Source organism: Acinetobacter sp. ANC 3813, assembly GCF_002135435.1.
Lineage (GTDB): Bacteria > Pseudomonadota > Gammaproteobacteria > Pseudomonadales > Moraxellaceae > Acinetobacter.
Map to the genome: position 1 here is coordinate 115344 of NZ_NEGK01000009.1, position 55015 is coordinate 170358.

75 protein-coding genes, 1 tRNA gene and 1 pseudogene (2 of these 77 only partly in view) are annotated in these 55015 nt (G+C 40.8%); 14 read left to right on the forward strand and 63 right to left on the reverse strand.

Going from position 1 to position 55015, the window contains the following annotated elements:
- The 3 genes and pseudogenes from mtlD to B9T34_RS13985 form a co-directional block, all read right to left on the reverse strand.
- On the reverse strand, positions 1-463 hold the beginning of the coding sequence (gene mtlD / locus B9T34_RS13975) for a bifunctional mannitol-1-phosphate dehydrogenase/phosphatase (RefSeq protein WP_086213743.1). 1676 nt of this gene lie to the left of the window's left edge; the window shows 463 of its 2139 coding nt (coding positions 1-463); its start codon is at positions 461-463; its stop codon lies beyond the left edge, outside the window.
- Positions 464-717: 254 nt separating this feature from the next.
- Positions 718-1953 (reverse strand): MFS transporter, encoded by a 1236-nt coding sequence (locus B9T34_RS13980; RefSeq protein ID WP_086213744.1) that lies wholly within the window; start codon positions 1951-1953, stop codon positions 718-720.
- A 250-nt stretch (positions 1954-2203) separates the two neighbouring features.
- Positions 2204-2539: pseudogene (locus B9T34_RS13985) on the reverse strand (aminoacyl-tRNA deacylase); the annotation flags it as partial.
- 158 nt (positions 2540-2697) lie between these two features.
- Here B9T34_RS13985 and B9T34_RS13990 point away from each other — a divergent pair.
- Entirely contained in the window at positions 2698-3921 is a 1224-nt protein-coding gene (locus B9T34_RS13990) for a tyrosine-type recombinase/integrase (RefSeq protein ID WP_086213746.1), read from the forward strand.
- Positions 3922-4024: 103 nt separating this feature from the next.
- Here B9T34_RS13990 and B9T34_RS18895 read toward each other — a convergent pair whose 3' ends face one another.
- The 4 genes from B9T34_RS18895 to B9T34_RS14010 form a co-directional block, all read right to left on the reverse strand.
- Positions 4025-4174, reverse strand: a complete 150-nt coding sequence (locus B9T34_RS18895) for a hypothetical protein (protein ID WP_171265218.1) — start codon at positions 4172-4174, stop codon at positions 4025-4027.
- 522 nt (positions 4175-4696) lie between these two features.
- Positions 4697-4891: a hypothetical protein gene (locus tag B9T34_RS14000; RefSeq protein WP_086213747.1), complete on the reverse strand. Its 195-nt coding sequence runs from the start codon at positions 4889-4891 to the stop codon at positions 4697-4699.
- A gap of 21 nt (positions 4892-4912) precedes the next feature.
- Positions 4913-5134 carry a hypothetical protein gene (locus B9T34_RS14005; RefSeq protein WP_086213748.1) on the reverse strand — a complete coding sequence of 74 codons (222 nt, stop codon included), beginning with the start codon at positions 5132-5134 and terminating at the stop codon, positions 4913-4915.
- Between the two features lie 122 nt (positions 5135-5256).
- A complete protein-coding gene (locus B9T34_RS14010; RefSeq protein WP_086213749.1) occupies positions 5257-5439 on the reverse strand; it encodes a hypothetical protein in 183 nt (60 codons plus the stop codon).
- 466 nt (positions 5440-5905) lie between these two features.
- Here B9T34_RS14010 and B9T34_RS14015 point away from each other — a divergent pair, with 466 nt between their 5' ends.
- Entirely contained in the window at positions 5906-6247 is a 342-nt protein-coding gene (locus B9T34_RS14015; RefSeq protein WP_086213750.1) for a GrlR family regulatory protein, read from the forward strand.
- Between the two features lie 208 nt (positions 6248-6455).
- Here B9T34_RS14015 and B9T34_RS14020 read toward each other — a convergent pair whose 3' ends face one another.
- Positions 6456-7256, reverse strand: coding sequence for a Bro-N domain-containing protein (locus B9T34_RS14020; RefSeq protein ID WP_086213751.1), 801 nt, complete (start codon positions 7254-7256; stop codon positions 6456-6458).
- A gap of 170 nt (positions 7257-7426) precedes the next feature.
- On the opposite strand from B9T34_RS14020, the gene B9T34_RS19260 reads away from it, so the two are divergent.
- Positions 7427-7786 carry an Arc family DNA-binding protein gene (locus tag B9T34_RS19260; RefSeq protein ID WP_086213752.1) on the forward strand — a complete coding sequence of 120 codons (360 nt, stop codon included), beginning with the start codon at positions 7427-7429 and terminating at the stop codon, positions 7784-7786.
- A gap of 27 nt (positions 7787-7813) precedes the next feature.
- On the opposite strand, the gene B9T34_RS14030 is transcribed toward B9T34_RS19260, so the two are convergent.
- Genes B9T34_RS14030 through B9T34_RS14050 form a run of 5 tightly spaced genes read right to left on the reverse strand, consistent with a single transcriptional unit; the run spans position 7814 to position 11058 of the window.
- On the reverse strand, positions 7814-8710 hold the full coding sequence (locus B9T34_RS14030) for an LPO_1073/Vpar_1526 family protein (protein WP_139841276.1): 897 nt from the start codon (positions 8708-8710) through the stop codon (positions 7814-7816).
- A complete protein-coding gene (locus tag B9T34_RS14035) occupies positions 8700-8987 on the reverse strand; it encodes a hypothetical protein (protein ID WP_086213754.1) in 288 nt (95 codons plus the stop codon). The genes B9T34_RS14030 and B9T34_RS14035 overlap by 11 nt, the downstream gene beginning before the upstream one ends.
- 39 nt (positions 8988-9026) lie before the next feature.
- Entirely contained in the window at positions 9027-9224 is a 198-nt protein-coding gene (locus B9T34_RS14040) for a hypothetical protein (RefSeq protein ID WP_086213755.1), read from the reverse strand.
- A 12-nt stretch (positions 9225-9236) separates the two neighbouring features.
- Positions 9237-9686, reverse strand: coding sequence for a DUF4236 domain-containing protein (locus B9T34_RS19265; RefSeq protein ID WP_086213756.1), 450 nt, complete (start codon positions 9684-9686; stop codon positions 9237-9239).
- A 10-nt stretch (positions 9687-9696) separates the two neighbouring features.
- Positions 9697-11058, reverse strand: a complete 1362-nt coding sequence (locus B9T34_RS14050) for a DUF4041 domain-containing protein (protein ID WP_086213757.1) — start codon at positions 11056-11058, stop codon at positions 9697-9699.
- A 114-nt stretch (positions 11059-11172) separates the two neighbouring features.
- Between B9T34_RS14050 and B9T34_RS14055 the strand changes: the two genes are divergently transcribed.
- Entirely contained in the window at positions 11173-11409 is a 237-nt protein-coding gene (locus B9T34_RS14055) for an excalibur calcium-binding domain-containing protein (protein WP_086213758.1), read from the forward strand.
- Between the two features lie 96 nt (positions 11410-11505).
- Complete coding sequence (locus B9T34_RS14060) at positions 11506-12066, forward strand: lipocalin family protein (RefSeq protein ID WP_086213759.1); 561 nt, start codon at positions 11506-11508, stop codon at positions 12064-12066.
- Positions 12067-12138: 72 nt separating this feature from the next.
- Here B9T34_RS14060 and B9T34_RS14065 read toward each other — a convergent pair whose 3' ends face one another.
- The 49 genes from B9T34_RS14065 to B9T34_RS14310 form a co-directional block, all read right to left on the reverse strand.
- Positions 12139-12540 (reverse strand): helix-turn-helix domain-containing protein, encoded by a 402-nt coding sequence (locus B9T34_RS14065; RefSeq protein ID WP_086213760.1) that lies wholly within the window; start codon positions 12538-12540, stop codon positions 12139-12141.
- A 1-nt stretch (position 12541) separates the two neighbouring features.
- Complete coding sequence (locus tag B9T34_RS14070; RefSeq protein WP_086213761.1) at positions 12542-12832, reverse strand: type II toxin-antitoxin system HigB family toxin; 291 nt, start codon at positions 12830-12832, stop codon at positions 12542-12544.
- An 84-nt stretch (positions 12833-12916) separates the two neighbouring features.
- Positions 12917-13498, reverse strand: coding sequence for an N-acetylmuramidase family protein (locus B9T34_RS14075; RefSeq protein WP_086213762.1), 582 nt, complete (start codon positions 13496-13498; stop codon positions 12917-12919).
- Positions 13499-13932: 434 nt separating this feature from the next.
- Positions 13933-14202 carry a hypothetical protein gene (locus B9T34_RS14080; RefSeq protein ID WP_086213763.1) on the reverse strand — a complete coding sequence of 90 codons (270 nt, stop codon included), beginning with the start codon at positions 14200-14202 and terminating at the stop codon, positions 13933-13935.
- On the reverse strand, positions 14199-14585 hold the full coding sequence (locus B9T34_RS14085; RefSeq protein ID WP_086213764.1) for a hypothetical protein: 387 nt from the start codon (positions 14583-14585) through the stop codon (positions 14199-14201). Before B9T34_RS14085 ends, B9T34_RS14080 begins: the two co-directional genes overlap by 4 nt.
- Before the next feature lie 44 nt (positions 14586-14629).
- Positions 14630-14866: a hypothetical protein gene (locus tag B9T34_RS14090; RefSeq protein WP_086213765.1), complete on the reverse strand. Its 237-nt coding sequence runs from the start codon at positions 14864-14866 to the stop codon at positions 14630-14632.
- Positions 14856-16751, reverse strand: a complete 1896-nt coding sequence (locus B9T34_RS14095; RefSeq protein WP_086213766.1) for a hypothetical protein — start codon at positions 16749-16751, stop codon at positions 14856-14858. The genes B9T34_RS14090 and B9T34_RS14095 overlap by 11 nt, the downstream gene beginning before the upstream one ends.
- Before the next feature lie 12 nt (positions 16752-16763).
- Positions 16764-17156, reverse strand: a complete 393-nt coding sequence (locus B9T34_RS14100) for a hypothetical protein (RefSeq protein WP_086213767.1) — start codon at positions 17154-17156, stop codon at positions 16764-16766.
- Positions 17153-17455 (reverse strand): hypothetical protein, encoded by a 303-nt coding sequence (locus B9T34_RS14105; protein WP_086213768.1) that lies wholly within the window; start codon positions 17453-17455, stop codon positions 17153-17155. Before B9T34_RS14105 ends, B9T34_RS14100 begins: the two co-directional genes overlap by 4 nt.
- Positions 17452-18756, reverse strand: a complete 1305-nt coding sequence (locus B9T34_RS14110; RefSeq protein ID WP_086213769.1) for a hypothetical protein — start codon at positions 18754-18756, stop codon at positions 17452-17454. Before B9T34_RS14110 ends, B9T34_RS14105 begins: the two co-directional genes overlap by 4 nt.
- A gap of 52 nt (positions 18757-18808) precedes the next feature.
- Positions 18809-20428, reverse strand: coding sequence for a hypothetical protein (locus B9T34_RS14115; protein WP_086213770.1), 1620 nt, complete (start codon positions 20426-20428; stop codon positions 18809-18811).
- An 8-nt stretch (positions 20429-20436) separates the two neighbouring features.
- On the reverse strand, positions 20437-22404 hold the full coding sequence (locus tag B9T34_RS14120; protein WP_086213771.1) for a hypothetical protein: 1968 nt from the start codon (positions 22402-22404) through the stop codon (positions 20437-20439).
- Entirely contained in the window at positions 22394-22807 is a 414-nt protein-coding gene (locus tag B9T34_RS14125) for a hypothetical protein (RefSeq protein ID WP_086213772.1), read from the reverse strand. The genes B9T34_RS14120 and B9T34_RS14125 overlap by 11 nt, the downstream gene beginning before the upstream one ends.
- Positions 22804-26499, reverse strand: coding sequence for a tape measure protein (locus B9T34_RS14130; protein ID WP_086213843.1), 3696 nt, complete (start codon positions 26497-26499; stop codon positions 22804-22806). The genes B9T34_RS14125 and B9T34_RS14130 overlap by 4 nt, the downstream gene beginning before the upstream one ends.
- A 92-nt stretch (positions 26500-26591) precedes the next feature.
- Entirely contained in the window at positions 26592-27062 is a 471-nt protein-coding gene (locus tag B9T34_RS14135; RefSeq protein WP_086213773.1) for a hypothetical protein, read from the reverse strand.
- A gap of 237 nt (positions 27063-27299) precedes the next feature.
- Entirely contained in the window at positions 27300-27623 is a 324-nt protein-coding gene (locus tag B9T34_RS14140; protein ID WP_086213844.1) for a hypothetical protein, read from the reverse strand.
- Positions 27624-27683: 60 nt separating this feature from the next.
- On the reverse strand, positions 27684-28265 hold the full coding sequence (locus tag B9T34_RS14145; protein ID WP_086213774.1) for a hypothetical protein: 582 nt from the start codon (positions 28263-28265) through the stop codon (positions 27684-27686).
- A gap of 73 nt (positions 28266-28338) precedes the next feature.
- Entirely contained in the window at positions 28339-29082 is a 744-nt protein-coding gene (locus B9T34_RS14150) for a hypothetical protein (RefSeq protein ID WP_086213775.1), read from the reverse strand.
- Positions 29072-29257, reverse strand: coding sequence for a hypothetical protein (locus tag B9T34_RS14155; protein WP_086213776.1), 186 nt, complete (start codon positions 29255-29257; stop codon positions 29072-29074). Before B9T34_RS14155 ends, B9T34_RS14150 begins: the two co-directional genes overlap by 11 nt.
- A gap of 9 nt (positions 29258-29266) precedes the next feature.
- Entirely contained in the window at positions 29267-29698 is a 432-nt protein-coding gene (locus B9T34_RS14160; protein WP_086213777.1) for a hypothetical protein, read from the reverse strand.
- The gene (locus tag B9T34_RS14165; RefSeq protein ID WP_086213778.1) at positions 29691-30239 is read right to left on the reverse strand and encodes a phage virion morphogenesis protein; all 549 of its coding nucleotides are present in this window, start codon (positions 30237-30239) and stop codon (positions 29691-29693) included. Before B9T34_RS14165 ends, B9T34_RS14160 begins: the two co-directional genes overlap by 8 nt.
- 7 nt (positions 30240-30246) lie before the next feature.
- Positions 30247-30687: a gp436 family protein gene (locus B9T34_RS14170; protein ID WP_086213779.1), complete on the reverse strand. Its 441-nt coding sequence runs from the start codon at positions 30685-30687 to the stop codon at positions 30247-30249.
- A gap of 7 nt (positions 30688-30694) precedes the next feature.
- Positions 30695-31051 (reverse strand): hypothetical protein, encoded by a 357-nt coding sequence (locus tag B9T34_RS14175; protein ID WP_086213780.1) that lies wholly within the window; start codon positions 31049-31051, stop codon positions 30695-30697.
- 11 nt (positions 31052-31062) lie between these two features.
- Complete coding sequence (locus B9T34_RS14180; protein WP_086213781.1) at positions 31063-32139, reverse strand: major capsid protein; 1077 nt, start codon at positions 32137-32139, stop codon at positions 31063-31065.
- 3 nt (positions 32140-32142) lie between these two features.
- Complete coding sequence (locus B9T34_RS14185) at positions 32143-32526, reverse strand: hypothetical protein (RefSeq protein WP_086213782.1); 384 nt, start codon at positions 32524-32526, stop codon at positions 32143-32145.
- Complete coding sequence (locus tag B9T34_RS14190; protein WP_139841277.1) at positions 32526-33494, reverse strand: hypothetical protein; 969 nt, start codon at positions 33492-33494, stop codon at positions 32526-32528. The genes B9T34_RS14185 and B9T34_RS14190 overlap by 1 nt, the downstream gene beginning before the upstream one ends.
- A 52-nt stretch (positions 33495-33546) precedes the next feature.
- Positions 33547-34749, reverse strand: coding sequence for a phage minor head protein (locus tag B9T34_RS14195; RefSeq protein WP_086213783.1), 1203 nt, complete (start codon positions 34747-34749; stop codon positions 33547-33549).
- Positions 34746-36209, reverse strand: coding sequence for a phage portal protein family protein (locus B9T34_RS14200; protein WP_086213784.1), 1464 nt, complete (start codon positions 36207-36209; stop codon positions 34746-34748). The genes B9T34_RS14195 and B9T34_RS14200 overlap by 4 nt, the downstream gene beginning before the upstream one ends.
- An 11-nt stretch (positions 36210-36220) precedes the next feature.
- Positions 36221-37627, reverse strand: coding sequence for a phage terminase large subunit (gene terL, locus B9T34_RS14205; protein ID WP_086213785.1), 1407 nt, complete (start codon positions 37625-37627; stop codon positions 36221-36223).
- A complete protein-coding gene (locus B9T34_RS14210; protein ID WP_086213786.1) occupies positions 37617-38081 on the reverse strand; it encodes a DUF2280 domain-containing protein in 465 nt (154 codons plus the stop codon). Before B9T34_RS14210 ends, terL begins: the two co-directional genes overlap by 11 nt.
- 58 nt (positions 38082-38139) lie before the next feature.
- Complete coding sequence (locus tag B9T34_RS14215; protein WP_086213787.1) at positions 38140-38781, reverse strand: putative metallopeptidase; 642 nt, start codon at positions 38779-38781, stop codon at positions 38140-38142.
- The gene (locus tag B9T34_RS14220; protein WP_086213788.1) at positions 38741-39217 is read right to left on the reverse strand and encodes a hypothetical protein; all 477 of its coding nucleotides are present in this window, start codon (positions 39215-39217) and stop codon (positions 38741-38743) included. Before B9T34_RS14220 ends, B9T34_RS14215 begins: the two co-directional genes overlap by 41 nt.
- Positions 39218-39307: 90 nt before the next feature.
- On the reverse strand, positions 39308-39724 hold the full coding sequence (locus B9T34_RS14225; protein ID WP_086213789.1) for a hypothetical protein: 417 nt from the start codon (positions 39722-39724) through the stop codon (positions 39308-39310).
- A 1108-nt stretch (positions 39725-40832) separates the two neighbouring features.
- Complete coding sequence (locus B9T34_RS19060; protein ID WP_086213792.1) at positions 40833-41030, reverse strand: acyl-CoA thioesterase; 198 nt, start codon at positions 41028-41030, stop codon at positions 40833-40835.
- 389 nt (positions 41031-41419) lie between these two features.
- On the reverse strand, positions 41420-41908 hold the full coding sequence (locus B9T34_RS14245) for a hypothetical protein (protein ID WP_086213846.1): 489 nt from the start codon (positions 41906-41908) through the stop codon (positions 41420-41422).
- Between the two features lies 1 nt (position 41909).
- Entirely contained in the window at positions 41910-42185 is a 276-nt protein-coding gene (locus tag B9T34_RS14250) for a DUF968 domain-containing protein (RefSeq protein ID WP_086213793.1), read from the reverse strand.
- Positions 42160-42351 (reverse strand): hypothetical protein, encoded by a 192-nt coding sequence (locus tag B9T34_RS14255; protein ID WP_086213794.1) that lies wholly within the window; start codon positions 42349-42351, stop codon positions 42160-42162. Before B9T34_RS14255 ends, B9T34_RS14250 begins: the two co-directional genes overlap by 26 nt.
- 68 nt (positions 42352-42419) lie before the next feature.
- Positions 42420-42569 carry a hypothetical protein gene (locus B9T34_RS18900; protein WP_171265219.1) on the reverse strand — a complete coding sequence of 50 codons (150 nt, stop codon included), beginning with the start codon at positions 42567-42569 and terminating at the stop codon, positions 42420-42422.
- A 534-nt stretch (positions 42570-43103) separates the two neighbouring features.
- Positions 43104-43180 (reverse strand) — tRNA-Met (locus tag B9T34_RS14260).
- Positions 43181-43331: 151 nt separating this feature from the next.
- Positions 43332-43565 (reverse strand): hypothetical protein, encoded by a 234-nt coding sequence (locus B9T34_RS14265; protein ID WP_228147458.1) that lies wholly within the window; start codon positions 43563-43565, stop codon positions 43332-43334.
- A gap of 185 nt (positions 43566-43750) precedes the next feature.
- Entirely contained in the window at positions 43751-44191 is a 441-nt protein-coding gene (locus B9T34_RS14270) for a hypothetical protein (protein ID WP_086213795.1), read from the reverse strand.
- Between the two features lie 4 nt (positions 44192-44195).
- Positions 44196-44600 (reverse strand): DUF559 domain-containing protein, encoded by a 405-nt coding sequence (locus B9T34_RS14275; RefSeq protein WP_228147459.1) that lies wholly within the window; start codon positions 44598-44600, stop codon positions 44196-44198.
- Complete coding sequence (locus B9T34_RS14280) at positions 44597-44857, reverse strand: hypothetical protein (RefSeq protein ID WP_086213797.1); 261 nt, start codon at positions 44855-44857, stop codon at positions 44597-44599. The genes B9T34_RS14275 and B9T34_RS14280 overlap by 4 nt, the downstream gene beginning before the upstream one ends.
- Positions 44854-45780: a helix-turn-helix domain-containing protein gene (locus B9T34_RS14285; RefSeq protein ID WP_086213798.1), complete on the reverse strand. Its 927-nt coding sequence runs from the start codon at positions 45778-45780 to the stop codon at positions 44854-44856. Before B9T34_RS14285 ends, B9T34_RS14280 begins: the two co-directional genes overlap by 4 nt.
- Positions 45777-46271 (reverse strand): class I SAM-dependent methyltransferase, encoded by a 495-nt coding sequence (locus B9T34_RS14290; protein WP_086213799.1) that lies wholly within the window; start codon positions 46269-46271, stop codon positions 45777-45779. Before B9T34_RS14290 ends, B9T34_RS14285 begins: the two co-directional genes overlap by 4 nt.
- Positions 46268-46567, reverse strand: a complete 300-nt coding sequence (locus B9T34_RS14295) for a hypothetical protein (RefSeq protein WP_086213800.1) — start codon at positions 46565-46567, stop codon at positions 46268-46270. Before B9T34_RS14295 ends, B9T34_RS14290 begins: the two co-directional genes overlap by 4 nt.
- Entirely contained in the window at positions 46564-46995 is a 432-nt protein-coding gene (locus B9T34_RS14300) for a hypothetical protein (RefSeq protein WP_228147460.1), read from the reverse strand. Before B9T34_RS14300 ends, B9T34_RS14295 begins: the two co-directional genes overlap by 4 nt.
- A gap of 56 nt (positions 46996-47051) precedes the next feature.
- Positions 47052-47498, reverse strand: coding sequence for a phage regulatory CII family protein (locus B9T34_RS14305; protein WP_086213801.1), 447 nt, complete (start codon positions 47496-47498; stop codon positions 47052-47054).
- 21 nt (positions 47499-47519) lie between these two features.
- Complete coding sequence (locus B9T34_RS14310; RefSeq protein ID WP_086213802.1) at positions 47520-47768, reverse strand: transcriptional regulator; 249 nt, start codon at positions 47766-47768, stop codon at positions 47520-47522.
- 1 nt (position 47769) lies between these two features.
- Here B9T34_RS14310 and B9T34_RS14315 point away from each other — a divergent pair, with 1 nt between their 5' ends.
- The 3 genes from B9T34_RS14315 to B9T34_RS14325 are packed head-to-tail and all read left to right on the forward strand — an operon-like array spanning position 47770 to position 50648.
- On the forward strand, positions 47770-48549 hold the full coding sequence (locus tag B9T34_RS14315; protein WP_086213803.1) for a LexA family protein: 780 nt from the start codon (positions 47770-47772) through the stop codon (positions 48547-48549).
- Positions 48550-48559: 10 nt separating this feature from the next.
- On the forward strand, positions 48560-49675 hold the full coding sequence (locus B9T34_RS14320; RefSeq protein ID WP_086213848.1) for a chromosome partitioning protein ParB: 1116 nt from the start codon (positions 48560-48562) through the stop codon (positions 49673-49675).
- On the forward strand, positions 49662-50648 hold the full coding sequence (locus tag B9T34_RS14325) for a hypothetical protein (protein WP_171265220.1): 987 nt from the start codon (positions 49662-49664) through the stop codon (positions 50646-50648). Before B9T34_RS14320 ends, B9T34_RS14325 begins: the two co-directional genes overlap by 14 nt.
- Here B9T34_RS14325 and B9T34_RS14330 read toward each other — a convergent pair.
- Positions 50645-51583 (reverse strand): DNA cytosine methyltransferase, encoded by a 939-nt coding sequence (locus B9T34_RS14330; protein ID WP_086213805.1) that lies wholly within the window; start codon positions 51581-51583, stop codon positions 50645-50647. The genes B9T34_RS14325 and B9T34_RS14330 overlap by 4 nt on opposite strands.
- A 346-nt stretch (positions 51584-51929) precedes the next feature.
- Here B9T34_RS14330 and B9T34_RS14335 point away from each other — a divergent pair, with 346 nt between their 5' ends.
- The 6 genes in view from B9T34_RS14335 to B9T34_RS14360 are tightly spaced (at most 19 nt apart) and all read left to right on the forward strand, a layout consistent with a single transcriptional unit that may run on beyond the window.
- Positions 51930-52358, forward strand: a complete 429-nt coding sequence (locus B9T34_RS14335) for a hypothetical protein (RefSeq protein ID WP_086213806.1) — start codon at positions 51930-51932, stop codon at positions 52356-52358.
- Positions 52358-52945 carry a hypothetical protein gene (locus B9T34_RS14340; protein WP_086213807.1) on the forward strand — a complete coding sequence of 196 codons (588 nt, stop codon included), beginning with the start codon at positions 52358-52360 and terminating at the stop codon, positions 52943-52945. The genes B9T34_RS14335 and B9T34_RS14340 overlap by 1 nt, the downstream gene beginning before the upstream one ends.
- 19 nt (positions 52946-52964) lie before the next feature.
- Complete coding sequence (locus B9T34_RS14345; RefSeq protein ID WP_086213808.1) at positions 52965-53666, forward strand: ERF family protein; 702 nt, start codon at positions 52965-52967, stop codon at positions 53664-53666.
- Positions 53667-53681: 15 nt separating this feature from the next.
- Positions 53682-54608 carry a hypothetical protein gene (locus tag B9T34_RS14350; RefSeq protein ID WP_086213809.1) on the forward strand — a complete coding sequence of 309 codons (927 nt, stop codon included), beginning with the start codon at positions 53682-53684 and terminating at the stop codon, positions 54606-54608.
- Positions 54605-54862: a hypothetical protein gene (locus tag B9T34_RS14355; protein WP_086213810.1), complete on the forward strand. Its 258-nt coding sequence runs from the start codon at positions 54605-54607 to the stop codon at positions 54860-54862. The genes B9T34_RS14350 and B9T34_RS14355 overlap by 4 nt, the downstream gene beginning before the upstream one ends.
- On the forward strand, positions 54862-55015 hold the 5' portion of the coding sequence (locus B9T34_RS14360) for a hypothetical protein (protein ID WP_086213811.1). The gene runs 56 nt beyond the window's last position; 154 of the gene's 210 nt are visible here — the first part of the coding sequence; it begins with the start codon at positions 54862-54864; its stop codon lies beyond the right edge, outside the window. The genes B9T34_RS14355 and B9T34_RS14360 overlap by 1 nt, the downstream gene beginning before the upstream one ends.

Genomic DNA, 55015 nt, shown 5'->3' on the forward strand with positions numbered 1-55015 from the left:
TTTCTGGATGCGGTTTACCTTGACGCACTTCATCTCCGCAGACCAGTACATCAAAAAATTTATAAACATTGGCATTAATCAAATATTCTTCAGCAATTGCCCTGCGGCTTGATGTTGCAACCGCCATGCGTAATCCAGATTTGCGCAGCCGTTCCAGCACTTGCACCAAACCGCGCTTAATGGGCACGCCAAATTTGCGCACACTCTCCAGCTCAAGCTCATCTGCGCGCTTGCGGATTTCAGCATACGGTGTTTCTTCACCATACTCTTGTTTTGCTAAAGCTTCTGCACTAGACGCGCTTAGCCCCAAACAAGCCATAAGATAAGCATCAGAAAATTCAGCACCGTTTAATTCTTGAGATGCCTGTTTCAATGTTTGAAACCGAAGGCGTTCAGTATCAAACATTGTTCCATCCATATCAAAAATGGCGCCTATAACATTTTTCCCATGAAATTTAATCATTTAAGACCCTATGCCGTTTTTTTATTCAGGCTTCATGCTATAGGAGGATCTTGATGAGATTTAAAAAACAAAAACAATGAAACAATATTGATTAAATTATGATCCATTATTTAAACTTAAGGCTATTTTTTGTATAGATTGATTAACATTAAATATCTGTATGTAACTCATTCAGCATTGCAAGAATATTACCCCCAGATCTTCAGCATTTTTTATTGTATGCAAGAATCATCTTAAGTCTGAAAAATGATGGATTAACTGCTCAGTTCTGGCTGCTCACGGTACCTTGCGAATTGCTTAATTGCAAAATAAGCCACCAGAAACAATATATTCAAGATCAAAAAATAATAAGGATAAGCAGCGTTCCATTGATAAAGCCCTGTACTGATTAAAGGTCCTGCAACAAAACTGAGTGCTTGTGTAGCCGTACATAAGCTTGCGATTTTTGCTTGCATGTCTTGCGGTGCTGTTTGTGCCGCACCTGTAGTAAAAGCTGGAATTAAACAGGCAACTGCAATTCCATACAGAACATAAGCCGCTTGAAAGATCTGTAAACTTTGTGTGAAAACTGAAATTAACAGTCCTGCAGACATTGCCACCAAACCTAGCCAGAGCAATTGATATACAGACCACTTTAAGTATTTTGAAATTAAAGTCTGCATCACCACCAATGAAATACCCACAATCAACGAACACTGAGCAAATGATACGGCGCCCTGTGCAATGCCCATTTTGAAGTGATCTTGAATATAAAAACCTGCCGTTAGATTCAGTGTAACGATGGCCAAATACAAGCTAAAACCTAAAAGCAGCCATGGAAAACATTGGCTAATACTGAATTGCGGTGCATTCGATGGTTCTAAAAGATCTTCAATTTGCATATCTGGAGCATGATATTGCGCCTGAATTTCATCTTGTTCAAAAGCAAACACAATAACCGCACTGATGCTGGCAAGTATAAATATGGAAGCCCAAAGCGGGGTTAGCATGCCCCAAGTGAGCAATACTGTTGTTAAAAAAGGCCCAAAGACAACACCGACACTGTTTAATGCGCCAAATTTCGACATCGTTTGTGAACGCTCCTGCTCGCTGTCATAAGCCGTCATCACAAAAGTTTGTAAAGCAATTTGCGGCATTGCCATAAAAATGCCTGTACAGGCGCGCGCAAACATCAAAAGAGCAAATAACAGAGTTAAAGACAGCTGTATGGTGAGGCCATACATGAGGACTGCCGTAAAAATCCCCCAAGTGACCGCCATGCCAATAAAGCCTATACTCAACAATTGAAAAATAGAGTATTTATGTTGATGTTTGCTAATATAAATTGCAGAAATAGCCATCAATAAAGCGCCTATAGACACCATAGCGCCAGCTTGCAGTTCTGATAACTGAAGCTGGCGTACCAAAGGCGCCAGCAAAGGCAAAATCATGGAAAAACTTGCGCCATTGGCTAGGCTGGCTGCTATAAAAATCTTATTGTTCTGATTCATTATTTTAATCACTCATCCGGCTCATTCCTTATAAAACAAAAAAGGCGGCTGATGCCACCTTTTTTCGATACGCTGTATTAGAGTGCTTATAGCGGTTTTGATGATGTTCTATTTTTGGGTTAAATCTTAAAACAAAAAAACTCAACCCAATGATATTTCGACAATTACAGTTATAGGCCTTTTTAAAAAAAAGCTCTTGAGCTGCAGATTTCAAACTTTTTAAGCCAAACTGATTTTTATTCCGTATCAATCACTCATCCAGTAAATCTGTAAAATTTGCACCCAGTACTTTAGCAAGGTCTTGCGGTTTTAAACCAATATCTAAACCGCGCTTTCCGCCGCTGACATAAATTTTAGCTAAGCTTTCTGCAGAAGCATCAATCACTATTTTTAAGCGCTTCTTCTGACCCAATGGGCTAATCCCGCCAACCAAATAGCCCGTTAAACGCTCTGCATCTTTAGGATCAGCCATTTTTAGTTTTTTACAGCCAAATGCTGCCGCTACTTTTTTTAAGCTCAGCTGATGATTAACTGGCAATACCGCTACAAAATAGTTTTTTTCGTCTGAAAACATTATTTTAAAAATCTAAACAAATTATACAAAATTTAAACTATTTTTATTTGCTTATAATTAATATCTTAGCAAATCATACAAAATATAAATCCTATATGCAAAATCCATAATTGTGAGTAATATCGTGAGTAACTCTTAAATACAACTTCCCCCATTTCAAGTTACTCACTATGCTCACAGATACCAAAATTAGAAGCTTAAAGCCTCGCGAAAAGACATATCGTATAGCTGATCACAATGGTTTATGTATAGAAATTCGCCCGAGTGGCACAAAGTTATGGCGGTACAGATATCGTTTTGAAGGCAAAGCATCAATGCTCAGCCTCGGTGAATATCCGCATGTGAGTCTTGCTGACGCTCGCAAAGCTAAAGATGATGCCAGACTAATGTTGAATGACGGCAAAAATCCCTCTCAAGTCAGAAAAGATGAAAAAATAGAGGCTAGCATCCAGAATGCAAACACTTTTGGATTGGTCTCGCAGGAATATATTGCTGATATCTTAAAAGCTAGATCCGATAAGTATGTTAATAAAATAAGGAAATCGCTGGAACTTGATATATATCCAGTTATTGAACACAAGAATGTTGCTGAAATATCGGCAGCTGATGTTCTTTACATTGCTAGATCTACTGTGTCTCGTGTCAGAACAACTGGTAAAAGAGGCACTGGTGAAATTACCGCGCTCAACAATATAAAGATCATAGGTGCTGTTATGCGCTATGCAATTGCAACTTTAAGAGCAGAGAACGATCCAACCTATGCTGTTCGTGGTTCTATCACTCGCCCTGATACGGAGCACGCAAGGCCATTAACAAAGGAAGAGCAAGCTCATTTTAGGAAAGGTCTTGATAATTTTAGAGGATCAGCAACAGTTAGAAATGCGCTGCTCACAATGGCATACACAATGCTGCGATCAATCGAAATACGACGCATGAAATGGAGTTATGTTGATTTTGAGTCAAAAATAATCAATTTTCCTATTTCTACACGAAGCAATTCCCAAGAAAGAACAACAAAGAAAAATAGGATTCACTTAGTGCCCATGTCTGATCAGCTTTATACTCTATTGCAGCAGCAACACATTGAGTCTGGAAATAAGGAATATGTATTTCCAGCTGTCTATAGCGGGGGTAATTTAAACCCGATTGGCGGTACAACACTAAATGTAGCCCTTAAAAACATGGGATTAAAGACTGTTACAGCTCATGATTTCCGAGCCACAGCTTCTACCATCTTGAATGAATTGGATTTTGCTGAAGATTGGATTGAAAAGCAGTTGGCGCATGCTGCACAAAACAAGGTTCGAGCATCCTATAATCACGCCAAGTATATGAGCCAGCGCAGAGACATGCTGCAACAATGGGCTGATATTGTTGATGGGTGGAAAGAATAAAAAATAAAAACTTGGCTCTATTTCCATACAGAACACACTTTTATTAAGTTTTAATAATTAAAATCCCTCAAGTTAAGTCTTGAGGGCTTTTTGATAATCAGAATTACTTCTGTTGTTTCTGTGGATTTTCAGGTTGTTCATTTGGTTGTTTTTTGGGGTCAGCTTGTTGCTGCTGTTTCTGATCATTCTGTTGATTAGGTTGTTTCTGAGGATCAGATTGCTGATTTTGTTGGTTCGGTTGTTGATTAGCCATTTTGATTTCCATCCTTTAATTTTAATACATGCTATAAAATATAGCAGGCTTATCAATCTACGCCTTTAAATTCGTGTTTTTTCAATTCAGGTGTATCTGATTGCATCTATGTAAGTTGGAAAAATATAAGCACTTGATCCTTATCAATACTGATTAGAATAAGTTAACAATTATTACTTAAAGCCCTCACTTGAGAGCGTTAACAATTCACAAGCCGTTCTTAGGAAATACACACTTTCATTTCATAAAATAAGTTTTACATCCTTCTAAAATTCATCATTTACTTTCATGTGTGGATCACCTTTTTCATCATCGTATTGATCTACAGACTTAAGTTGATTGTCGCGCGCATATCGAAACCCATTGTACGGCTCAGCTCCCTCTTTGAAGCCGCCAGGAATATCAGTTCACATTTGGTATTGGAAATAGAAATAGGCTGCGACACCTATAATTGCTAAAATAGTGCTAATTAATTTTAAATTGTTTGAGATCATTTTTTATTCTCTAGAGTTATTGGATATTTCAAATACTATTATTAATTTTATTAAATTTTTTTAAAAACAATATACGACCACTAATATTATCAACATGCTGATAAATAAATCTACCATAGAGCCCATTAAAAGCATGGTCATTAGCGTTTTGCTTATATTCTAGACCTAATAACCTGTTAATTTCAGCTTTATCCTTAAGATGGATTAATATATTAATTTTCATGAGGAAACTCCTATATTAAAATTAATTATCTTTATAAAAAGCATCCTCCTCCACAAAATATACGTCATCTGAATTATCCATTTTCCACTGATAAGTGCCTAATATTCTTTCAAAGCTATTTCCGTAAGAATTAGTAAGATTAATCAAATTACTATTCTCATCAAATTCTCCTGTGAATGATAAACGCGGATAGCGATGAAACTCCTCATACATTTTATGAACTAGAACATGTTTAATAATCATTGCTTACTCTCTCTTCAGCAATAAAAAGGGTTAGCCTCTTTATTGCAGTTTAGTAATCAAAAAATCTATAATATTTTTAGATAATTCAATTACTTAGTTTGGTTTATTTTTACATTTAAGCCTTACTTTTCTTTGAAGGGGGTTTGGTTAGGTTGCTGTTGCTGCTGCTGTTTAGGCTCAGGTTGTGGCTGCTTAGATGACGGGGCTTCTTGCTGTTTTTGGTGTTGATTTCCCTGATCACTATCAGGTTGTTTATTTGTTTGGTTTTTTTGATTTGAACCTTGTTGACTTTCTGAATTTGACATAATGATGATCCTGTATTGTCATTAGTATTAATGACAGTTACAGACTGCTCCTATTCTAATTATTTAGATAGCACTCAAGTGTATCTATATATATTATAGTCATTTTGTTTTTTTATTTCTTATAGTTTTCACTTACTTGCAAAATACCTTTTACTTAATATTAAATTATATTTTAAAATTTACTTCAATTACAAAAAAAAGCACAATAATTACCACAATATGACAATAATATACACCCCATTAAATCTATCGTGAGCTAAGCCATGAAAATTCTAAAGTATATAGGTGTTGGTGTTTTAGCATGTTGTTTATACAAAAAAATAAAATCTAAGAAAAAAGATAAATACCATACTGAAGCAAATTCAATTAATCAGGATGAAAAACCCGCATAGTCATTAACTCTGAATTTACTATTTATTTTAATTCAAGCCATTTTTATAGTTTATTCTCCATATCGAGAGTTGTCATGAATAACGGAATTTATTTACTTTTTTTCAAGAGTAAAAACTTTGATTTTGGTACTGGAATTTTGGTCGTAAACCATTGTATTGCAAATGGTGGTGATACATTATATTCGTACTCTGGATCAATAAAGGATGATCAAGCTATTCTTTATCTTGTAAAACATGATAGTAAAGCTCATTCCTTTTTTGGTGATTCGGTTAAACTTAAACTTAATTTGAACTGCCATCCTGAACCTGAAGGATATCTTCTCAGAGGAAATGTTGAGAATCTTCAAACCATCCCCCTTGTTATTAAAGCTAAATTCATTGGTCATTTAACTGAACCTAAGGATTTTTCTATATGATATTCGCAATCAAAATGCCCTCACTTGAGGGCTTTTTTATATATAGCATTTAGCCATGTGGAAAAGGCAATACGGTCAAATTTTGACACCATAAAGCCGACTAGACTTCCCTTTTAATTTTGCCAGAGCCAATGTAACGTTAAACCCAGAATAGTTCCTATATAGGTAAAAGAATTGAAATAAAAAACCGCCCGAAGGCGGTCTATTTTTACTTGAGCAATTTATATCGCTCATGCGGCAGTGTTTTAAGTTCAAACATGTGGTCGTAATCATAGTTTGGCATTTTAAAGCCGCATTTTTTACTCACGCCTGATATAGCACTACTCATTGAGAACATATTGTCGTTGAGCATGCTCACCAGTAATGGATTGAGTTTGGCCAATGCTGGGCTATGGGTATTCCACCATGCTTGAAAGAAGCGAGCATGTACGCAAAGCATTTCTAGGGATTGTTTTTCATCTATATAGATGTTCCCTTTTGACTTAATTTCTAGGGTTTCTAGGTAATTCACTGCGTCTTGAAAATGAATGGCCAACAGATCGCTATAGCGTGCAATGCGGAAGTGTTTGTTGTGACGTGCCCACATTTCTGCATGAAGTCTGCGTTCACCTTGGGCGCGTCGGTCGACAATTTCTTTGAGTTCAGCTTGCTGCTCTGCGTTGATTTTTACACGTGTGTCGATTAGCTGCTGTAGTGATTCTTTGTCTAATACGTCGAGTACCCATTTTCGGAATTCTTTAGCGACTGGTGTACGGGCAAACATAGCGATTAAGTGACAACCTCTAAGTGAGAATATCCGCATACCCAAACTGGGTAGCTGAGGATTCTCAACTACCTGCGTCATTTTTTGAGTGAATTCGTCTGCTTTACGATTAAAAATCTTACTTACTGCATTTTCTTGCTTATATCCTAAGGCTTGAGCTAATTCAGTAGATGTTAACCAAATGTCCTGTTCGTATCTAACAACATTAAACATTGTTTCATTAAAAGATAATGTTAAACTATTCATATCAGTTTTCTCGCTAAAGATTGATAACTAGCCCCGTGATCCGCCAAGATTATTCGGGGCTTTTTAACACCCCAGTGGGGTGTATTTAAAATTTATTCTTTTAATTAAACCTTGTCAACCCCAGTGGGGTTTATTATTATTGAATCAATTTCGAAAAACAGATTATTGATATGAGCAAGCATCTAGGTGTTGAATATAAAGTTCGAATGCCTCAAGAATTAAAAGATAAGATTACAGCATCGGCTAAAGAGCTGAATCGCTCTATTAATGCGGATATTGTGGCGAGACTGGAAGAGAGCTTTGAAGGATCAACTTTCACTAAAGAGCAAAAAATTGAATATGGTGAGGGTTTTTTAGCGGGTACAGTTGAGGCACTAACAGCTTTATACAGTGACCTACTTAGTGACTTAGAGAAAGGTTACTCAAATAATCCAACACCAGAATTATTTTTAGAAATAGAAAAATATAAATTTTTGTTAGAAAAAATGAATTTACTCTTACATAGTAAATCCCAAAATTTAAATACCTAATGAGATAAAAAAGCACCGTGAGGTGCTTTAAATATATGACCTATATAATTCATACAATCCATAATTTTTTAAAGTACTAATTGCAATTTGCTCACCAATTGCAGAAATACCAAAATAATGACCTCTGAATAAGTTGTCATAGTTATCAATAAGTTTTTTATAGGTTAAAGCTGAATTTTCCAAAATCACATTAAGTATATCCTCTTCCTTTATACCCATAGCTGAATAATGATGTGTATGCTTATCAATTGCTCGATAAGCAAAATGATTATTATTGTGTATAAGGATGCCTATAGACTCTAAATACTTCGCTTCTTTTAAATCAACCCGTTCATATTGAGAGAAAGGTAAGATTAATTTTTCAATTATTTCGTTTATATTACCTAAAAAAAACTCAACTTTTAGATCATTATTCCAATCATCCTCTTTTTCATAGCTAGGTAAAAAAGTATCAAGAAGATAAATAAAAACTATAAAATCTATATGCTTAGAAACTAGCTTTGGTACTATTTCAATAGCCTGATTGCAGATTAAATTATTAAAATCATCAGTACTTTCTAACATCTTAGTATTTATCAATTTAATCAATAAATCTGGATGCGCTTTTTCACCAAATCTTGCAGCCAATTGTATAGATTGGTTAAGACAAAACTGTATATCTGGATCAGCTAATTTTTCTAATAAAATATTTTCAATGTTTTGATTAAGGTTTGCTTGTAAAGCTATAGAAAAATTATGAACATTTTCAAGTGCGACTTTAGCAGCTTCATCTCTTAGGCGAGGAAAATTCATGTCAAACAATTGATTACAAATGGGTATGATCTCAGTTATTAAAACTCCATTATTAATGGTTACATCATTTATTTGTTCTGCCTGTAACGCAATAGAACCACCTTCTACAGCTTGTTCTTGATTATTTGGCACTTTCTTGTTCCACATTTCCATTACCCTTATTAATCACTACCCCCTGTATAACGTCAGCTTGTAGCCCTATTGAGTCATCAAAAACTTCCTGATTTTTTGTTACAGATATTGGTGGCGTGGTATTATCTACTTTTTTAGCGATCTTAAAACTTGATAAAAATACTACAAATGCTGCTAAAAATGCCGCCCAAGAATCAAAGCCAGGCTTTAGTACTGCCCATAATAATGTAATGGCTGAACATAAACCCGCCACTGTAATAATAAGCGCTCTCATCATATTGGCCTCATATAGTTTTTTCTGGAAAAACAAAACATACTAAATCTTCACATAACGCCATGTTTTCAAACCAAGTGCTTTCGCTGCATCTTTCGCAGTCGCTTTGTCACCCAGTAATGGTACTTGTCTTAAATCTAAAATTTCCAATAACTCAAAATCCCCTACTTTGAGATTTTGATCGTATTTGTATTTATACCAACGAACCTTATCTTCTGTAGTTGCTAAGACGTAAGACATAATCACCCCCTATTAATTTTGCATATTCACAAATACAAATAATAAAAGCCATCCAAAACTTATAAACCTTGCTGGCTTTGAATAGCCTTCACGCAGAGTAAACCATGCAAAAATATATGGCATTAGAAAAATTCCAATGCCCAAAAGAATCGAAACCTTCCGCTCAAACTTTGGCATAAATGGTAACGGTGGAGGAACTTGTGCTCCTACAGGAGACATATTCATTTGCATGCTAGACCTTACAGGCTCACTTCGAGCAGTTTCCTTCTTTACCTGCTTAGGGCTAAAGCTGCTATACGAAAGTCCAGTACCAGGCAAACCAACTGTTGTTCTTGTCCCCTTTTTTCCAAGGTTCACACGTGCTCCCTTACCGCCTAGTGAAACATTAGTAACACCCTTTTTCGTAATATTTAAACGTACACCCGGTGCTATCTTTAGACTTTTTCTAAAATTAAACCCCACGATTAACCCCTTATATTAAAGCTGGAATTTCTTCCTCAAGCTTTTTCTCTGCCTGAGTTTTCTCATGTCTAATTGTTTGGCTTTGTCTGTATTGTTCAGCTTCAGCTGTAATAGTAAATTCAGCATCGCTTGAAATTTTATGAACTTCACTTTGGATTTCATCTAAAGTCACATGGAAAAATTCTTTACGTAGATTGACTAAATTTAAACGACGTTCTGCAAATGACTTGTGGAGCGCATTTTCCATAGCTGGAGCATTGTCGCTATAAATCATTGCATGCACATCAAAGTAGAACGGCACACTAGCATCGCCCAGTTCATGTACACGATCCATTGGCTCCAAACGGCGCGTCATACCAATCTTGTAGACATCCTCGCCAAATGACCCGATGTTAGAAATAATATAAACATGTCCCGCTTTGGTCTGCTGCGCCATTGATATCGCGCGCTCATTTTTCTGATGAGCCTCTTCCAACTTAGTCGACAACTCAGCAATTTCTGCATTCAATTTATCTAAGTTACCGCCGACGGCTTTTGCAGCTTCAGCTTGCGCTTTCAATAATAATTTTTGGAATTTTTCCTCTTCCTTCTGAGCTGCCGCCATTTCCTGCTCAAGCTTTGCCTCTTCGCGCATTTGACGGCGAATTTCAGCTTGCTCCTCTTTCTCTTCTTTTACTTTTTCTTGATATTCATACGCGAGCCATAATTCCTGCATCTTCATATCCACATATTTTCGATCAATATAGACATGATTTGACTCGTTCATTTTATTTATATCTTCGGCAGCTTTGCGAATACGCTCCTGCATTTTTTCTATATTATTCCAACGCACATTTGCTATAGCTGCTTCACATTCATTATTGAATGCTCGCGTTGTTAGCTTGATTGCGCGTGTGACCATTTTCTTACCTTCAGCTTTACTTTCTCCCACAGTCCACTCTGTAGAGCAAGTGACTGCAGTTTTAGCCTTAAGCATTGATTTCTGCTTTTCTCTGATCAGCGCAATTCTTTGTTTATATTCTTCAGATGTTCCAAAATCAAAATGTGGCTTATAAAACCCAGATTCAGCTAATTCTAAATCTTCATCATATACAGCAATCTTACGGGTTAATATTTGGAAAAGACCATATTTTTTTTGGTAATCTAATTGCAATGCCTGAATATCATTATTCAATTGATTCTTACGATTTAAAGATTTTTCAACTTCACTATCAACATCAATAATTCTTGAATATTTAGCTTCATATTTTTTTAATTGAGTCTGATTTTTAGTATTTTCAGTTTCTTTTGCTTTAAATTTCCCATATATAAAATAAAAAGCACCACCCAAGCAAACAATGATTAGCAATAGAAAAACTGTTACACCATTCACACTCCACCCCCATTAAAGATTATAGTTTTACGTAATCTAACAAAATGCTTACTTTTTGTCACATAAAAAAATTAATGTTAGAATTCATATAACTTTTTGACTTTAAAATAATTTATGAAATTTTTACTCATTTTCGTTTTGGGGTTCACTTCCATCCAAGTTTATGCAAAAAAATGCGCTGACTTTTCTACACAGCAGCAAGCACAGAAATGGTATGAACAACGTAAAAAATCAGGACAAACAGGCTGGAAAAGTTTAGACCGAGATGGAGATGGTCAAGCATGTGATTGCTTGCCGGGTGGAAATGGTAAGAAGTGTCCGAAGAAGAAAAATAGAAATACTAAACAATGATTAAAGATCAAATACTTAATACATAAAAAAACAAAGTAAACTTGAAAGTGAATCTATAGTAATGAATTCACTTTCAAATTAAAGCAGGCTTATAACATGAATTCAAAAACGCGTAAGCTCCTTTTAGCTGGTGGTGCAGTACTTATTGCTGGCTCTTTACTTTCAACAGCAAATGCAAACACCACTGAAGTCCAAGCAGTATCAAAGGTAGATTTAAATAAATATCTTGGTACTTGGCATGAAATTGCACGTAAACCGCTATATTTCCAGAATAAATGTGATTACAACGTCACTGCCAAATATTCATTAAATGAAAACGGTAACGTGAAAGTAGACAATAGCTGCTATAGCGCAGACGGCAAACTTAACCAATCAATTGGTGAAGCTTATGTTCAGAACGCTCCTGCTAACTCGAAACTAAAAGTGAGCTTTTTACCTAAAGCTATTCGCTGGTTACCAGTAGGCCGCGGTGATTATTGGGTTCTAAAAATTGATGATGACTATCAGACTGCATTAGTCGGTTCGCCTAATAAAAAATATCTTTGGGTGCTCAGCAGAACTGCTAACCCTGATCAGGCCACAGTTGATGAATACCTAGATTATGCAAAATCTATAGGTTTTGATTTATCAGATCTGATTAAGACAAAGCACAAGTAAGCTTTAAAAGCCCTCATATTGAGGGCTTTTAAATATCATTAATAAAATTATAAAGCGCTGCACGGCGCTCTATTAAAAAAAGGTATCGGCAGAAACATTAAAACGCTCGGACAGCGCCTTAATGTGGCGGATATTCAACTGACGTTTACCGCTTAAAATTTCTGAGATAACAGACTGGGTTGCTACTTCTGGTAAATCAGACTGACCCAAATCATGCTGCTGCATTAAAAAAGCTAAAGCCGCTCGGCCATCTCCTTTAGGCATTGGTAAGTGCTCATTCTCATAAGCAGAAACTAAGTCACCAAGTTGATGAATAAGCCCCATGAGAGGATGTGATTCATCATCGCCAACCGTATCCAAAAGGTCATCCAATGCTTCAACCAGTGTATTGAAGTCATCTTCATTTTCAGGCTTGCTAAGTAATGGTGCAACGTAATGCCAGTGATCTACAGCCTGTTTAATCATTGCATTCATATTAACCCTCCTTCCAATGACCTTTGTCATATTCTTGATGGGACAAGACATAACGAATGTATACGCGCTTTGCCTGATACATTACGACCGCTATTAATCGTATCTTATTTCCGCCAATATCGAATACATGCAGCTTTCCAACTTTATCGACCGCTGGAAAGAGTAGCTTCATTTCAGCAAAATCTTTAGGATCATTGGCTTTCATAATTCGGTACCAGCCATCCAATGCTGTCTCAGCCTGTGGCCACTTATTCTTTGCTTCTATGATTCGAGCGTGGGTGATCACATGCATACTAATTATCGCATTTTGCTATAAAACAAGTATAGCCAATTTATCGCATTTTGCAATAAAAAATCTTATTTTCTACATCACCAGTTATGAAAACTGTTTATACGCATTAGCCAATTTGGTGTCATAACTATTCTTTGCGTATGCTGCCCCGTTATAGCCACGTGCAAAGGCTTTCCAATCCTTATTTTTAAGTGCATTCACTAGGCCATTCACTTGTATGTATCGACACATCGCCTCAAGCTGTGAGGCCTCATCTTTATACATGGCATTGATAAATGCCTGCAGAGATGGATAGCCAAGCGATTGCCAGTGATAGCCCATGACCTGCCCAATGCCCCAGCTTGCCGACTCTAATGCTGAGGCCCGATGATACTGAGCAGCAGCATTTAAACGGCCATGCTGAACAAAATACAAACCATAGCCACCCGCACTTTTACTGCATAGATCCGGTCGCTTAATCATCATTTGATCTGCAATTTTAGATTGGCCATTCGCAATCAAACGCTGCCGCATGACGTGGCGTTCAAACAAAATGACTGGTGTATTGTCCGCATTAAAGCCTGAGCCTTTGCACTCGACCTCAATGACTGCACGTAAAACGGCGCTTTCAACGCCTAATTTCTTAGCTTGTTCTAAAACTAGCTCTGCAGTTAATTTCTTACTCATTTCACTTTCCTTTAGACATAAAAAAAGTGCCTTATGGCGCACAGACAATAAAAAACCGACCTCTAAAGAAGTCGGTTTAAGATTTTATAGCTAAGATAATTTCAGGCAATTTCCAAATTAGAATTGGAATGGAAAATAATATCAAGAAGGCAAAAATAGTTTGCCATAATCCATGTTTTTCGATAGACACTTTAATAAGCTCCACTATTGGTTTAGAATATTTGAACATAGATTGATCATGTCTCCTTTCCTTTAAGTTGATATGAAAAAAACCTCAGTGCTCTAACACTGGGGTTTTTCTTTAGGTATAAAAAAAGCACCTTTCGGTGCGTATGTAATAAAAACCGATCTCTAAGTGGAGGGTTTACATTTTCCAAATATATGTACAAATAAATATCGTCAAAAGAATTGCTATAAATCGCCATGCTGAAATATCACACAATCCATTTCATTAATGCGGTTATGGCGACTATTGCGCCTGTAAGACTACCAACCACCATTGAAATAGACTTACCCCACGCCATAATGATGGCTACTTTTCCCGTATCTTTTTCGCTCATTTTCCCCTCTATGCTGATATTGGGTTTGGTGTTAAAATTATCTGACATGAATATTTTTCTGATCCTTTTATTAAAGTTTTGGAAATAAAAAAAGCCAAGAATTGCAGTTCTTGGCTTTTTGCTTTTTAAAAAATATTTGATCACTTTTTAAGATCATTTCTTACGTCTTTAAGTTCTTTTACAACTTCAATAATCGTCTTACCTTCTTGCTTGTTAATAAAATTAAATGTCCATCGCACAATAGCCCAACCAGGCAAACCACAGATAAAGAAGAAACCGCCTAAGGCAATCATTCCCCATATATCAGTTACCCATTCATGTAAACCCCATTTCACGATAATGAATGCACCTCCAGTAAGACTAGATACGACAGTACAAATCAAACCCACTGCCCATTCCTGTGGTGAGCGCGGCAAACGCATCATAATGACGACCGTTGCAAATAAGCAAATGGCCAAAGTCACTGCGACTGCAGCACCGTAGAATTTTAAGAATGCTGCAAAGCCGCTTGTAGAGACAGGCTCCATTAATTTCCCCTATATTTTTGGCAATAAAAAAGCACCTTTCGGTGCTAGATCTCAATTTGCGTAACACTGCCCGCCGGCGCTGGCCTCTTAATCTCTCCATTTGAAATAAAGACCTTGGCACCCAAGGCATAAACAACATTACTGGTACAGAGAACTAAACCCGAATTATCCGCCACAAGTACTTTATAGTTTGGATGGCTGACACTTGTGATTGTTCCAACATATTCCGCATGCTGTGGATTCAGTAAATCACGTAGCTTCTTCAATGGGTTATTGCTCATTTAGAACACGCTCCACTTTGACTGTTTGCTTCACTTCTTTGTGGCTAAAGCTCACATCAACCGCATCAACAATGCCCCACCAGCTGCCATTAAAAGCCAGTGTTTGCCCTGGTGTACATTCATTAAATTGAGCATTGATTGGTGTAGTAAAACTATGATCTTCAACCTTGCCAAATCGCGATAACTCAGCTTTGGCATATCCACCGGCACTGACGGCATCAAACATTGCATTCGATACAGTCTCTTTCAAGACATCACCAGCAGTGCCTGTTCGCTTAACCTGATATGTGTTGCCATTCTTGGCGTTTGTGAGTGTTATGCCGTTAAAGTCATCTAGTTCAACTTCATCAATGCTTTGATCAAACACTAAGCTTTCAGGCAGCAATTTGTCGTAATCATTTATTGACATTGAATTCCAAGCTGACTTCTTATATTTCGGCTTGATTGAGATTTGATTGCCTGCTCGTTCGCTATAAATAAAGCCGCCGCCTGCCTCAACCACCATCTTAATAGCATCAATTGGCGCCAAATTTGTGTAAGTGAGGCTTTCGTTTTCGACGATCCATCCCAACTCATCAATCAACTGCCAATCGAGCAACGTACTGCTATTTGCACGATCAATCTCAGCTTGGCAGAGCTGCACAGAGGTCCGTTCGTTTTCCTGCAGGAATGAGCGCAGCGGTGAGTAGTCAGCACTGAGCAATGCGGATTGGCTTCGACCTTTGAGTGTCCATGTTTCTTTTGCAAACTGTCGTGACACCGACTTTGACTCATACAGCATATGATGCACATTGCCATTCACTGTGATCTGCAGAATCACTGGCTTACCATCTGATTCCAACTTACTGATTTCTGTCGGCGGCACTGTAAGTGAATACCCCCAGCACCAATTGTCACGGCTCGTGCTATATCGACCGTCATAGACTTTAATGGATTGGCCAGTGTCTAGCCGAACCACATTTACAGTGTTCAATATGTACCATCCTTTTTGATTAGGTATTGCTGGAATGCAGTCATCAGCGCCAAAATTCAGCACTACATTATGGGGATCAACTTCATGGCATAGACAGATAAAATTCAAATCTGTGCTGCCAGCATATACTGGCAATTGCGGTTCTGGCCATGGTTCTACAGCATGCTTGCGATAATGAATTGCCTTGGCCTTATCCCAAGGCAAAACAGTGTCTGTGGTGATCTGCAGGCCCTTATCCCACTCAAATGAAAAGCGCTTTTCAAAGACATGCGCCACTTCGTGTGAATAAGTGAACTGCTTACGCTTGCGCACAAGTTCCATCCAGTCAAATGCACGCTCAATATAAAGTTTGTCCGCTTGCTCAAAGACTGAAGATTGAGTCACTCGAAGCCGTTTATTTTCATTCCAATCAATATGAATGGTTGATGCTAAGCCTGTTGCATCTTCATGAATCGATTGAATAGCAGCGGCAAGCAGACGTCCTTTTTCAAATCTAATCTTTCGCGCCGCAGAGACTGGCTTTCCGCGCTCAATAAAAAAGGCGCTGTTATGCGCCCTTAAAATCGGTTTTTCCCAGGGAATTTCATTCACATGTATGCATGGAATTGCTTTCTGAAATGCTGAATTTATAGACGTTGAAATGCCGAGGATGTGATTGATGTCAAATGTGCCAGCAGCAGCTACATCGAATGAGCAGTTAATCTGAATATCTGCATGCCCGTGCACATCAACTGGCTGCTCAACTTTACCACTCGCTTTAAAATTAATAGCGGTGTTAATACTGATATTTGCAAAACTAAAACCATCTTCAGCGCCAAAATTTAAAATTAAATTATGGCTGTCTAAGGTTTGGGATTCTTTTTTAAAATTCAGTATGACATTCAAGGCATCTGGTGGTGTGTATTCTGACATTGACCACCTCTTTTATGTGGCCGAACTCAAGAAAATTGAATCAAGTTTGACGGTTGCACCGATTGCAAAATCATATGTATCTAAAACAATATCTGTTTCCATTGATACATCGACAACAGCATGGCCCTCACCATTAAATAAGCGCGCCCACTTTGCTAATCCAGCTTGAATGACGGTGCCCGCTTGGGATGGCTGCAGCTCAATACTTGTTTCTGTGATTGATTTAAAGCACGGCTCAGGAAAGTTTAAAGTCAGTAACTTGCTTGCCGGATCTGGAATGAAATCAAGCGCAGTGGGCTTATTGCTGCTGTAAAAAATAAGGGCAGCATTTGAGCTACCTCGATCTAAATAGTTTGCAAGCGCTTGCAGCATCACAAGGCTTGCTGAGATTGATGGTGTATTCATTTTGGCACCACATTATCCTGGATAACTGCGTTGTATTGCTTGTTGATGTCAAAAGCAACAATGAATGTTTTCAGATCTGTATTTAAACCTAGAAATTGATAGTCACCGTTTTCATCTGGCTTACGCAATGCAATTGGCTGCAAATTTGCTTTGTTATAAAGAACAACCAAGCAAGTACTGTACTTCTCACCTAGCTTTTTGGTTGAGCCTTTGATACCAGCTATAGTGTTCTTTGAACCAAGCCCAATATCTTGCAGCCTGAATTCAGTTTTAAGCGCCTTTCTTGAGCATGGCCTCACTCCATTTCTCCCAAATAAAAGTAAATTCCGCCACCCGCACCATTCCCGCTTGGCGTTAGAGCATCATAAACATACATTGAATGTTCAGAAATAAGCGGGGTGGTGGCAGCTATAGCGCCATGTGATTTCCCAGAATATGCAATAAACGGCAACACGCCTCGAAGAAGTGAAGAATCATCATAGATGGGAATCTCCAGTGCACCTATACCCCCACCGCCAAACATGGTTTCTGCCCCTGACTTGAAGCTTGGCTGAATAGGATTTGCAAAAACATGGTTTGATACTTGTGATACAGCAATGGCAGAGGTTGTTAAAAATTTTGAGCCCGCAGCATTATTTGTTAGCGGCGAGGTTGCTGCATCAACCCCAATATTCTGTAACGAAGAAGCGGCTGTAGACTTTAAATTCGCCATCAAAAACCAAGCAGGGTGTGCTGATGTTAGTGCAGAATTGATTAAGCCTGCTCCAGCGATAAACTTATAGTAGCCGACTGAAGTTCGCGCATTTAATAAGTAAAAGGCATCAGCATCACCCGTGATTGTGAATGTTCTATTTGCACTTGATGGTGCATTAGATTCAATCATACTTGTTACTGCTGCATCGGCAGCCGTAGCCCAATACCACTTTGCCCAGCCCTTCACAACAGCTGTGCCAGTACCTGTTATCTTCCAATTTTTAGTAAAATCAGCTGTATCGAGCGGAAGCTGTAATTTTGACGTATCCGAATAATCATCAATGTGAATCATATTCTCAATCAAGCCGACCATTGCTGACTTTGCATAAGTAGACGTGTAGCTATTTGCTCCGTCTGAAATCGTTTCATCTACCCGAATAAATGGATGCGCTGAAGTTGGATTTTTGGCGCGGTAAACTCGCTTTACATCCGCTGCGTCACGGAAAATGATTTCGTATCCAAGAGATGCCAATTTAGCAGCACCGATACTAATAAGATTAACTGCGGTAGGATTTGTATCCGTCCGTGCAATACCTTTTAAAATTAATTGATTCGCTGCCGGCACGCCTTTGATTCTGTATTTTCCATTTACTTGGCGCGTTTCACTGCCGAGTGACACAGCATTAAATCCTGTCAGTTCCACGATTTGAAAAAGTTGGCAGTTGTGTGATGCATACAGATTTAAAGTGATATCGCCTTGCGCATCAATTGAGGCTGAAGTAACGCTTGGCAGGGCTAAGCCGTTTACTAAACAAGTATCAAGTAAACGAATTAAATCCCCCCAATTATTGCCAAGAGTTAAACCATTTAAGTGACTGAAATATTGAACATCTATGTCTGTCGCCATTTTGAATACTCGTAAAAAAGACCGCAAACGCGGCCATATTTGAATTAATTTTTTAAACAATGCGGTCAATGTCGCCGCGCAGCATGATTTGGAATTGATCGCTGATCTGCGAGGGTTCAGACTGCTTCACAGTGCGAATCACCCAAACTGGATAATTTGCAGCAATCGTATTGAAACGCAAGGCATTACCACTCGCCCATCCACTGCCCCAACCTTCTTTTTTGATCGTAAAGTAAGGCGCATTGGTTACCGGATTAATGGGCGCATAATCTGCATTTATTGTTCCGCGCAATGCCAGCTCACCTGTATATTCCCCCACGCATTTAAATGTTGTGGTGTCAGTGAATACAACCGCCCAGCGCTCTTGAATTGCTCCTTTGTTGCTTACAACGAGCGGGTAAAGCGAATCATTGTAATTTGCTGAAATAGCTGTTCCTGTGGCCACATCTGCCCATACATTATTCCACGTCTGCTGCACGAATTTACGCGTATAGCGCGCCTGCATTTCATCAATAATGAGTGCTGAGCCGACAACCGTGTTTGCAGCTTCATAATTGTGCGTAAGCGGCTTGGTGAATGTCAGCTGGCCATTGATCTGCACATCACGAATAAGGCCCATATCCTGATAACGGTATTTGGCTTTTAGTGGCGGCGCCAGTGTGTTTAAAGCAAAGTCACCATTCAAGGTGAAGCGGCCGTAATCATAGTCCACGGTATACATATCAAATGGCACCTTGGCGCCACCATCATCTTCCAGCTCACACCACGCAATGCGCTGATCAGGTAGCTGATAAGTTTGCCCAGCAATATGGTCTGGCAGCTCAAATACTTTACTTGCACTGACAATACCTACACCGCCGACACGGAAAATAGGTACACGGCCATCCAGCGGCAAACGTGTGGCTGATAGACCAATCACATCAGCATCAAGCGGAATGTAGGTATAAGCAATAGCGTTATAGCGCACTGCTGAAGCATCAATCCACACCGGTACATTGATATACGTTTTGCCCGCATCAGCATATTCAAGCAAAACGTCATACCAATCCTTAGCCTCAAGTTCGGCACGGTTTTCTGTCGTGATTTCTGTCTTGGTATAAAAATTAATGTTCACAAGGCCATTATCATAATTGATTGAGCCATGTGCACGATTGGTTTCTATTTTGCCGTATTCATCTGCAATCAGTGTCAGTTGCCCAAACTCAAGTGATGTCGCAACAACAGTCAGCGACTGCACACGAATTGGAATAATCGGTGTGCGGAAGCAAATCTGATTCACTGGCGGCAGATCAGTTGTGGTTGTCAGAGACTCAAGCTGAATGGTGTTGTCAGTATTGGGCGTCCAGCTGTCTATTGCCACGACACCCGTACCATATTGGATTAGGCCAGACTGAATACCGCTATTGTTGGCTGGGTTTACAGCGCGATAAAGCAGACCATTACGATCTAAATAAGTATCGCTCCCCACTTTAAAACGGGCTGAACCAGTCAGAATCTGTTCGTCAAAACCTGATGATAAATCGAGTTTTAATTTATCAGCTGTGAATGTGTGAGTACTTGAATTCAGCCCAGATGTGTCGCGATATTTAACAGAAATATCAGTTACATCATAAGCTTTAAGCAAAACCTGTGACTCGGTTATGCTTGATGTTTGCGGTGAGTAAAATGACATATAACTACCTATGCTGCGGCATATGTTGCCGTTTCAATACTTAAATAATTTTGCTTAAACTCTTTTTTATAAGCCCAAGGTGTAATCTCTACACTGCCCGTCGAATAGTTAATCGTGCCCTGCACCTCGCCAGCGGAGTTGACCAAATTGCCCGATGTCGCACTCAAGGGAGCATCCGTCAATGTCAAATTGCGCGTGATTGAGCCCAACTCATCAGTAAGTGGAATACTCAATTCAATACTGCTCGGCTGAATTGCAGATCCAGTGCCAATGGTAAATAAAAGCTTTTGGTTTGAGTCTGGCGCAATATCAGCTTTTGTCTGCTCCAAACTTGTACCGAAGTTATAAGTCACATTAAAAACAGTAGACTTCTGCGGCAGCTTATTGGGAATCAGCTTACCTTTGCCGCTGGCATAATTAATTTCACCCACAGCATCCCCCGTAAACTTGCCCTGAGCACTACTGACCGCAGTTTTCTCCACACCTTCCAGCAGCCACTTTACCGTCACACCCGAAGCAACACCCTCGGATAATTGAAAATCAAAACTGGCTTTTTCCACACTCAAATTAGAGCGCACAAAAGTCACAATTGGCGTTCCCCACAGCAGCAGGATTGATGAATTCACATCAGGCAATGCACCAGCGGTTAACGTCCAAGATCCAGTTTCATAATTGATGCGGCCTGAGCCAAATGAAGAGCTTGTACCTTTCAACTGACCAGAACCATCATCTTTCAATTCATAGAACTTGCCTTGAGCCATATATGAAATGGATAAAGAACCAGGTGCAGGAATGGGCACCAGCACTCCTGTCCAGTTTGTACTTTGGCTGTTCTGAGTTACTGGGATTGCGGTGCTTTGGTAATACTGATTAGGTGAAGCTGCAGGCGTGAATGTGATATTCAGTGTGGTGCTGCCTGAGCCTGCTGAATCCGTCCATTGAATCAGCCCGCGCTGATAGTCAATTGTGCCGACCTGTGTGCCTAAAGTATTTTTAAGCAGTCCGCCTTGGTCCGAAATAGATTGTCCAAATAGCGTGAATGCCACACTCGAAGGCATCACACTTAAGCCAATGTATAGATTCTGACTTGTGCCTACAGTTACTGCAAAATTAGCAGTAATGGTTCCATCATTACCTGGCACCAAAACTACACTCTCACCCGCCGCATTCACATCAACAATCTGTGATTCAGTCTGAGCAGACGGAATCAGCTGAGCATAGATGCTTTCAGCATTTACAGTGTATTCACCTACATTCGAATCGGCTGCCAATCCGACGGAGGAGTAATAAGTCCCAGTATCGGCCACAAGTGTATCGCGGATAATCGTTGTGGATTTCTCGCCGTTGTACCATTGCTTTGCAGATAGGCCGACAAAGTCCTGATCTAAAGGATCGCTGATTGTGTAGGTGGCTATCTTGTATTCAAAATTCTTTCCATCCACCACAATGATTGCGGTGCGAGTTTCAACCTTGGTGATTCGGACATACTGCTCATGCTGCAGCGCTTTACCTTCGTTCGACACTAGGGCAATTGAATCACCTACAGCCGATTCTGTCTCTTGCGGGAACATAGCAACCTGCAGAATTTTCATGCCTTTGTAATGTGTATCAAGCGGAGTGCCCGCAGACTGGCCTCCTTTTGCCAAGTATTCTTCAACACGGTTCTGTGCAGCTTTGCGCTCGTCTGTCCATGACTCTGTACTAAATAGCAGTGCAGAAACATTAGGATCTTCTGGCAACTCAGAGATAAAGACTGTAGCGCCCATCAGCTTGCTTGTATCTGCTGTGTTGACTGCGGGATAGATCTTGCGCATGGATACATCACCAGTAGTGCGGTTTAACTCAGAGATATCATCGAATAGGTTGTTGCTTAGTCCATCTTCAATGATCTGGCCTGAGTATTTTCCGCCGCCATCATCGTTATCGGTTAAGCGTTCTGGCTTATAGATCACCAGATCTTTAGTTTCAATCGTCATTATTTTTCTCCGTGAACCGCAGTGTGACGGCGTAATAATCATCCTCCGAAACAGTTGGATGCTCTTTGACTGGCTTAGCTTCGATTGCGCCAGCCTCATGATTGAAAATCACATTAAATGAGCGCCCATCATGTGGGTACTCAAACTGCAAAGTGAATTGCTCATGGAGTGCTGACCAATCCAAAACAGTCCGTAAATCGCGGCGCTTAATCCAGCCTTGACCATCTGCGGCAGTTAAAGTGATTTGGCGGCCTGCGAGTTTTGTACCCCCTTGCACGATCAAGCTACCATCGACAGCATATTCCTGTGTTTGTGCTCTAGGCTTCCAGTCAAATTCATCAGACCATAAAAAACCGTCTTCTAATGAGACGGTCTCTTGTGTAGCTAGGCGTATGAGTTTCATGTTGATTTCGCCTGTGTTTGTAGTTGCTTAATAAGCTGATTCATTGCTGATTCCTGATCCGCAGTACCTGATAGTGAAAGTGTTTTTCCGCCAAAGTTGATGCTGTAATTCACATTCTTGCTACTAGAGTCATTGGTTGAAATCGATGGAGATTTCACAGATGGCGCTGCACTCTTCACGGCATTGGAATTCGCATACTGCGCTAAACGCTCAAGCTCTTTATTGACAACATCAACGTTGCTCATGCCGCCGCCGCCGCCCGCAAAGCTCCAATTTTCCACAGTCTGCTTATAGCCTGTGCCATTAGCATTCCTAGAACCTTGATACACTTCATTTGCTAAGCGCTTAGCTTGTGCCTCGTCATATCCCATAGCCTTAAGCTTTTCTTCAATATCAGATGCGTTGTAAGCCATCTTGGCGCGGGAGCCTTGCGGTGTAGCATGCATTGCACTCTCGGCAGATTTAACAGCCTTTTGCCACGCATCACTTGCACTCGACGCCTCATCACGGGCAACTTGACCTGCATTACGGAATCCATCACCAATACCGTCGGCAGAGTTACGCACCTGATTGTTTGAAGCAGTCCAGTCGTTCATGGCTTTAACTGATGCTTTGCCTGTGGCATCGATTTGGACTTCAAGATTACGTCCAGCATTCAAGGCATTTACTGCCGCAACCCTTCCAGCATCACCCGATGCAGCAGCAGCTTGAGCTGCCTTCTCGTAAGCTTTCTGAATGCCTTCGGCTGTTGCCTGACCGCTATCACGAACATTAATGAAGTCCATCAGTGCTTGTCGAGCTGCCAGTTTTAGATTTTCCTTAGTTTCAATGCCTAGGCGTTTGAATGATTCAGTAACAGGGTCAACATCATCTGGCAGCTTCTGAGCCTGAAACTTAATAGCTAGTAATCCTTGCTCAACTTGTGAGGTAGATATTTGGCCTTGGTCACCGAACTCTTGAAGCTTAGCTTTTGCAAAATCAATCTCAGCTTGGCTTTTGGCAGTTTCCAGCCAGTTAAGCCACGCTTGGTATGTTGCATCACCAGCCGCTTTACCAGTGATGCCTGCCTCGCTAAGCCTATTCTTAAATCCTTCTAATTCATTCCCGGAACTCGAAAATGATTTAGAGACTTTGTTTAGTGAGACATCAAGGTCAACCCCGAACAGCTTGGCAGCAGCAGATGCTCTTGAGTATGCAGATTCAGCAACCTGACCCGAGCCAGTTGTCGCATTGTTAAGTTCGGCAATTCGTATTTCGCGGTTAGCTTTAAGTTCATTCTCTTTAGCGTTGATAGCATCGGCAGACGCTTGCGCCGAAGCCAATGCATTTAGGTCACCTGTACGTTTAGCCTCTTCGATCTGTTTATCTAGTAAAACACGCTCAACTGCAGCCTGTTTCTGATATGCAAGAAGTTCTTCGTCAGCCATTTTGACATTGTCTTTGGCTAGCTTTAAGGCTTCCTCTTTTACTCTGGCATTTTCTGCTGCCTGCGCTGCGCTTTCACCCGCTTGGACCGATACCTTGCCCGCTTCATCTATGGTGGCGATATAGCCTTTCGTCAACAGATCGGCTTGCATCACGCCATCCATGACTCCGCCATTGGCTTTGATGGCAGCCTCAGCGGTTGCCTGTGCTGATGCTAAAGTATCGCTATCAAGTTTGGCTTTGGTTGTAGCATGTGCTTTTTCACGAGTCTCCAACTCATTGGATTTTTGCAATATTGAATCAATGGCTGACTGATTGCCATCTTTTCGCGCCTGATTGAGCTGCGCATCTATCGCTGCACGTTCATCTGCCAATGCTTTGGATTTTTGGGTTAATTCCTCATTTTGCTGAATGAGCTCAGCAAATGTTGCTTGGTTTTTTGAGATGGTTTCAGCGTTTTTTTCATCTTGGGTTTGCGCAGCCTCCTTCATGCGCTGCACACCTTTGGATTCGAATGCCATCGCATCCTTATCAGCTTCGGCGTAATACTGCTTTGCTTTGGCTTTCATGTTGTCTGCATTGGCAGCAAACTGTTTACTAACATCACCCCACGTAACAGCAGCCATAACACTATTTGCTGCTGAGGCTAAATCAAAAAATGCGCCAGCTAAAAGATTGACACCAATTTTAATTGCAGCAGCACCGTCAGCGATAAAACCAAATGCAATCGATAACCCTTGAATCACACGCTCCAAGAAACTAACTTGCTCACCCGCCGCTGCAGCCTCACCAGTAAATGATGAAAGCACAGCCAAAGCGTTGGTTAGTGTTGTTCCTAGAATATCTACAATAGTTTTACCAAAATCAACCAAAGTAGAAATCACATCTTTAACGGCATCGTATGCACTTGATAATGCAGATTTAAGACTTTCAAAAACAGATACATCAATAAACGAAAGTTGATCACCAACCCAAACAAAACCAGAACCAATATCATTAAGCAGTGTTTCCACAATGCCCATATTGTCAGCAAGCATTACAAGCCATTGCGCTACTGTTGCAGATGCTCCATTGGCTTGATCCATTTTTCCAATCAGAATTTGCCATTGTGTCGAAATGCGCTGTAAAGCATTACCAATGGTAGTTGGAAACTTGGCGTAATCAGCCTCAATTGCTGCTGACTGGCTTTGAAGCGCTTTAACAACTTTCTCGGCTGACAGCTCGCCGTTTTCAGCCATCTTGCGCAGTTCACCAGTAGTGACACCAAGTGATTTAGCCAAAGCCGAAGAAATGCCCGGCGCTTGCTCCATGATTGAGTTAAATTCATCACCGCGAAGAACACCACTCTGCAAGGCTTGGGTAAGCTGAACAATAGCAGCCTCACTCGCTTGCGCTGATCCACCGCCAGTTTGCACCGCCATGTTAATTGTTTTAACTAAATCCAAGCTTTGCTGCTGAGTCATCCCCATTTGCTTGCCAACATCATTCACTTTCGTGAATAAGCCCGCAGTAGCATCAAGGCTTGTATTAGTCATCAATGCAGTTTGATGAACGCCAGCCATGGCTTGAGTAAAGTTGCCGCCATCACTGGTAGCAATATTGATACGTGCAGAAAGATTTGTATATGCATCTGCTGTTTCAGCGAGTTCACGAACACCGAGGCCAACACCAATCGCAGCCATTGCTCCAACAAGAGCATTTACAGCAAACTTAGCTCCATCTATGCCTTTTTGTGCTGATTGGGCGGAAGTGTTAGTTTCTGACAATCTTGTATTTGCACGACCGACTTCCTGATGAAAATCAGAAAACGCTTGATCTGCTTGTTGCACTTCTTTTTCTAGCTGATCTACTTGTCTTTGTGCAACTTCAATATCTGCAGGTGATGCATTTGTTTTTGAGAAAGCATCTAGGTTTCGCTTAGCTTCAGCTAAATCACTTTTTAATTGGCTTAAAGCTTTTTCTGCTTTGTTTCCAAAGTCAGTGAAGTTACCAGCAGTTGTTTTTGCATTATCACCTGCATCTTGAATGATTTCAGTTGCAGCAGTTAATGACTTGGTTAAGCTATCTGCAAGCTCTTTGCTTTTTACTGGAATAATATTGCCAAGTGCTTTTGCAGTCTCGTCGCTATTTTGCTTTAAGTTTGCAGATTCTGCTTTAATGGCATCAAATAGTTTTTTGGTAACATCTTCAGACTGCCTCGCTGCTGCAACTAGGCCTTTGCTGTCACCGTCCAGTACCAGCTTAAATGTTAAGTTCTTTCCAGACATGCTGACCTCAAATTTAGGCATAAAAAAACCACCGTTAGGTGGTTTTTTGGGGTATTAAAAATCTTGTCGAATTTTGGGTAATCACTCTCAATCTAGATAATTTCAGAATCACTCAGATCCTTGGAAATATTCAAATTAATTTTAAAGTTTCCACTCTCCTCACCAATACCCCAATCACCATGAATTAAGGCTTGAACATTAATTCCTGATTTTTCAGACAGATTACTTAACTTTAATAATTTTTTAAATTTAAGAGCATCCTCGTCAGACAAATACCCTAGTTTGATGTCATTCACCAAAACCATAATTGCATATTCTCTATCAAGATTATTGAGATCTTGAATCAAAAATGCAGTCACAACCACTTCTACAGCTTCATCTATTTTCGGGCCAATAATTTCAATGAAGGACTCTTGATAAATGTTGCTTTCTAAAATTTTATGCTGAAATTTATTCTTTTTAATGTGTTTAAATTTACCTGATAGCTTAAAATTTTCATTCGAGTTCACCATAACAAAAAATGTAATTGCTATTAATAATGCGATAGTAATCCATAGCCACATATTGAGCTCTTTGCAAAAAATTGTGGAATATTCCTAATTGTAGCATTTAGATTCTTAAGCACAGGTTTTTGTTTAATTCAAAGTATTAAAGCGGATTTTCCATCATTAAAATTGTCGCAAAAAGCCATATTCAAATGTTGGTAATTTATTAATTTATAATAAAAAAAGCTCCCTGGGGTGTTTTTTCATTTACCGCATTGAGAACAAACCCATCTATTTGCAAAAGCTGAAGCTCGTTTAGCAATCATATGCCACAAGAATATTAGTACCCAGATAAGCGCTCTCAACCCAGTCAATTCTATATACGCGACCATCCACAATAGTGATGGCGTAATTCGCATTATCTACTCTATATTTATAAGTGGTAGCTGGGTATGGCCGCCCTCTTCCATCTCGAATATTATGCTCAAAAGATGATTCAGGACGCCCCAAAACATCTCTCAATTTGCTATAGCTATCACCAAGCTCAACAAAGCCGTTGCTACCGCGCAATGCCCTCATATCTACAGCAAAAGCCTGAGCTGACATACATAATGCCAAAATTAAAACTAGCTTCTTCACACCAACACCCTCAATAATATTGTTATTCAAGCACATAATAAGTTAAATCTGCAAAATTCATCAATGTTTAGTTAGTTCAGATTGGAACTTTTCAAAACCCTTTTTATCTGAGTGGTGTGCAGCGCGGATCACATTGGCATGCAATTTGTTGTCGTCCAAATATACCTTCTGGGCCGCTTTCAAATAGTTTATAAAGCAACCATAACTCATTTGCATAATTTCAGAATGTTGATGACCCTGAGCCACCAGAAACTGAAATGCATTAAACCAGCTGGATTGTTGTTCGCCTGATTTGGCCCGTTGACGCGGTTTTGGCTCTTTAAAATATGCGGTATTCACTTCAAGTATTGTTTTCAGCAGTAGCTTAAAGCCTTGCTCGTCTGTGGCTGCGCCTTGAATTAAATCGGCCTGCGGTAAACTTGTAGCTATCTGCATCAAGTGCAGAACTTGCGGCCCATGTGATGTGAATAACTCTGTCAAAATTTCATCTGAATAATCTTTCTTTTCTAAAAAGGTTTTTAATGTAATAGCAGCTGGAAACCATTCGTCCAAGTTATACATTTTGAATTGCTGTACAGCTATTTCTGATTCGCCAATTAAAACTGAAATACTGCGGCCGTTCGCCAAGAAGAAATCATTCATGATGGAATCTCAAAAAGCAGGCACAAAAAAAGACGCTTTTTGCGCCTGTGCATTTCTTTGTGCCTGAAAGGGTTTAGGTTGTTACAGCAAAGCGTTCAATATGACCGAAAATACTTAACTCAGCATCATTTGCTTTAGTGATATCCGCAAGACACTCGCCTTCAAAGCTGTAGCTTGCAAAGTCTTCATGAATTAGATCAAATTCAGTTTCAGGAGACAGTTCTAGTCGCCACAGTGTCACTGCAACCTTATCGCCTTGATACGTGTCTACACCTTTGAAGAAGAAACGATATTCTTCACCCAAATTTGTAGCAATAATGGTACGAGTAATAGCACCTGACTTGCCTGACCACTTCACATCAGTAACCGCTTCATTAAAAATTACCGTTCCAAATACAGCATCTAATGTGTATTTATCAGATGTAATTTCAGCATCTGCTGGGCCCTTAAAAGCAACATCAGATAAATTTCGAATTCCAAGATCAATCATCTCTCCGATTTTTACTGCACCCAACGCTGTTTCAGTAATTGTTGCTTCTGGAATTTCAAGTGTTTTACCGCTGAGCACCATAGCTAGGTTCTCTTTAGTAACTTCTTCCAACGTTCCGCTAACTGACACACCAGTTTGCTTACGTAATACAGCATCTTTTGCACGCATGCCAGTCTTGGATTCAAAATGATCCGTCGATTCAGAGGTGATTTGCAATTGGAGCTCAGGAGTATTACCAATAGGCAACAATGCTGCTGGTTGACCATTGATCATCTTTGCTAAAAATAGTTCGCCCTGCAGTGAGATTAAGTCTGGTTTATTTGACATCGGTTTTCACCTCTTCATTTTTGGCTGGTGCAGGTTTAGCTTTGACTGTTTCTTTAACCTCTTCAATCACGCCTCGCTGCAGTAAATCTTGAATTTGAGAATCGCTTAAACCGCCGACGATATCCCCTGAATTAAAACGCCCGACTGGTTGCCGAGCTTTAAATTGTTTTGACATGAACTATTCCTACACAAACATTTTTGATTCAAATACCAAAGTGATATACACGCAAGTTGGTGAATAATCCTCCTCAACCGCAACCATTTCGAGCGGACGCTTGCTTGATGCAGGACGCCAGCCCGACAGCATCTTCAAAACTTTCATGGTTAGTATGCCGGCACGATCCAAAACAGCAGATCCATCATTTTGCTGTGATGCAGCGTGACGCTCACAAATCGTAACTTCCCATTGCTGAGCTAAGCTCATCACTGATGCACGGCCAGCATCATCAGACTTGCGTACGCGGCGATAATAAATCTGAGCATTCGGCGTAACCTGTGAAAGCTCAGTTACTTTGGCAGAGTTAGCTGGTGTATATACCTTTTTGAAATCAGGGATTTCTTTCAGCTTTTCATAAATTTCATTACGGACTGCAAAGAAATTTTCTTCATCACTCATTGGTTAAATGCTCCACAATTAAATCCATGACTTTCTTCTCATCGGTTTCAGTCAACCCAAGGAAGGGACGCCGAGGCATATTGACCTTATAAGGCTTACCCATACTTTCCTGCATAAAATTGGAGCGTGCCTTACGCACAAACTTATTGCCAACCAAGCCGGTACGCTGGTTCTGCCTGAAGTAAGTACGGCGCATGCGTCCTTCATAGTGAATTTCACCCCCAAAGTGATGAATCGCGCCATATTCCACATCAGTACCAATTTCTACCCCATTCTGCAGAACGTTATGGGTAATGGAATTCATAAGCCGCGAGGTATCACGAAGCGTTGTTCCGCCTTTACGCATTACCCGGCCTGATAAGCGCCACTTACCTTCAAGACCTTCACCATTTGCCCAGCGGCTGCGGATATTGCTCACAACCATCTGGCCAATTGCATCAAATAGTTTGGGTTTGCTTTGGTCAATGTTAGATAAACGCTGTAGAGCCAGCATCACTGCAGACTCGCCATCCGCTTCAATCGTAATTCCTATACCTGTCATTTCGATCTCACCTGATGCTAGGCATCATGTTTAGGACATCATCACTAAATACGCCGCCGCGGTATGTCGTACCGATTGGCACTGTGGCTGGTGATCTTGTTGGCTTTTCTTCAGTGACTTCATTCTGAGGGTTAAGAATGTTCAATGTCGCTTTTCCATCAGCAACCCTTTTCAAGAAATCTATTTCCGCCTTATAGCGGTTTTCGATTTCTTCAGTTGGTCGCTGAAAGTAAAGCCGGTAGCGCGCGATATTGCACGCAATCCGTTTTAACGTACTGGGGGTATTTGGCAAAGGTAGGACATATCGAATAGCGATATAGCTGTCTATTTCCTCAGATGCATCCTGCAGTGCTTCCTCAATCGAATTACCTGCTGTTTGCATTGACTCCAGTTCTTGAAGCTCTCCTTCGCCAAAACGCTCCTCTAAATTATTTCGAGTTGCGTACATAGATCACCTATTTGGTTTCAGTGGCAGCCTTCTTGGCTTCAGTAGTCGCTTTCTTTAAAGCAGCTTCGGATGTAGCCAGTGATTTTTCTAAGCCTTCAACTTTTGCTTTCAGCTCGGCAACTTCGGCATCGGCTTTATCTTTGCCGGCAATGAGGATTTCCTCATTAGCTTCCAGCTCGGCAACTTTGGCAGTTAGGCTTGCTAACTCTGCAGCTGTACCGTCGGCTTTAGGTTCCTGAGGCTCTTGATATTCTTCAATTGCGCCAGATGCTAAAAGGGCCTGAAGTTGTTTAGCTTCAAGCCCTTTGATTTCTTGTCCTGGTCGGTAATGACCGAGGGACTGTTTTGCAATGTACTTTGGCATTCTTTAATTCCTTATACGAAACCACGGCCGCCGACTAAGCCGTTTTTATTGTTAGGGATAGCCAAAGGAGATGATTCAGCAAGCATTTGAATGCTTGATGGATTCTTCTCTTGCCATTGGCTTAAGTAAAACTCTAGAGCTTGACCGAAGGCCTCAACGTTCTGCAAGGCACAGTGTGCGATCCAGCCATTGGCATCAGAAATCAATCCAAAAAAGTCTTCAGGAATAAAGCGCTCTGATGAACCGCCGCCAATACTGTGCTGCACGTCATATGTCCAGATTTCAATGTTATCGACCGTTCCGCGGAATTGAGGCTTGTCCATTTGGTCAAAGGTCGGCGTAAGCGGTACGTTAATACCCGCATACGGCGCAATGAACTTTTCCTTAAACTCAGCATCTTTAATCAAGGTGTTATACACCTTAGATGTTGTCAGAGCCATAATTGGTGAGGTGCCAGAATGCTCCACTGATAAATCAATCATAGCTTGGATGTCTTTAACTGGTGTGGCATCAGTTTGGCCCCATTTAATCAATGGTGCGAAATTACAAGCTGGATTACGTTCATAGTTCACTTCATACATTGGGAAGTCAGCAGAAGCGAATGTTGTTTTGCCATATAGCAGAACATCACGGGCAATCAGCAATTTTCGGTTTTCAATGGATTGGCGCAGATACAAAGCTTTTTGAGCTTGGTCAATCAGCAGTAAGTCAGCATCGCTTAAACGGTTTGAGCCGGTTGCAATCACACCAAATTTACGTAACTGCGTAATCAAAGCAGTATTTTGAACATCGCTTGGGAATACCGTCATCATTGGCTTTAAATAAGCTGGCTTAACAAATTTTACGTTACCAGACTCACCCACTTTAATTTGACGACCAGCAGCCGTAGGCGTTACGAATGGAGCCAATGGAGTTGCTGTATTTAATTCACCTACTGGCACTTCTTTTTTCGTATACGACACACGTTGCGGGAAAAAGCGGTCCATTAACCATGTATCCACCTTTTGAGTGGTATCGGTCAGCAGCACCAGCTGCGGAACATCCAGCAGTTCTACTGGTGCATTTCGAAATGTAAATTCCTGACTCATGTATTAATTCCCCACTACTTTACGAAGTTCGATTTTGTTGACCAATGCCTGTGCACGGACCGCATCATATTGACCAGCTGTTAATGCGGTACCATTTACCGTCACTACAGCAATATCAAATGCGCCTTGCACATAAATCGGCATCTCTAGACCATTGGCTGCATGGTAAGTTGCTTGCTCTGCAGTCATATCGATATTCGCAATTGCATTCCAATCACCCACCACGCCTTCAGTGACTACTGGGTGATCAGCTAAGTTATTTGTTCCAACCTTCAGCAAATCACCGCGCTTATACGCTGTGGCTGTTTTTACTTTGGCGTTTTCTGTGCGAACACCGTCACCTACCACAAGTTGCGTAGTGATGATTGTTTGAGTAATTGTGCTCATTATTGTTTTGCTCCTTGTTGAGCTGCAGCAAATTGGTTAAAAGCTTGGTCCAGAGCTGAACCTTGATTACCGCCTTGCCCTTGACCGCCACCCTGACCACCAGTTGCTTGATGGCTAAACAAATGCGCAAATTGTGGTGGAATTTGCTGTTGTTGCGGTTGCACAGCTAGTGGAGTACTGCTTGCAGAGAATTGCTTTAACTGCTGGGACATAAATGCAAATGCTGAGTCATCCATATTGGTATATGACTTTTTTTCTTCAGCGCTGAATTGCTTATTCAAAGACGTTTCAAGCGCTTTGATATCTTCTTCACGCTTATCTGCTTTGAACTTATTCAGCTCAGTTACAGCATCATCACGCTCTTTTTCAGCCTTGGCTTGGGCTGCTTTTGCCTGTTCTAATTCGGTCACGTCTGTGTCCTCTGGTTGGGTAAATTGTTTTGGAGAATGGCTTGCGGCCACAGCTTTGGTATTGTCATCTGCACCTAATGCACAAAAAGACACTTCGCGGATGCGGCCGCCGCGGAAGATTGTGATTGGCGCCTGCAGCGTCCGACCGTTTACAACAACTTGCCCGCGCTCAACTTCTTCAATTGAGGCGGGATCGATGTAAACAGACATTTGCCATGGAAACCCTTCATCGCTATCTTGGGCAACTTGCTGACCGAACTGATTGCTCAGCAGATCTCCGTCGACTTTTAAACCAGTGACATTGTCTTTGCTAAACTGTGTCACTACACCGACACGGCGCCCAGTGTCATGATCCAGCAATGCAGCAAGCGGTGTATCGATCTGCATTGATTCAAGATCAAAGATCACATCGCCCCAGTAATAGTGGCCTTGTATTGGCTCCCCACTGTATGCGATGCCGCTAAATTTTCGTTTCTGATTTTCAGCCGCGACTCCAATTTCAAAAGGATTGGCCTTGAATTGAAGAACCTTAGGCTCTATTGGTTTGCTTTCTGCCATATTTCACCTATAAAAAAACCGCCCTTTCGGACGGTCTCTAGTTAATTTCATATTAATTCAGTAATGGTATAAGCGTGTAAACCATCTGCCCTTCAACCATCTCGATTGAAACAACCTGAAAACTCAACCCCATCTGCAGTATCACACCCTCACCAGCATTCAGCTTCTCAAGATCAATGCCAAAACCTTTAGCGCTCTCAATCTGAATCATCACATTTGATTGACCTGCCAATAACATCGGCGCATCCAGCGCTACCACCTTGCCCACTTCAAGCGAAGCCGCAAAGGCTAACGTGGCTGAGCCTGCTACAACATCTGCAGTATTTGAAGATACGGCGTGAATCTTTGCCATATCGTCTTTTACCCAGCGTTTAAGCACATCCTCGGCCAAACTTATTGATGGCTGCTTTAAATACATGCTTAATGCCACATCTTTACCCTGAACATAATCCAAAAAAGTCTTAATCGCGCTCGGCCTAATTGATGGATCAAGCGGGATAACCGTATTAGCCACTGTTTCAAATAAATCTCGGCTGGAATCGTTCATCGGCGCGAATAAACTGGCCAGCTTTTTCGATGCAGTCCACTCCGCCTGAATAACACGCTTTTGGCTCAGCAGATATTCTTTATCTAAGATCGAATCGGCAATCTTTTGATCCACCACTGATTCCATCTCGCCAAAAGTCAAAGGACTGGTAGACCAGCCCATATCCGCAGCGACTTGCGGCAAGTCCTCATCAGCGGTAATGCCTAGTTTCAGCGCTTCTTTCTCAGTCAAGGCAATCACGGTACAGCGACACATGAATCCCCATGGCGGATAATATAAAAGCCAAAATGGATCATCGATGTGCCGGATAATTCTGTTTAATGCTAAATGACTTGGCCGCACCCGTGTATCGTCGATCGCGGAATACATCAAATACGGACGTTTGGCCTTATTCCTTTGCTGTTGCTGCCAGCGCCCATGGCCATAAGCAGTCTGAATATTGGTACGGAAGACATTTTTTAGATAAGCATCACTCAGAATGATTTCATTCTCAGCAACCAGCTTTTTAAAATCATTGAAAGTTGATCCATCCGCAATGGCTTTGTTCACGGCGCCAATGACAGTTTGAATCTGCTCAATGCTGGATAAAAACCCGACCGTTGTCGCCAACTGCCGGGTCTTTAAATCTAACAAGTAGAACTCATCAGGGAGTACTACTTTACGAGAATGAGCAAAGCGTAGCGCTTCTAAGAATGTGACTGGTGTCATTTACCCTCACTTGCTGTGAGATACCCCAGCACATCTGCAGCGTACAGCGCCATATCCAAATTCGCTGTGAATTGGGTTTCGCTTGCTCCTGGCATAAGCTTCATAAGATTTAAAGCTAATGCAGCAGGCGTATCACTAGATTGAATCAATTCATTCACCTGCTGCTGATTAAGCAGCTCAATTCCTTTTTGCCCATCTGTCAGCTCTTCAACCTCTTGCTGATCTGCTGAAAGTTTTTTCGTGCCAGCTGCAAATGAAAACACCTTACGTGGAATTGCTGAGAATTGAGCATTAGAAAACATACTTTGCTCAGCTGGTTTTAAATCACCTTCCTGCAGTCCATATTCACGAATGAAGTATGCGTCTGAGAAGTTTGCACCGGCATTTTTCAATCGTGTATCGCGTTCAGCCTGCTCAGTATTTAGCACCTTGGCTTCTTCACCTAATACTATTGTATGTTCGGCCCAATTATTTAACTCGCATAGTGCATCAACCACTGCTTGCAATGTTGGAGTAATTAAACGCATATCTGATTTGAGTTTGTCCTCACGGACATTCTCATGAACTTGGCCAAGTGCATAACTGCCTTTTCCATCCGTACCACTAGTTAGAGTCTGCCCCAGAATAATCTTCTGAATTTGCTGTGCGATCGTGCGGTTAAAAGTCTCAAAAGCAGAGCCAGCTGTTCCATTCGAGCCTGAAGTAGACAAAAGCGATACATCATCCTCTGCATCAATAGATAAAACACTCTGCGCATGAGCGTTCAATAGTGCCTCGTTCATATCTGCAGTTTCAGTGTCTTTGCATTTACCCAAAAGAATGGGAGTTCCGAAGCGCTCTAAGAATTTTGCCCAGAACTTAAAACCATTCTGCTTAAAGAAAAACATCCAATACAGTGTGGCCAATAGTGCTTTGCCATAAGGCTGTTCATAGGTGGCTTTACGGCGAGTCATGAAAAACTTAAAAATTTGATCAACGACATGCTCTTGGCTAGATCCTTCCTTACGCAAAATGAGCCGTCCATCATTCTTAGGCTCAAACCATTGCATCGGCTTTTCACCAATCCACTGCAGTCCGATGTATCCCTCAGGCTTAAGTTCATACACCGCTTCTTGTACTGAATAGCCAAAGAAAAGTGCGTTAAGTGCTCCTGAGGCAATTTCAAAATACCATTCATCCAGAATAAGCTTTAGAAATTCAGCTTCAGGCGTATCACTCGGTTCAATTCGATACGGCGTACCTAAAAGCGCATCAATACGCGTCTCAACTGCCTGTGCAATTTCATCATCATCCAGCAATACCCGCAGCCGATGACGGGTTATCCCCGCTTTACGCAGCACCTCATCATTGTCCGGCTGCCGGCCAAAATGTGCGAAGAAGTTTGAAACAGCCTCTTGAGTAAATAAGCCACCTTTCGACAAAGCCTTCTTTGACGCTTTGTCTTTTTTAGACTTTGCCATAAATGTTCCTATTAATATGTTCGATTACCTGCACCAGCAGGTTTTTTACCTACCCGTGCCTCATTCAGCTCATTAAATCCATCACTGCAGCCATCCACTTGGTCATCATGTTTGCCATTTGGAAAGTTGCGCAGCTCATCTACAAGAGCTTTGTTCCAATCGCCGCGTAGCATCTTCACATTCCCGATATTGACCTGAGCTGCAAAAGGCTGTGCGCGGGTAATTTTGTCGCCTGATACCGTCTCGGCTTTGACATTAAAACCTGAGAGCTTGGTAATGAAGTTCTTAGCCTGAGATTTACCAGCCTGACCCGGATCTTGCGGCAACCGAATCATTACTGATTTGCCATCCATCTGAGCCGTCTGCTTAATCGTATTCTCAACACCATCAGGCCCCCATCGGCCACGCACCATATCCACGATGTAAATGATGTTTTCTTTGGTCTTCAGCATTCGTGGACCAGCAGTCCAGTCACCTTCATTTTCAGAAGCAGCCAAATCCCATGCGCGAACCTCTTTCATAAATTCAGCAGGCAGCGCATCCACAATTTCGATTCTGTCGGGCTTAAAAAAACCGCCTGCTGGCGGTGATGGTAATTGGCGGTATTGACCAGAGAAAACGTACGGCGCTGCATCCTCCATAACCTTTAAACGCTCGATTGAATGCTTAGCGGGCCATAATGCTGTACCGTCATCTTGAATCGCTGGCAGGCATAAGTGCTCCCACTCTTCACCATTTCCACCTGATAGCAACCACCCTGCTAAATCTTCTTCATGCAGCCGCTGCATAATCACAATGATCGGCGTATCTGGTGAGTTGGTCCGAGACTCCAGTGTATTTTGAAACCATTCGATTACATTGCCACGAATCGTATCTGAGCCTGCTTCACTGGCCTTGTGCGGGTCATCGATAATAATGGCCCCGCCAAATTCCTTGCGAATCTTACCAGCGCCAAAACCTGTGATCGTACCGCCTGTACCTTGGGCATAACAGACACCGCCTGCTTGCGTACGCCAATCATCTTTAGCCTTACTGTCATCGCGCAGCTGAAATTCGGGAAATACGCGCTTATATGCAGTTTCTTGTACCAAGTTACGCGTCTGAAATGCGTTATTGGCTGCTAATGTGGCTGAGTAGCTGATATGAATAAACTCACAATCAGGCACTTTGCCAAAGCACCAAGCCATGAAATTAATCACTGCCAGCTCAGTTTTAGAGTAGCGCGGCGGAATGTTGATGATTAGGCGCTTTGTCTCACCACGGAATACTTTCATTAAGGCATCGCAAACCACTCGATGATGCCAATTATGCATCCACTTATACTTGCGGCGCTCTTTGAACATATAGCGCGAAAAGAAGTACAGGTCTTGCTGAGCTTCAATTTGAATCGCAAGCTCACGTGCTGGGTCAGTAATCATTTAAAACCTGCTCCCTTGCCTCAAGGTAGCTTTCAGTCGGCACATTCTGGTTTATGGTTTCGATCGGCTTGCCGTCTTTACCTGTGATTTCTTGCTTAGTCACACGACCATCTGTTTCTTGAAATGCCTGCTTCAGTAAATTCTGCTTTGCCCGCTTATTTCGCCCAGAATCCTCATACATCTTCTGAAGTTCCATAAGGCGAAAGGCTTTATTGGCAATCGCAATATCTTCAATGTTTTTTCGAAAATCGTCGCGGGTACTTTTGAATAAATCTTTTAGTTTCTTACTGAGATTGCGACCAGCAAACTTTGTCGGGTCATAGTTTTCACATTGCCTGCGATCAATATCAATGCCATATCTTTGCATGACAGCATCTGCTACCTGCTGGGGTGTTTCAAAGCATGCAAGAGACTGAACTATAAACATTTTTACAGGCTCTTTTAGTGCTGCCATAAACTCACCTTTGTCATGCTACGTCATGCAAGATAGGCAAAAAAAAGAGCCAGTAAGCTCAATTAATCACACAAGTACCACAACACGCAGCAATGTTTGTTTCTGATACAAATGGTGCCTGCTTTGATAGCTCAACAAGACGCTTAACATTTTCATCTGCGCCCCATCGTTTCACTTCACCAAAGAACACTTCAACGTCATGCCCAGCCAAGTAATGCTTCGGCAAACCTGTATGGTCGCTGTAAATGATTTCACCATCTTCATCTCGTTCTACACCAATGTGATAAAGCTCATGTTCAATCAGCCGGCAGAATTCACGGTCAGTCGTATTTTCGCAGTAAGCAGCATCAATGGTAATGAGATAAACAGGTACACAGCCAAACCATTCACGCATCTGCTGTTCTTGACGCGCCTTTTTCCATCCGCCTTGGTTGAACATCACTTTTTCACACTGACCAAGCACCATGCGCTTTTTAGCCATAGCAGCGGATGAGGCCCATGCAAACGCCAAAAAGGTTTCATCATCGTGAATTAGTTCAGCAATATGGTCATGATCAGGGTTATGAAGCTCACCACCAATGGTCAGCCAGTTTTTAATCACCCATTCTTTCAAATCCACGGCGGGCGCAAGCAGAATTGCTTCTTGCTCTTCCGCCCTATCAATTAAGTCTGTCGGCGGGAATGGTCTGATCTGTTCCATTGAATATCTGCCTTTTTAAATCTTTTAACCATTGAGACGCAAAATTAGCCTCAACCTGCAGTGGACCAAATTCATCAATCCTGTAACGTTCCGCGGACTCTAAGCGCACAACGGTAAAGCCCATCTCAGCAGCATCATCGTAACGATCCAAGCTCCAAGCCTTATTTGCTAATTTTCCGCCACGACCGCCCGACCAAGGTCCACCTGAAATCTCAACTAAAATTCGATGCTCAATAAGATGAAAATCAAAACGCCAATGCTTGGTAGTTTTAAACTGAAACTTCTTTTCATATTTAATTTCTAGAACAATGAGTGCTTGTTCAAAATCTTCCTCAGCTTCTAGGTATCTTTCTTTTGCTTTGGGTAAAGGTTTAGAACGAGATTTAGTTTTAAGTGGGCGTTTCTTGGTTTGCCAGAAATAGTCGTCTGCATTCATAAATTACGCCCATTAAAAAACCGCGAATTAACGCGGTTTAAATTTCCAAAATCTTGTATTAAACTAAATTTAATTCAAGTTTTTATCATTTCATCCCTTAAAATGCTTATCAAATTCAGAAACATAATCAGATTCAAATTTTATCTTTGCAGGAATTTTACCATTTTTGCTATTTTTTCGAATCATTTCGAGAAGTGAAGGATAATTCCTTTTATTTTCATCAATGGTGATTTGTTCTATAAATCCCGCTAACCACAAAAGAAATTCTTCCTCGTACTCCACTTTCGGTACTAAAGATAGATCAACTTTTCTCTGACCTATAAGAATTCGATTTTTACTCAGAATGTTAGAACATAATTCTTCATTCAATCTAAAACTCGTATTTCCAATATTGTCTCTAACCTCTGAAATAATGAAAGGTATTAGTTTTTCCTTGCTGGTTTTAGGTGGGATATGCTTTTTTATCGATTCGATTACTTTTTCTGCAATAGCAAGATACTGAGGCATTTCCATATTCCTTTGGCAGTAATTATCCATTATTTTTTTGAGTACAAAATCAAGTAATTTATAAGGAGTTACATAAGAACTGATTAGAACTCAAAAAACAGTTATGCTATTGAATTTACAGAACATTACAATAATTCAAATTTAATATACTGTTTAGAGACTAACACATTTATCAAATTCTAAAGGGCTAGATTTGTTACTACAAAGACATCAACAAAATACAAACATCAAATCATCAGGCGTCATCAACCAATAGCCCTCTTCATTCCGATCAACAATCTACACATCATAAAAGAAAACCTCCCGAAGGAGGTTAGGAAGCTATTCCAAGTTAGAACTTAGCCATTCTATGAATGCTTCACTGTTCATTATTCTAGGAGCATGCAAAGTATTGATTCTTCGCACCACTCCACCAAAACCAAACTTGAAACTGTATGGCTTGATAGCTTCAAATTCTGTTATGTTTGATTCGTGCAGTTCAGAGAAGAACATTTTCAACCTCATAAACTCACTTTTGTCTTCGAACGATGGGGTTAATATCACAAAATTAAAAATTTGCTCTAATACCTTCTTTTGTTCTACTGGCAACACTTTATCTCCCCCTAAACTGTTAATTATTTTTAAGTTTTTTTTAATTTACAATATTTTTCAATTAATTCAACAATTTTAGTTGGTTTTTTTTAAATAAAAAAAACCCGCTTACAGGTAGCGGGTTATAAACTTTTACACCTTGAGGTGATAAGGAAACTACAGCTAGTTTCGCGGCGTATTTTGTTAAAAGTTACAAAAGTTTACATTGGCAAAAAATTACATTATCAGAGCACTTTAAACAGTTCTTTTTTTGTATGTATTCAATCCAGATTGATCCAAACTCTGTTCAGCATCTTGTATTATCCTTTTAATTTCTTCACTTCGGGCTCGTTTACGTTCAGCATGAAACGTAGCTCCCAGAAATACTATTACAGCAATTAAGAGGAGTAATAGAATCGGTAATTTATTGCCCATGTTTTGTTGTTCCATATTTATAATTATTGGTAAATTATTTAGTGAAACACTATAAAACATCAATGACAAAAATGATTAATAAATCACCTACTTTTAAACATAACTAACTCTTCCATCTCATCTGACGTTCTCTTCTGATCAAGCCAAGTATCTCCTTGCGATCGATAATCTGCTCTTCAGTATAGGATAGATGCTTGCACAGCTCACTTATATCCAGTGAACTGTTTTCGATTAAAAAAATATCTTGCTCAGTGGTCCAAGTTGATACTGGAATCACTTTAGTTCTGCGTGGTCTTTTCATAATCAGTATTTTATCTTTTTAAAAAAAGAACCCCCATACTTGGGGGGGAGCTTTCGTGACAAAGTGAAAAATTTATTTTGTTATTATAACTGAGACTGATTATGTAAATTGTCAACCAATTGCCGTGGTTACAATAAGCTGACCAGAAACAGCCTTCAGTCCTTTAAATATGAATAAGTTAGAAAATTTTTTCAGTTAATTTAAGCTGCAATATGTTTATTTACGTAAATTTAGGGTGCCAACTGGATTCATTTTAAACCAGTTAAGGATTAAACAGCCGGCAATAAAAAAGCCCACCATTTGGCGAGCTTTTAATTAACTTTAGTACTTTACATATACTTCAGTCACTATACCAGAAATATGCCATATCTCATGCTCACCCATTATAACTACATTTCCCAAGCAAACATCAAATCATCCGGCGCAACCAACCAACAACCCTGCTGATTACAAAACGCATGTATGTCATTCAGGTATTCAGTGAACTGATCTACCGTTGCATCCGTTGTGCTGATCAACACATTCAGCCCATCCGCTACCTGCTGATACATTGGATGCTTCTGATCCTTGAGTACTTTGACTGCAGCAAACGTATTCCGGTACTGGCCAACATCATCTCGATCATAGATCCGCGCTAAAAACTGCTTCTTGAAAAACAAATGCTCTGAATCTTTATCAGTTCCCTGCCGTTTAGCCCATTGTGTTAGCCATTTCCAGTACAAACGGTTTTGCGCCTTACTTCTGTCCTCTACTTTCTGATCAATATGAACAACCAGTGGCCTCCCCTCATCAATGGCCTTTTGATGCCATGTGTTTAGGAAGCCTAGTGTCTTGGTGATATTGAGATGTGAATCAATGGTGAATGATGCAGGTTCGATTTTAGAAACACTCTTCATCACTTTTACTCAACATCAATTCAGTTTTCACCAGCCAGCCTTCAAACAGCTTTTCATTTTCTGCCCGGCTACCTAATTTGTATTGATCAAACTGGCTATGACATGAATAACAAAGCGGAACCGTATAAGCGTCATCAGCTTTAATACCTCGGCCTTTACCATGCTTTGCTGAGTTACTATGCGCTGCCTGACTATCTGGATTACCGCACCGAACACACGGCAGTTTTCTAACTTCAGCGAGTCGTTTTAAATTTCTCATTCAGCTGCCACTTTATGTTTTCGATCTGCTCTCTAATCTCATTCATTCGGCGCTGGCATTCTTGCTTGAATGATTCGCGGCTATTCAAGTGGTTCAGATGAGCCAAGTGGTAATGATCATCTTCTAATTTTTTCAGATTCTTCTGAGCTTCTACACGATCGACCATAAACACCTCAAAAAAGAAAACCTCCCGAAGGAGGTTTTTAAATACTGAATTCAATATTTCTAAAGTTACTATTCTTTAGCGGGTACTTCACAATCTTTGCTTTGCTTACCACATTTATCTAAATTTGCATTCTTAGACTTCTGTGGATTTTTCTTACAAGACTGATAGCAACAGCCGATTGCAATGCCAGCACCTATAAGTGCTACAGTTTTCAACATGGCGTATCTCCTTATCGCAAAAAAATAAGCATGTAATTATTGTCACTTTTAGCAGTTGAACTCCAACCCAACTTTTTATTAGTTTTGTTGCACTTCCTTAACTCACGAATAGCCAGCAACAAGAAAAGAAAAACCCCGCCAATATCTAGAATTGAGCGGGGTCTGGAGTGCCGTAATACGCCCGGCGAGCTGGAGAAACTATTTAATTATCTTTACCGCATTTACGACATTCTTGTGTGTATCCATGCTCATGGCTGTAATCAAACTCATAAGCATGAAAGCAGAATAATCTACGAAGGAATTGGAGCATGTGAATCTCCTGAATTTGAGTGCCAGCTGGATTCATTTTTAAACCAGTTAAGGGTTAAACAGCTGGCATTAAAAAAGCCCAACTAGAAGTCAGGCCATCATCTGTGTCTTGTGCGACGATACAGATATTGTTATTTAAAACAACAACCCATTTTACGTTACTTTTACACAAAAAAATACCCGCCTTTAGGAAGGCAGGTATATAAACTTTGAATCTTTTATCGTTGGTAGCGGGAGCTGGATTTGAACCAACGACCTTCGGGTTATGAGCCCGACGAGCTACCAGACTGCTCCATCCCGCATCAACGAGTTAGCTTTATACGCTTTAAATAGTTACATAGCAAACTTTATTTTAAATATAAAGACTTATGACATGGTTAAATCCAATATCTCTTAAAAACTAACCCATGCCTGCTTCTGTTGTGAATAGTGGATGTGAAGCCTTGTATAGGTTCAATCTATTTTTTCATCTTCTAAAAATGATTTAGGTTCTTCCGACCATGCTGATTTTCTTGAATCAAGGCCTGAATGGTTTAAAGCCCAATCTGAAACAGTGCCATAAACAAACGTGTTATCTGCGAAAACTAATTTTGTCTTCCTACCTACGCTACTTATAAAAACTTTATGCGTTGGTAATGACCCAAATGTACTAATTTGAGTGCAGAGATATTTATAGATTTCAGACATAAAATAAGGTACCTAAACGACATACTCACTATACCATTTTTATTCTTTTAAAAGCCCAAAAGCTTCGTGAAGGCAGACGTTAAAAAAGCCCACCATTTGGCGAGCTTCTAATTAACTTTAGTGCTTTACATACACTTCGGTCACTATAACAGAAATATGCCATAGGCTGGCATGCCAGTCAAATACTATTTGATTCTAAGTCTTTTATCATGGCCCGCTATGTAAAACCCACCACATGCAACCATGCTTTTTAGGCAATTTCGGCCTAACTTAAATTCTTCTTCCATTCTTCTATCTGACAAACCCCGCACATTCTTTTCAATGAAAAGATTTACTGCCACTTTCGCAGAATCACATATGCGTTTTGAAAACTTTAGATCGATAATCAGCTTATGCACTTCATCGGCTTCATAGTCGTTTATCTGACAGGCTAATTGATTTTTACGCGGTGCCACGCCTTTGTTATTTTCACAAATGAGCCAATAGATTTGGTTTATTCCCAGCGTGTCTGGCGCATTACCTGATTTCATTCTGCAAGTTTGAATGTATGCACCATATTGCTTAAACCATTCCTCAGCTGTGTATTTAGACCAATCCATTACTTCAATTTTCGCCGCTGCATTCATCCCATCACCCTATTAATTTCAAAATTTGCTGAATGGCCATTCCGCTTTTCACTTGCTCAGTGCTGAATCTATAAACCTGATAGCCCAGAGCTGCTGCCGCGTTATATTTCTCCATATCCCCTAAATACCCCTTAGGCCGTGTATGGCGGCCATTGCTCCATACGCCGCCTTCAACTTCCACGAGTATCTTTGTACCCACAATATGAAAATCTGCCTTCCAGCGGCGCTCTGAGTGGAATTTAAATTCCTGTTTGAACTGGATACCGTAAGCTTGCAGATGAGCCGCTAAGGTAACTTCACCTTCACTACGGGCCTTTTCGCCTTTCAGCGCTTTTAATCGGCGTTTCTTGCTGGTGCGCTTATTGGCCTTCAGCATGGCCTTGTATGCCTCAATGGATACACTGTTCAATGTGCTGCGCTCCCAGCTAGTTCTTCAAAGATGTTTTTCGCATGTTCAGAAAGTTTAAAACCTTGCGGTGATTGACCATCAGCCACTAGCAATCCCCATTCGGTCAGCCCTTTCAGGTATCGCTGCAGGCTTCGTACTGACATTCCCATGTTTGGTTCAATCTGCTGGTGGATCTGTTGGACAGAGATACGGCCTTTGTTTTCAGAGATGGTTTTGAAGATCATCAGATTCATGTACGTGCGCTTTGCTAAGTTCATGCGGCTTCCCCTGCGATCGTTCCTGTGAAGCCCACCTGCTTGAGGTATTTCTCCCATTTTTTGGCTTGTGCTGGATCTTCGAGTTTGACGGCAATATTGGCGGCCAGTTTTTCGTAGCTGTCGCCAGGTTCACTGAACTTGCTGGCGAATTCACTGTGATGAGCCAATTTCTGTGCGAAGGCAGCAATCTGTTTTTCAGTGAGGTGCTGCGGTTTTGAATCTCCATCTTTGGCTTGCTGGCCAGCTGCAGGTTTTGAATACTTGGTTCGGTATGCGTGAATCAGCCAATCGGCAAAATGGAAATTCATGAGTGCATCGCAAAGATTCTTGTCTGCGTTGTAAATTTCAAATGCGCGTTTTTCTCGATCTCCCCAACTTGCCGTCATGAGATATTCAAAATCCAAATCGGGATCTGCCAGATAAATTTCTTCACGAAGTTTTTTAAAGCAAAGCCAGTCTTTTTTATTTTTAGATTCTATTGGGAGATTCCTTGGGAGATTCTGTGTCCCAATTTCGGTACTGGTCTCGGTCCCAATATTGGTACTGGTTCCTGTACCGTTTTCGGTACTAGTACCAATATTGGAACCTGTACCTAAATTGGAACCAGTTCCGTTTTTACCACTAGTTCCTTTTTTGGTACTGGTTGGCTCATCTTCGCGACCCATCACGCCTATTAATTGATAGACTTTCACACCATTTCCGACAATGCTGCCAGTAAATTTTATGAGAGATTTCCGCTCTAGATCATCCAGCACTTTGATGATCGTTTTACGGTTCATTTTCGTATCTTTCACCATACGCATAATGCTGGGATAGCATTTATGATCTTCGCCTGCTCTGTCTGCAAGCGAAAGTAAAATAAGGCGCTGAGTTGAGCTGTCTACATCAGCCTTCCAAGCCCAAATCGTTGCATCTAAGCTCATTGACCTACTCCTTTCATAAAGCAAATCCAATGCGTATTTGCACGCTTGCCACTGATATGACCAAACAAAGGTTTATTAGGTGTCAGCTTCAATATTTCTGAGACTTTGATTTGTGTTTCATTCCACTTGAATATCAACACCCCAAACTCTTCAAGCACACGAAAACACTCTGTGAAACCTTGCTGCAAGTCTTCTTGCCAGCTTTCATTTAACTTGCCGTACTTTGCTGCCAACCAACTGCTTGACCCTGCCTTTGTTAGGTGTGGAGGATCAAATACAACTAACTTGAAGCTGTTGTCATGAAATGGCAAAGCCCTAAAGTCCATCTGCTTGTCTGGTTTTATGTTCAATTCACGGCCATCACAAAGCTGCTGTTCTAAAACACGAATATCACCAAAAATGACATTGGCATGAGTACGATCAAACCAAAACATTCTGCTTCCGCAACACGGATCAAGAATCAGCGCATTTTTCTTTAGTTCTGTATTCATAATTTCTTTACCGCTGGCTTCACAAAGTTTCCGCCTATAAATTCAATAACACCCGCGCGGCCCATGCTCTTTTCAATTTCAAGAACTGTGTACATGGGTATGCGGTATCTGCGCTGCAGCTGTTCGCGGTATATATCGCGCTGTATTGCTGCATTCGCTTCGCTGTAGTTTCGCTTTCGTAAGTTGCGTTTAGCTGCTTCCATTAACTCATTCAGCAGATGCAGCGCGGGCTCATGCCACGACTGAATGCTGTGAAGCTGCTTTTGATCTAATATCTTTTGAAATGCATGGCTCATGTGACCCAGCCTTGTGCGCCTAAGGCACGGTGTAAATGTCTTGCTTCGTCATGAGTATTTGGTGATAAATCCACAGGAACAAATAGCGCTGCTGGCGCCGGCAGCCGTTGTTTAGCTTTAAGCTCTGCAGTTGTGGCAGTGCGAATGAGGTGGGTTAATGCAAAGTTTCTATTACCGTCTAATAGCACGCCATCACCCTGCACTTTATGCACAGTCATTAAGCGGTCTGTTTTAGCTTTATCAATAAACACGACCACATCACCCGCCAAGAAATCTTCTGCAGTTTTCACATAGGCATCATCTGGCGCTAAACCCAATTCAAATTCGCGCTTTTCAATATCGCGTGTTAAGTCATGTTGCGATTTGTTGTTCATAACGCCCTGCTGGTTGTGACCTAGAATGCTCTGTGCTACTTTTATTTTGTTCATAAATTGCTCCACTTTTTATGGATTTTTAAAGCCTGCCCTGAACCGTCAGGCTTTTTTTATTGCCCTACGCATTTATTAATTTGCGCCTCGAGCTCTGCCAAGACTTCATGCATGGCATGGATGACTTTGGACATGTCTATGGCCTCGCCGCGGGTGATGCGGCCATCTGCCATCATTTCTTTGAACAGCGCGTATATATCCCCGCCGCCCATGCCTACGCTTAAAACCAAATCCGTCAGCGCGGTATCTCTGCATTCAGGGATATTCGGCAGGTTGATGGCCACTTTGCCGTGCTCGGCGCATAAGGCCTGCAGTATTCGGTAATCCCCTGTAATGGCCATAATGGATGAGGCTTCCATCAGCGTGAGGTGATGTGTCTCTGTGTTTTGGTTCACTTTGCTATTGAGCACTGCAACGCTGCGCATGCCCATTCGGACAGCGAGTGCGGCTGCCCCGCCTTTAAATTGGCGGACGGTGTGATGGGCGGCATCCAATATGTTCATGGCAGTTCCTTTTGAACGTGTTTATTGGATGGCGGTTTTATTACTATTTTGGGTAGAACGTATAAACGCCCAATTAATATCTGGCCGCAACTGTTCTGCTTTAACTTTTGATTTAGTTAATTCCTCAATTGGCAAACAGCGATCTTCAGGAATTTTATTGAAATTCCACTTACTTAAAGCCCAAGGTGTAATGCCTAAGCCACGGGCTAAAGCTGATTTATTGCCAGCAATTTTTATAGCTTTTTCTAAAGCATCTTTTGGAGATGACATAATGCACTCAATAAAACTACTTAAAGTAGAAGATAATATACTACCTAAAATAGAATTGGTGCAACTAAAAATACGAGGTAAACTTCTACCATTGGTAGAAAATGGAAAGAAATCCAAAGTGCAGACAGCAAAATATCTTGAATTTGCTTCAAGACTAAAAAGCCTTATGGATAAGGATGGATCACCTATTACAACTGTTAATCAGTTGAAAGATGCTATTGAAGTCACGTATGAGATGGCTCGTAGATATACGCTTGGTATTGCAAAGCCACGCGAAGAAAAAATGCAAATCCTTGCTGACAAATTCAATGTTGATATTAGCTATTTAGATCATGGTACTGGCATTGAGCCAAATGTTTCGGCACCGTTCCCTGTTGCTGGCAGACTAGTTCCAGTAATTTCATGGGTTCAAGCTGGGTCATGGACTACTGTCGAGGCTGTCCCTGCCGGCACACAATTTGAAGAGTGGCTACCGCCAAATCCTAAATGCGGTAAACATGGCTATGGCCTAGAAGTTTCAGGTGAATCCATGCTCCCTGACTTCCGCCCTGGTGACAAAATTTATGTAAATCCTGACTTTCAAGTGAGTGATTTAAAAACTGGGGATCTTGTCATTGTTTCTTGTGAAGGCGATAAAGCTGCAACGTTTAAAAAGCTAATCGTAGAAACAGACAATATGTATTTGCAACCTTTAAACCCTGAATGGTCGGAAAAAGCGATTGCTTTGGAGGATGGCTGTAAGTTGGTTGGTAAAGTTGTTGGGTTATATCGAGATGTTTAAAGGAAAAACCATGACTAAAAATAATTTGAAAAACATTGTGAAAGACCAAGCTGAATTAGTTGAATTAAAAGACTTATTTCTTGACCCAGAAAACCCTCGGCTACCGTCCAATGTTGGCCGGTCTCAGCAAGAAATGCTCAATTATTTGGCGAAATACACATCAATCGAAGATTTAATGAATGCTATTGCGGAGAATGATTATTTCGCCGGCGAGCCATTAATTGCGTTTAAAAAGGATGGAAAACATTTTGTTGTTGAGGGGAATAGACGGTTAACTGCTTTAAAGCTAATTACGGATCCACATATTATATCTTCACCAGGTAATCGTATCTTAGAAATATCCCAGAATGCGAGACACAAGCCGAATATTATTCCTGTAATTACTGTTTCATCCAGAGAAGCGGCCATCCCATATTTAGGTTACCGTCATATTACTGGTGTTAAACAATGGGAACCTTTGGCAAAGGCAAGATACATCAGAAGTGTACTAAGTACTGTAAACCAAGAACTACCTATAAATGATCGACTTAAGGAAGTAGCCAATATTGTTGGTAATCGCCGTGATCATATTAGAAGAAACTTAGAAGCTTTGACTGTTTATGAAGTTATTGAAAGAAATGATTTCTTTGGTATCGAATCCTTAAATGAAACCAATATAAAATTTGCTGTCTTATCTACAGCGTTATCCGATGAAAGATTTGGAGAATTTATTGGTCTTGAAAGTGGGAGTGAATCAGCTATAACTGAACCTGATTCACTAGATAGGAGTCGAGTTAAAGAATTAACCGAATGGATTTATAAAAAAGATAAAGATGGGAAATCACGTTTAGGTGAATCACGTAATTTAAAATATTTAGGAGCAGTAATTTCTAACAATAAGGCAATTGAGGCCTTTCGTCGAGGTACAACATTAGCTTCCGCCTATAGAATGACGCAATTTGCAGGTGAAGACTTTTTAACATACCTATATGAAGCAGAGAATTTAATCATGGAAGCAACTTCCTTGGTGGCAACTGTTGATTATACAGATGATGGATTTGAAGCTATAAGACGAATAAACAAGAATGTTAAATTGATAGCTAATACACTTAAAAGTAAAAAAATGGATGAGGATGATGAGTTTTAATATTGGTCCGATTGCAAAAACAAGCTCTCATTTACTTTCTGACCTCATTGAAATTCTAGTAACTTTGGATTATTTCAAAAAAGGTAATGCATCAAAAAATGATATCGAAGATGTATTAAACCATAATCCCATAGATGCAGAAGAGATAACAGACGAGCTAAATAATGAAGAAGTTGAAGATGGCTCAACAAGGCAAAATAGATTCGAAACTAACATTGATGATGCTTGGTTTATGCTTAACCATAGAGCTAAAATCTATAATAATTTGTACCCGTTCAAAATTTCAGATGAAGCTATTGAACTGAAAGAAGATTTTGCATCCCAACACTATATTTACATCCTTATTTTATTTTGCTCTAGATTAAAATCATTTAAGGCTAAAGGGATTAGGCAACTATGGGCTAAATATTTTACTCAAATTTGTAAATTTGTTATGTCAGGCATCGCTCCTCAAAATTCAATTATACGAATTTTTGATGCAAACTCTGATGATAGAAGACTACATTATAGTACTAATCTTAAAACTGCAATTAAAATGCTTGCTGTAGAGATGTCTGTATTAATTCAAGATCAACATCTCGAAATGGAATCAACATCTGGTGATATGGGAATAGATATTGTAGCTATTTATCAATTTAAAGATGGGGTACGCACCGGTAATTTTGTTATGTTTGGACAATGTGGAGCCCAAGGAGAAAACTGGCCAGCAAAAAACTTTGAATGCCACCCTGATAAATTTAGAGCTATTTTCTCAACATATTCTCCAATTATTTCTATTATGTTTACTCCAGCTGATTATCGTACAGCAGATGGTGAATGGAACAAAATTTCCAATATTTCAGGCGGTACTGTAATTGATCGCAGGAGAATAATAAATTTATTAGAAAACTCTCAAAGCATAAAAAATTTACTAAAAGAGAGTTTATTCCCAGAGTTTATTAATGAAATTAAAAACATTAAAAACAGTCTTTAGACAATGATCTGTTTAAGTCTTTTAGCTATTACTTCAAATAGTGGTGGTGGTACAGCATTCCCCACCACCTTATATTTGTTTTCAAGATTCACTTCTTCTTCACGTGGAAAAATCAGATCTCCAAAACCTTGAAGTCTGGCCGCCTCTTTATACGTAAAACGGCGCGCTGGCTCTGAGGTTGAAAACTGCCATTGATCTACGCCAACTTTCACCATATCTGGACTAACAGGGTGAAGAAGCATATGCCTTGCACTGCTTACCATGGTCCGTGAAGTTTCGTCCCACCCTCTTTTACGGTTTCGCGACATATAGTACCAATGAAAATCATAGTTATAATATTCATTTTCACTTGGCCATAAAGGCATATTCTCGAGCGCTTCTCGAATAGAAGTTTTTGGCATCAACCCAATGCCATGAGTAGGTTCTGGAAATTGAAACTCAAGACCATAATCACTTCGAATGCCCACGATAAAGATTCTTTTGCGCTCTTGGGCCACTCCATAATCTGAAGCATTGAGTACTTTAAATTGAACATTGTAACCAGCTTCTGAAAAGACCTTAATTTGGTCTTGCAATAGATGCTGAAACGTTGCACTGGTCATTCCAGAAACATTTTCAACAATAAAGCCTTTTGGTTTTATGTAATTTAAAGCTCGAGCGAACTCTTTATAGAGATAATTTAATTTATTGTCGGCTTGACGCTTTCCACCTTGGCTAAATCCTTGACAAGGATAACAGCCAGCCAATATGTCTGCAGAAGGAAAATGTTCCAACTCAGTAATGCTTTGCAAAATGTAGTCTGTTTCAGGATGATTAGCCTCATAGACCTCTTTAGCATATGGCAAAATATCATTGGCCATAATGACGTCAAATCCGGCATTGATTAAACCTGCGTCAGAACCACCGCAGCCCGAAAAGAGTGAAACAGCTTTCATTTTTTTCCTTTAGAACACTACCCTTCATAGGCATGAAACCCTACGAATAGTACATTAAGATTTAATATATCACTAGCAACTTCTTTTGATATACCTTCTAATTTATTATGAATTGGTCACTAAAAAACCTATGTGCAAAAATATAAAAAGACAAGACTAACCCAACCCGCCTAAACGGTGGGTTTTCTTTTGCTTACTATAAAACAAAAAACAATTAAAAGTAGAAATAATTTCTACAATGTATTGACAATATTTCTACTTAAAGTAGTATTTATTTCACCAGACAACAAAAAAGCGCACTGACCTGAGAAACCCGTGCGCTTTTACAGAAAACTGCGAGATAAGTATGAACAAAACCTTTACCCCATTCAATAGCTTTGCTGTAAGTGTATTTACAGCCAGCATCGCAATTGGCGCATTAGCATACGCATATCAGCCAGACTTTGGCAGCATGCCATCATCCAATGATCAAATCATCCCAGCTTATAACGCTGTGGCCGCAATGCACTTCAACACTGCCAACTCAGGCACTGCAGTCGTCCGCTTAGACGGCTTTACCCTAGACGTCAGCTTTGACTTCGAACGCATCGATGACTCATACGGCGTACCCGGCAGTGAATTCACCAATGCCGAAATCACAAATCTATCTGTAGACAAAGTTATGGATACATCTGGTTATCCAATTCACGACTTTACAGACTTCAATGACCATCTCAGCATCAACCAAATGCTGGTGGCTCACATGCTCCAATACAAACTGCTGGAGGCTGCCTAATGAACAAGACTTTTGATAAACCATTCCGCGAAGACTTGGGCCTTGATGCTGCTGGCTTCCATCGTATACGCATGGGCAACACGGTTTACTGCGTGAAGAATAATGAAATCTACATCCTAAATACTGCCGGTGAACTCAACCGCGTTGATGAAGCCACGCTTTCGGCCAAGTCTTGGATCCGCCGCAATGTAAACGAAGTACTGGGTGCTCAGAAGATCACTGCCCGCTTCATCTGCCGCGTTAGCCACGGCTATAAGGTGGATGTGAATGGTACCGAATACATCATCAAAGTTTCTGCAGACTTTTCAAAAGGCTTCGACCGCAATGTATTTGAAAAGAATGCCCCTGTTTTCTCCTGGTTAAATTGCGTAGTGGTAGTTGAAAACGGCATGCATAAAGCCGCTCCAGCAGATCTGGTCAATTCATTGCCATTTCAAACTGCAGTTAAAAGCGTATTGAACCCGCAGCGCAAACTGGATCGTGTGACCCGTCACCACAGCTTCACGCGCTGGAATTCACGCCATGAGTGCGAGCAGTACAAGATTGCAAAACACAACACTGATGCCTTTGGCACATCTTTTAAATAATTGAGCTGGGAGAAATAACATGAACGCATTGCAGAAAATTCAGCTCGAATTAAAAGCGCCAAAGAGCAAATACAACTCTTTTGGTAAATACCACTACCGCAGCTGCGAAGACATTCTTGAAGCGGTTAAGCCTTTGCTGCAGGCAACCAACTCAACTTTGGTCATTACGGACGAATTGCAGCAAGTTGGCCCTGTCGTTGTGGTTACAGCAAAAGTCGTATTTACCGATGCAGATGGCAAAGAAACTACAGTTACAGCGCATGCTGGTGTGGAAATTGATAAGAAAGGCATGGACGTCGCGCAGACCTTTGGTACATCCAGCTCTTACGCGAGAAAGTATGCCTTGAATGGCATGTTCCTAATTGACGACACCAAAGACTACGATTCAGACGAATATCACAACCAAGTGAACCATCAGGCGAACCGCGGTCAATCAAATCAGGGCCAGCAGCGCCAATCTGCGCCGCACAATCCGCCAGCGCAGCAGCAGGCAAATAATCCTCAGCAGAAGCCTTTAGACCAGCGCTATCAGGATGCTTTGGTGTCCATCCGTAATGCAAAAAAGCCAGAAACGTTGGATAAGGCCATCAATACCTTTGGCAATACTAAATTTAATAATCAGATTCGGCAGGCCTGCCGCGCCCGTGCAGATCAAATGGGCTGGTCAGATGCACCGCCGCAACAAAATCAAAACCAGCAGCCAAACAGCATGCACAGTTAATTGGAGAATATATCAATGAACCCTATTCTTTCAGGTACCGAAGCTTTTAATGCAATGATGGCTGGCAAGCATGTAATGTGTCGGCCTGTTGGTGACATGCTGGATTTTGATGAGCTGGACCAGTTCCCTGCAACAATCTTTGCTAAGACTGGTTTTGAGTTTTGCCTAAAATTAGAAATGATGGAAGTATCTGGCATCCGTTTTACCAAGCCATTAAATGCTCTTGAATTAAATGATGGCCAAGATATTTTTATCGTGCAGCCGACCTGCATCGTACACACCAAATATGATGTGACTAATGCTGAAATTCAAAATAGCTTACTCAATGGATTTGTTCAGGCCGATGAAGAAAATGCCAAACTTCAGCTGCAGGCAATCGCAGATCTATTTGGCCGCGTGGTCGTGCATCCAATCGTTAAAACTGCAGAAATAAAGATCCGTAAAACACGTACTCGCAAGCTTAAAGCGGATACCGCAGCAAATGAGCAAAATTCAATATCACATGATGTGGAAGTAAAGACTCAGCCGTCAGAAGAAGCCGTCGCTGAACCGTCAATCAGTATTGAGCTGCAAGTGCCAGCAGAAGATCTTGAATATAAAAACCTACTCAATGATTTACTGAACCGCGCGGCCATGGCCAAAACACCGACAGAGGCCACTGCCCTGACCAGCTACACCAAGTCTTGGAGTGAAGCGCAACGCAAGCCCCTGCTAGATGCCATTCATAAGCGCTTAAATGAGCTAAATCCACCTGAAAACGCTCAAGTTAAAGAGCCACCGTCATTGATGGTGCAAATTCAGAATGCTAAAGATTTGACTGAACTGGATTGCTTGGAAATTGAAGTATCTACTAGACATGCGGATATTCAGCCAAAGCTCATGGGTTATGTGAAGCGCCGCCGCTTTGAATTAGAGAATCAAGGCAGTGAGGTGGCTCAATGATTTGTCCTAAACAGCTTATCCCTGCTTTCACGATGTTTGTGGCAAGCGATGGCTATCAGTGTGTAATCAATAAAATAATTGGTGAAACAATCTTCACCAAGGCAAATAAACCAGGACTAAAAATAGACCGGCTTGGGAACATGAATGAAGCAGCGCAAAAGCGTTATGAGCTGTTTCTCAGAATGTGGTTCAAAAAAGGCAAAGAATTCATTCTGCGCCTCCAAGCTCAAGCAGTGATGTTAAAGGTGGCGTGATGGATATAAATCAATTAGATTCTGCAGAAATCGAGCTTTTAGAAGAATTCCGCGAAGAACTGGCTCCGCGCCATGTATCAGGAATGTTTTACACGACAACATTGCCGACTGAATTAGTCACATTGTTATACGCGCTTATAAATGAAAAATTGG

Bases quoted from the DNA above. Each gene is read 5' to 3' on its own strand.
- B9T34_RS14270 (WP_086213795.1), bottom strand. From the start codon at position 44,191: ATGAATGCAGCGGCGAAAATTGAAGTAATGGATTGGTCTAAATACACA.
- B9T34_RS14290 (WP_086213799.1), bottom strand. From the start codon at position 46,271: ATGAATACAGAACTAAAGAAAAATGCGCTGATTCTTGATCCGTGTTGC.
- B9T34_RS14225 (WP_086213789.1), bottom strand. From the start codon at position 39,724: ATGCCTCAGTATCTTGCTATTGCAGAAAAAGTAATCGAATCGATAAAA.
- B9T34_RS14020 (WP_086213751.1), bottom strand. From the start codon at position 7,256: ATGAATAGTTTAACATTATCTTTTAATGAAACAATGTTTAATGTTGTT.
- B9T34_RS14055 (WP_086213758.1), top strand. From the start codon at position 11,173: ATGAAATTTTTACTCATTTTCGTTTTGGGGTTCACTTCCATCCAAGTT.
- B9T34_RS14100 (WP_086213767.1), bottom strand. From the start codon at position 17,156: ATGAATACACCATCAATCTCAGCAAGCCTTGTGATGCTGCAAGCGCTT.
- B9T34_RS14325 (WP_171265220.1), top strand. From the start codon at position 49,662: ATGATGAGTTTTAATATTGGTCCGATTGCAAAAACAAGCTCTCATTTA.
- B9T34_RS14155 (WP_086213776.1), bottom strand. From the start codon at position 29,257: ATGTCAAAACAATTTAAAGCTCGGCAACCAGTCGGGCGTTTTAATTCA.
- B9T34_RS14315 (WP_086213803.1), top strand. From the start codon at position 47,770: ATGCACTCAATAAAACTACTTAAAGTAGAAGATAATATACTACCTAAA.
- B9T34_RS14095 (WP_086213766.1), bottom strand. From the start codon at position 16,751: ATGTCAGAATACACACCACCAGATGCCTTGAATGTCATACTGAATTTT.
- B9T34_RS14125 (WP_086213772.1), bottom strand. From the start codon at position 22,807: ATGAAACTCATACGCCTAGCTACACAAGAGACCGTCTCATTAGAAGAC.
- B9T34_RS14340 (WP_086213807.1), top strand. From the start codon at position 52,358: ATGAACAAGACTTTTGATAAACCATTCCGCGAAGACTTGGGCCTTGAT.
- B9T34_RS14010 (WP_086213749.1), bottom strand. From the start codon at position 5,439: ATGTCAAATTCAGAAAGTCAACAAGGTTCAAATCAAAAAAACCAAACA.
- B9T34_RS14350 (WP_086213809.1), top strand. From the start codon at position 53,682: ATGAACCCTATTCTTTCAGGTACCGAAGCTTTTAATGCAATGATGGCT.
- B9T34_RS19060 (WP_086213792.1), bottom strand. From the start codon at position 41,030: ATGAAAAGACCACGCAGAACTAAAGTGATTCCAGTATCAACTTGGACC.
- B9T34_RS14250 (WP_086213793.1), bottom strand. From the start codon at position 42,185: ATGAGAAATTTAAAACGACTCGCTGAAGTTAGAAAACTGCCGTGTGTT.
- B9T34_RS14145 (WP_086213774.1), bottom strand. From the start codon at position 28,265: ATGAATGATTTCTTCTTGGCGAACGGCCGCAGTATTTCAGTTTTAATT.
- B9T34_RS14175 (WP_086213780.1), bottom strand. From the start codon at position 31,051: ATGCCAAAGTACATTGCAAAACAGTCCCTCGGTCATTACCGACCAGGA.
- B9T34_RS14195 (WP_086213783.1), bottom strand. From the start codon at position 34,749: ATGACACCAGTCACATTCTTAGAAGCGCTACGCTTTGCTCATTCTCGT.
- B9T34_RS14120 (WP_086213771.1), bottom strand. From the start codon at position 22,404: ATGACGATTGAAACTAAAGATCTGGTGATCTATAAGCCAGAACGCTTA.
- B9T34_RS14040 (WP_086213755.1), bottom strand. From the start codon at position 9,224: ATGTCTTACGTCTTAGCAACTACAGAAGATAAGGTTCGTTGGTATAAA.
- B9T34_RS14200 (WP_086213784.1), bottom strand. From the start codon at position 36,209: ATGGCAAAGTCTAAAAAAGACAAAGCGTCAAAGAAGGCTTTGTCGAAA.
- B9T34_RS14305 (WP_086213801.1), bottom strand. From the start codon at position 47,498: ATGAACATATTGGATGCCGCCCATCACACCGTCCGCCAATTTAAAGGC.
- B9T34_RS14000 (WP_086213747.1), bottom strand. From the start codon at position 4,891: ATGAAAATTAATATATTAATCCATCTTAAGGATAAAGCTGAAATTAAC.
- B9T34_RS14115 (WP_086213770.1), bottom strand. From the start codon at position 20,428: ATGTCATTTTACTCACCGCAAACATCAAGCATAACCGAGTCACAGGTT.
- B9T34_RS14345 (WP_086213808.1), top strand. From the start codon at position 52,965: ATGAACGCATTGCAGAAAATTCAGCTCGAATTAAAAGCGCCAAAGAGC.
- B9T34_RS14265 (WP_228147458.1), bottom strand. From the start codon at position 43,565: ATGTCTGAAATCTATAAATATCTCTGCACTCAAATTAGTACATTTGGG.
- B9T34_RS14335 (WP_086213806.1), top strand. From the start codon at position 51,930: ATGAACAAAACCTTTACCCCATTCAATAGCTTTGCTGTAAGTGTATTT.
- B9T34_RS19260 (WP_086213752.1), top strand. From the start codon at position 7,427: ATGAGCAAGCATCTAGGTGTTGAATATAAAGTTCGAATGCCTCAAGAA.
- B9T34_RS14185 (WP_086213782.1), bottom strand. From the start codon at position 32,526: ATGAGCACAATTACTCAAACAATCATCACTACGCAACTTGTGGTAGGT.
- B9T34_RS14035 (WP_086213754.1), bottom strand. From the start codon at position 8,987: ATGATGAGAGCGCTTATTATTACAGTGGCGGGTTTATGTTCAGCCATT.
- B9T34_RS14330 (WP_086213805.1), bottom strand. From the start codon at position 51,583: ATGAAAGCTGTTTCACTCTTTTCGGGCTGCGGTGGTTCTGACGCAGGT.
- B9T34_RS14220 (WP_086213788.1), bottom strand. From the start codon at position 39,217: ATGAATGCAGACGACTATTTCTGGCAAACCAAGAAACGCCCACTTAAA.
- B9T34_RS18900 (WP_171265219.1), bottom strand. From the start codon at position 42,569: ATGTTGAAAACTGTAGCACTTATAGGTGCTGGCATTGCAATCGGCTGT.
- B9T34_RS14005 (WP_086213748.1), bottom strand. From the start codon at position 5,134: ATGATTATTAAACATGTTCTAGTTCATAAAATGTATGAGGAGTTTCAT.
- B9T34_RS14295 (WP_086213800.1), bottom strand. From the start codon at position 46,567: ATGAGCCATGCATTTCAAAAGATATTAGATCAAAAGCAGCTTCACAGC.
- B9T34_RS14170 (WP_086213779.1), bottom strand. From the start codon at position 30,687: ATGTACGCAACTCGAAATAATTTAGAGGAGCGTTTTGGCGAAGGAGAG.
- B9T34_RS14090 (WP_086213765.1), bottom strand. From the start codon at position 14,866: ATGAGCAATAACCCATTGAAGAAGCTACGTGATTTACTGAATCCACAG.
- B9T34_RS14015 (WP_086213750.1), top strand. From the start codon at position 5,906: ATGAATAACGGAATTTATTTACTTTTTTTCAAGAGTAAAAACTTTGAT.
- B9T34_RS14210 (WP_086213786.1), bottom strand. From the start codon at position 38,081: ATGGCAGCACTAAAAGAGCCTGTAAAAATGTTTATAGTTCAGTCTCTT.
- B9T34_RS14280 (WP_086213797.1), bottom strand. From the start codon at position 44,857: ATGAACTTAGCAAAGCGCACGTACATGAATCTGATGATCTTCAAAACC.
- B9T34_RS14075 (WP_086213762.1), bottom strand. From the start codon at position 13,498: ATGAGTAAGAAATTAACTGCAGAGCTAGTTTTAGAACAAGCTAAGAAA.
- B9T34_RS14160 (WP_086213777.1), bottom strand. From the start codon at position 29,698: ATGAGTGATGAAGAAAATTTCTTTGCAGTCCGTAATGAAATTTATGAA.
- B9T34_RS14190 (WP_139841277.1), bottom strand. From the start codon at position 33,494: ATGGCAGAAAGCAAACCAATAGAGCCTAAGGTTCTTCAATTCAAGGCC.
- B9T34_RS14285 (WP_086213798.1), bottom strand. From the start codon at position 45,780: ATGAGCTTAGATGCAACGATTTGGGCTTGGAAGGCTGATGTAGACAGC.
- B9T34_RS14300 (WP_228147460.1), bottom strand. From the start codon at position 46,995: ATGAACAAAATAAAAGTAGCACAGAGCATTCTAGGTCACAACCAGCAG.
- B9T34_RS14130 (WP_086213843.1), bottom strand. From the start codon at position 26,499: ATGTCTGGAAAGAACTTAACATTTAAGCTGGTACTGGACGGTGACAGC.
- B9T34_RS14110 (WP_086213769.1), bottom strand. From the start codon at position 18,756: ATGGCGACAGACATAGATGTTCAATATTTCAGTCACTTAAATGGTTTA.
- B9T34_RS14085 (WP_086213764.1), bottom strand. From the start codon at position 14,585: ATGGAGCCTGTCTCTACAAGCGGCTTTGCAGCATTCTTAAAATTCTAC.
- B9T34_RS13980 (WP_086213744.1), bottom strand. From the start codon at position 1,953: ATGAATCAGAACAATAAGATTTTTATAGCAGCCAGCCTAGCCAATGGC.
- B9T34_RS14165 (WP_086213778.1), bottom strand. From the start codon at position 30,239: ATGACAGGTATAGGAATTACGATTGAAGCGGATGGCGAGTCTGCAGTG.
- B9T34_RS14180 (WP_086213781.1), bottom strand. From the start codon at position 32,139: ATGAGTCAGGAATTTACATTTCGAAATGCACCAGTAGAACTGCTGGAT.
- B9T34_RS14150 (WP_086213775.1), bottom strand. From the start codon at position 29,082: ATGTCAAATAAACCAGACTTAATCTCACTGCAGGGCGAACTATTTTTA.
- B9T34_RS14215 (WP_086213787.1), bottom strand. From the start codon at position 38,781: ATGGAACAGATCAGACCATTCCCGCCGACAGACTTAATTGATAGGGCG.
- B9T34_RS14065 (WP_086213760.1), bottom strand. From the start codon at position 12,540: ATGAATGCAATGATTAAACAGGCTGTAGATCACTGGCATTACGTTGCA.
- B9T34_RS14060 (WP_086213759.1), top strand. From the start codon at position 11,506: ATGAATTCAAAAACGCGTAAGCTCCTTTTAGCTGGTGGTGCAGTACTT.
- B9T34_RS13990 (WP_086213746.1), top strand. From the start codon at position 2,698: ATGCTCACAGATACCAAAATTAGAAGCTTAAAGCCTCGCGAAAAGACA.
- B9T34_RS14255 (WP_086213794.1), bottom strand. From the start codon at position 42,351: ATGGTCGATCGTGTAGAAGCTCAGAAGAATCTGAAAAAATTAGAAGAT.
- B9T34_RS14355 (WP_086213810.1), top strand. From the start codon at position 54,605: ATGATTTGTCCTAAACAGCTTATCCCTGCTTTCACGATGTTTGTGGCA.
- B9T34_RS14070 (WP_086213761.1), bottom strand. From the start codon at position 12,832: ATGCATGTGATCACCCACGCTCGAATCATAGAAGCAAAGAATAAGTGG.
- B9T34_RS14320 (WP_086213848.1), top strand. From the start codon at position 48,560: ATGACTAAAAATAATTTGAAAAACATTGTGAAAGACCAAGCTGAATTA.
- terL (WP_086213785.1), bottom strand. From the start codon at position 37,627: ATGATTACTGACCCAGCACGTGAGCTTGCGATTCAAATTGAAGCTCAG.
- B9T34_RS14310 (WP_086213802.1), bottom strand. From the start codon at position 47,768: ATGTCATCTCCAAAAGATGCTTTAGAAAAAGCTATAAAAATTGCTGGC.
- B9T34_RS14135 (WP_086213773.1), bottom strand. From the start codon at position 27,062: ATGTGGCTATGGATTACTATCGCATTATTAATAGCAATTACATTTTTT.
- B9T34_RS18895 (WP_171265218.1), bottom strand. From the start codon at position 4,174: ATGGCTAATCAACAACCGAACCAACAAAATCAGCAATCTGATCCTCAG.